The sequence below is a fragment of the Pseudomonas sp. CROZ-RG-20F-R04-15 genome (assembly GCF_022662375.1).
GTDB lineage: Bacteria > Pseudomonadota > Gammaproteobacteria > Pseudomonadales > Pseudomonadaceae > Aquipseudomonas.
On record NZ_JAKNQL010000027.1, the window covers coordinates 1 to 57671 of the forward strand.

The 57671-nt window shown below is 59.8% G+C and carries 41 protein-coding genes and 1 other RNA gene (1 of these 42 running past the window's edge); 24 read left to right on the forward strand and 18 right to left on the reverse strand.

What is annotated here, in order from left to right:
• Positions 1-139 precede the first annotated feature (139 nt).
• Positions 140-1624, forward strand: a complete 1485-nt coding sequence (gene prpD, locus L8H52_RS26255) for a 2-methylcitrate dehydratase (RefSeq protein ID WP_242209485.1) — start codon at positions 140-142, stop codon at positions 1622-1624.
• Here prpD and L8H52_RS26260 read toward each other — a convergent pair.
• The gene (locus L8H52_RS26260) at positions 1617-2546 is read right to left on the reverse strand and encodes an EamA family transporter (RefSeq protein ID WP_242209486.1); all 930 of its coding nucleotides are present in this window, start codon (positions 2544-2546) and stop codon (positions 1617-1619) included. The two genes, prpD and L8H52_RS26260, sit on opposite strands and share 8 nt — an antisense overlap.
• Positions 2547-2636: 90 nt before the next feature.
• Between L8H52_RS26260 and L8H52_RS26265 the strand changes: the two genes are divergently transcribed.
• A complete protein-coding gene (locus L8H52_RS26265) occupies positions 2637-4046 on the forward strand; it encodes a PLP-dependent aminotransferase family protein (protein WP_242209487.1) in 1410 nt (469 codons plus the stop codon).
• Positions 4047-4167: 121 nt separating this feature from the next.
• Here the strand turns inward: L8H52_RS26265 and L8H52_RS26270 are convergent, their stop codons facing one another.
• Complete coding sequence (locus L8H52_RS26270; protein WP_242209488.1) at positions 4168-4986, reverse strand: pyruvate, water dikinase regulatory protein; 819 nt, start codon at positions 4984-4986, stop codon at positions 4168-4170.
• Between the two features lie 174 nt (positions 4987-5160).
• Here L8H52_RS26270 and ppsA point away from each other — a divergent pair, with 174 nt between their 5' ends.
• From ppsA to L8H52_RS26310, 8 genes are all read left to right on the forward strand, one after another.
• Positions 5161-7536: a phosphoenolpyruvate synthase gene (gene ppsA / locus L8H52_RS26275; protein WP_242209489.1), complete on the forward strand. Its 2376-nt coding sequence runs from the start codon at positions 5161-5163 to the stop codon at positions 7534-7536.
• Between the two features lie 99 nt (positions 7537-7635).
• Entirely contained in the window at positions 7636-8625 is a 990-nt protein-coding gene (locus tag L8H52_RS26280) for an alpha/beta fold hydrolase (protein ID WP_242209490.1), read from the forward strand.
• A gap of 227 nt (positions 8626-8852) precedes the next feature.
• Positions 8853-9344, forward strand: coding sequence for a ribonuclease E activity regulator RraA (gene rraA, locus L8H52_RS26285; protein WP_242209491.1), 492 nt, complete (start codon positions 8853-8855; stop codon positions 9342-9344).
• A 22-nt stretch (positions 9345-9366) separates the two neighbouring features.
• Positions 9367-10362, forward strand: coding sequence for a zinc transporter ZntB (locus L8H52_RS26290; RefSeq protein ID WP_242209492.1), 996 nt, complete (start codon positions 9367-9369; stop codon positions 10360-10362).
• Between the two features lie 63 nt (positions 10363-10425).
• The gene (locus L8H52_RS26295; RefSeq protein WP_008076827.1) at positions 10426-10674 is read left to right on the forward strand and encodes a hypothetical protein; all 249 of its coding nucleotides are present in this window, start codon (positions 10426-10428) and stop codon (positions 10672-10674) included.
• A gap of 2 nt (positions 10675-10676) precedes the next feature.
• The gene (locus L8H52_RS26300; RefSeq protein ID WP_064116923.1) at positions 10677-11501 is read left to right on the forward strand and encodes a mechanosensitive ion channel domain-containing protein; all 825 of its coding nucleotides are present in this window, start codon (positions 10677-10679) and stop codon (positions 11499-11501) included.
• 90 nt (positions 11502-11591) lie between these two features.
• Complete coding sequence (gene sigX, locus L8H52_RS26305) at positions 11592-12182, forward strand: RNA polymerase sigma factor SigX (RefSeq protein ID WP_011333251.1); 591 nt, start codon at positions 11592-11594, stop codon at positions 12180-12182.
• A gap of 107 nt (positions 12183-12289) precedes the next feature.
• Positions 12290-13324 (forward strand): OmpA family protein, encoded by a 1035-nt coding sequence (locus L8H52_RS26310; RefSeq protein ID WP_242209493.1) that lies wholly within the window; start codon positions 12290-12292, stop codon positions 13322-13324.
• Positions 13325-13411: 87 nt separating this feature from the next.
• Here the strand turns inward: L8H52_RS26310 and cobA are convergent, their stop codons facing one another.
• The 8 genes from cobA to L8H52_RS26350 form a co-directional block, all read right to left on the reverse strand.
• Positions 13412-14155, reverse strand: a complete 744-nt coding sequence (cobA, locus tag L8H52_RS26315; protein ID WP_242209494.1) for a uroporphyrinogen-III C-methyltransferase — start codon at positions 14153-14155, stop codon at positions 13412-13414.
• Positions 14156-14167: 12 nt separating this feature from the next.
• Complete coding sequence (locus tag L8H52_RS26320; protein ID WP_242209495.1) at positions 14168-16882, reverse strand: nitrate reductase; 2715 nt, start codon at positions 16880-16882, stop codon at positions 14168-14170.
• The gene (gene nirD, locus L8H52_RS26325) at positions 16882-17199 is read right to left on the reverse strand and encodes a nitrite reductase small subunit NirD (protein ID WP_016985592.1); all 318 of its coding nucleotides are present in this window, start codon (positions 17197-17199) and stop codon (positions 16882-16884) included. Before nirD ends, L8H52_RS26320 begins: the two co-directional genes overlap by 1 nt.
• On the reverse strand, positions 17196-19664 hold the full coding sequence (gene nirB, locus L8H52_RS26330) for a nitrite reductase large subunit NirB (protein ID WP_242209496.1): 2469 nt from the start codon (positions 19662-19664) through the stop codon (positions 17196-17198). The genes nirD and nirB overlap by 4 nt, the downstream gene beginning before the upstream one ends.
• A 414-nt stretch (positions 19665-20078) precedes the next feature.
• Positions 20079-21737 (reverse strand): bifunctional protein-serine/threonine kinase/phosphatase, encoded by a 1659-nt coding sequence (locus L8H52_RS26335; RefSeq protein WP_242209498.1) that lies wholly within the window; start codon positions 21735-21737, stop codon positions 20079-20081.
• A 7-nt stretch (positions 21738-21744) separates the two neighbouring features.
• Complete coding sequence (locus tag L8H52_RS26340; RefSeq protein ID WP_242209500.1) at positions 21745-22956, reverse strand: nitrate/nitrite transporter; 1212 nt, start codon at positions 22954-22956, stop codon at positions 21745-21747.
• Between the two features lie 535 nt (positions 22957-23491).
• A complete protein-coding gene (locus L8H52_RS26345) occupies positions 23492-24067 on the reverse strand; it encodes an ANTAR domain-containing protein (protein WP_007916390.1) in 576 nt (191 codons plus the stop codon).
• Between the two features lie 15 nt (positions 24068-24082).
• Complete coding sequence (locus L8H52_RS26350) at positions 24083-25294, reverse strand: CmpA/NrtA family ABC transporter substrate-binding protein (protein WP_242209501.1); 1212 nt, start codon at positions 25292-25294, stop codon at positions 24083-24085.
• Positions 25295-25517: 223 nt separating this feature from the next.
• Between L8H52_RS26350 and L8H52_RS26355 the strand changes: the two genes are divergently transcribed.
• Positions 25518-26537, forward strand: coding sequence for a quinone-dependent dihydroorotate dehydrogenase (locus L8H52_RS26355; protein ID WP_242209505.1), 1020 nt, complete (start codon positions 25518-25520; stop codon positions 26535-26537).
• Positions 26538-26778: 241 nt separating this feature from the next.
• On the opposite strand, the gene L8H52_RS26360 is transcribed toward L8H52_RS26355, so the two are convergent.
• Positions 26779-26994 carry a ribosome modulation factor gene (locus L8H52_RS26360; protein WP_003223300.1) on the reverse strand — a complete coding sequence of 72 codons (216 nt, stop codon included), beginning with the start codon at positions 26992-26994 and terminating at the stop codon, positions 26779-26781.
• 532 nt (positions 26995-27526) lie between these two features.
• Between L8H52_RS26360 and rlmKL the strand changes: the two genes are divergently transcribed.
• Together rlmKL and L8H52_RS26370 are read left to right on the forward strand one after the other, a co-directional pair.
• Positions 27527-29797, forward strand: a complete 2271-nt coding sequence (gene rlmKL / locus L8H52_RS26365; RefSeq protein ID WP_242209506.1) for a bifunctional 23S rRNA (guanine(2069)-N(7))-methyltransferase RlmK/23S rRNA (guanine(2445)-N(2))-methyltransferase RlmL — start codon at positions 27527-27529, stop codon at positions 29795-29797.
• Positions 29798-29944: 147 nt separating this feature from the next.
• The gene (locus tag L8H52_RS26370; RefSeq protein WP_242209511.1) at positions 29945-32326 is read left to right on the forward strand and encodes a diguanylate cyclase; all 2382 of its coding nucleotides are present in this window, start codon (positions 29945-29947) and stop codon (positions 32324-32326) included.
• Positions 32327-32461: 135 nt separating this feature from the next.
• On the opposite strand, the gene dacB is transcribed toward L8H52_RS26370, so the two are convergent.
• On the reverse strand, positions 32462-33922 hold the full coding sequence (gene dacB / locus L8H52_RS26375; RefSeq protein WP_242209512.1) for a D-alanyl-D-alanine carboxypeptidase/D-alanyl-D-alanine-endopeptidase: 1461 nt from the start codon (positions 33920-33922) through the stop codon (positions 32462-32464).
• Positions 33923-34154: 232 nt separating this feature from the next.
• On the opposite strand from dacB, the gene L8H52_RS26380 reads away from it, so the two are divergent.
• Positions 34155-34499, forward strand: coding sequence for a YggL family protein (locus L8H52_RS26380; protein WP_095047735.1), 345 nt, complete (start codon positions 34155-34157; stop codon positions 34497-34499).
• 239 nt (positions 34500-34738) lie between these two features.
• Here L8H52_RS26380 and L8H52_RS26385 read toward each other — a convergent pair whose 3' ends face one another.
• Positions 34739-35929 (reverse strand): benzoate/H(+) symporter BenE family transporter, encoded by a 1191-nt coding sequence (locus L8H52_RS26385; RefSeq protein ID WP_242209513.1) that lies wholly within the window; start codon positions 35927-35929, stop codon positions 34739-34741.
• 358 nt (positions 35930-36287) lie between these two features.
• Between L8H52_RS26385 and L8H52_RS26390 the strand changes: the two genes are divergently transcribed.
• On the forward strand, positions 36288-37052 hold the full coding sequence (locus tag L8H52_RS26390; RefSeq protein WP_038365431.1) for a GntR family transcriptional regulator: 765 nt from the start codon (positions 36288-36290) through the stop codon (positions 37050-37052).
• Between the two features lie 157 nt (positions 37053-37209).
• Here the strand turns inward: L8H52_RS26390 and guaD are convergent, their stop codons facing one another.
• From guaD to xdhA, 4 genes are all read right to left on the reverse strand, one after another.
• Positions 37210-38514 carry a guanine deaminase gene (gene guaD / locus L8H52_RS26395; protein ID WP_242209515.1) on the reverse strand — a complete coding sequence of 435 codons (1305 nt, stop codon included), beginning with the start codon at positions 38512-38514 and terminating at the stop codon, positions 37210-37212.
• A 13-nt stretch (positions 38515-38527) separates the two neighbouring features.
• On the reverse strand, positions 38528-39385 hold the full coding sequence (gene xdhC, locus L8H52_RS26400) for a xanthine dehydrogenase accessory protein XdhC (protein WP_242209516.1): 858 nt from the start codon (positions 39383-39385) through the stop codon (positions 38528-38530).
• A gap of 115 nt (positions 39386-39500) precedes the next feature.
• On the reverse strand, positions 39501-41900 hold the full coding sequence (xdhB, locus tag L8H52_RS26405) for a xanthine dehydrogenase molybdopterin binding subunit (protein ID WP_242209518.1): 2400 nt from the start codon (positions 41898-41900) through the stop codon (positions 39501-39503).
• A complete protein-coding gene (xdhA, locus tag L8H52_RS26410; RefSeq protein WP_242209519.1) occupies positions 41893-43347 on the reverse strand; it encodes a xanthine dehydrogenase small subunit in 1455 nt (484 codons plus the stop codon). The genes xdhB and xdhA overlap by 8 nt, the downstream gene beginning before the upstream one ends.
• Before the next feature lie 290 nt (positions 43348-43637).
• Here xdhA and L8H52_RS26415 point away from each other — a divergent pair, with 290 nt between their 5' ends.
• From L8H52_RS26415 to ffs, 6 genes are all read left to right on the forward strand, one after another.
• On the forward strand, positions 43638-44297 hold the full coding sequence (locus L8H52_RS26415) for a GntR family transcriptional regulator (protein ID WP_160038949.1): 660 nt from the start codon (positions 43638-43640) through the stop codon (positions 44295-44297).
• Between the two features lie 2 nt (positions 44298-44299).
• Positions 44300-47788 carry a chromosome segregation protein SMC gene (gene smc / locus L8H52_RS26420; RefSeq protein ID WP_242209520.1) on the forward strand — a complete coding sequence of 1163 codons (3489 nt, stop codon included), beginning with the start codon at positions 44300-44302 and terminating at the stop codon, positions 47786-47788.
• Between the two features lie 259 nt (positions 47789-48047).
• The gene (zipA, locus tag L8H52_RS26425; RefSeq protein ID WP_242209521.1) at positions 48048-48911 is read left to right on the forward strand and encodes a cell division protein ZipA; all 864 of its coding nucleotides are present in this window, start codon (positions 48048-48050) and stop codon (positions 48909-48911) included.
• Between the two features lie 87 nt (positions 48912-48998).
• A complete protein-coding gene (gene ligA, locus L8H52_RS26430; RefSeq protein ID WP_242209522.1) occupies positions 48999-51356 on the forward strand; it encodes an NAD-dependent DNA ligase LigA in 2358 nt (785 codons plus the stop codon).
• A gap of 151 nt (positions 51357-51507) precedes the next feature.
• Positions 51508-52671: a putative zinc-binding peptidase gene (locus tag L8H52_RS26435; RefSeq protein WP_242209523.1), complete on the forward strand. Its 1164-nt coding sequence runs from the start codon at positions 51508-51510 to the stop codon at positions 52669-52671.
• 134 nt (positions 52672-52805) lie between these two features.
• An RNA gene (gene ffs, locus L8H52_RS26440) (signal recognition particle sRNA small type) lies at positions 52806-52902 on the forward strand.
• Positions 52903-53097: 195 nt separating this feature from the next.
• Here the strand turns inward: ffs and L8H52_RS26445 are convergent.
• On the reverse strand, positions 53098-53847 hold the full coding sequence (locus L8H52_RS26445; RefSeq protein ID WP_242209524.1) for a transporter substrate-binding domain-containing protein: 750 nt from the start codon (positions 53845-53847) through the stop codon (positions 53098-53100).
• 145 nt (positions 53848-53992) lie between these two features.
• On the opposite strand from L8H52_RS26445, the gene dnaX reads away from it, so the two are divergent.
• The 3 genes from dnaX to L8H52_RS26460 form a co-directional block, all read left to right on the forward strand.
• Complete coding sequence (gene dnaX, locus L8H52_RS26450) at positions 53993-56095, forward strand: DNA polymerase III subunit gamma/tau (RefSeq protein ID WP_242209525.1); 2103 nt, start codon at positions 53993-53995, stop codon at positions 56093-56095.
• Positions 56096-56162: 67 nt separating this feature from the next.
• Positions 56163-56501 (forward strand): YbaB/EbfC family nucleoid-associated protein, encoded by a 339-nt coding sequence (locus tag L8H52_RS26455; protein ID WP_016984747.1) that lies wholly within the window; start codon positions 56163-56165, stop codon positions 56499-56501.
• Positions 56502-56777: 276 nt separating this feature from the next.
• On the forward strand, positions 56778-57671 hold the 5' portion of the coding sequence (locus tag L8H52_RS26460; RefSeq protein ID WP_242209526.1) for an NADP-dependent oxidoreductase. The gene runs 141 nt beyond the window's last position; the window shows 894 of its 1035 coding nt (coding positions 1-894); it begins with the start codon at positions 56778-56780; its stop codon lies off the right edge, out of view.

A 57671-nucleotide genomic window follows, 5' to 3' on the forward strand; every position in this document is an offset into this window, starting at 1 on the left:
AGAGAGGGCTAGGGTGAGGGGCCACCCACTGAAGAAACCCAGAACAAGCAGGCACCCCAGACCTGCAATCAACCAGACCAACCCAGCCAAGCCCTGAGGAAGACCGCACCACTCATCATTCCCGCACAGGAGAACCGCAATGAGCGCCAACGTCGACCTGAACAACCGCCCCGACTACGACCGTGTCCTGCAGGACATCGCCGATTACGTCCTCACCTTCAAAGCCCCCTCTGCCGAAGCCCTCGACACCGCCCGCAACTGCCTGATGGACACGCTGGGCTGCGGCTTGCTGGCGCTGCGTTTCCCCGAATGCACCAAGCATCTCGGGCCAATCGTCGAGGGCACCGTCGTGCCGTTTGGCGCGCGTGTTCCCGGCACCTCCTATCGCCTCGACCCGGTGAAAGCCGCGTGGGACATCGGCTGTATCGTCCGCTGGCTCGACTACAACGACACCTGGCTCGCCGCCGAGTGGGGCCATCCATCCGACAATCTCGGCGCGATTCTCGCGGTGGCCGATCATCTTTCGCAGAAGCGTCTGGTCAACGCTGAAGCGCCGCTGACCATTCGTGATGTGCTCGAAGCAATGATCATGGCCCACGAGATTCAAGGCGTGATTGCCCTGGAAAACTCCTTCAACCGCGTAGGACTCGATCACGTCATTCTGGTGAAAGTCGCTTCAACCGCCGTCACCGCCAAACTGATGGGCGCCAATCGTGAGCAATTGCTGTCGGCGTTGTCCCACGCGTTCGCTGATGGTCAGGCCCTGCGCACCTATCGTCATGCGCCGAACGCCGGTTCGCGAAAATCCTGGGCGGCGGGGGATGCGACGAGTCGTGGTGTACGTCTGGCTGACATTGCCATGCGCGGCGAGATGGGCATTCCCGGGGTGCTGACTGCGAAACAGTGGGGCTTTTATGACGTGCTGTTCAGCCATACCAACAGCGATCTGGCGCTGAAACCGGAAGATAAACGCGCCTTCAGTTTCTCGCGGGCATTCGGCAGTTATGTGATGGAAAACGTCCTGTTCAAGATCAGCTTCCCCGCCGAGTTTCATGCGCAAACCGCGTGCGAAGCGGCGGTGACGCTGCATCCGCAGGTGCGCAATCGCCTGCACGAAATCGACAAAATCGTCATCACCACTCACGAGTCGGCGATCCGCATCATTTCCAAGGTCGGGCCGCTGGCCAATGCCGCCGACCGCGACCACTGCATCCAGTACATGACCGCCGTGCCACTGGCGTTCGGCAATCTGGTCGCCGAGCAATACGAAGACGATTTCCACCGGGCGCATCCGATCATCGATGTGCTGCGCGAAAAAATGGTCATCGTCGAAGAGCCACGTTTCACGCGCGAATACCTCGAGGCCGACAAACGCTCGATTGCCAACGCCGTGCAGGTGTTTTTCAAGGACGGCAGCAGCACTGAAAACGTCGTGGTGGAATACCCGATCGGCCATCGCCGACGTCGCGCCGAGGGCATTCCATTACTGGAAGACAAGTTCAAGGCCAATCTGGCAACACGTTTCACCGGCCAGCGCAGCGGCGAAATCTTCGCGTTGTGCAAGGATCCGGCGCAGCTCGAAGCCACCCCGGTCAATCGTTTTGTGGATATGTTGGTTATCTGAACCACTTTTCCACAGGCAATTTGGTGATTGCAAAACCGCTCAACAAAATCGCCGAATAGATCATCAGCTCCCGGGACAGGGTTTGCCCCTCGTACCAGGCGCCGATGATCACGGCGAACACCGGGAAAATGATAAACACGAACGACAGAATGATCGGGCTCAGGCGTTTAAGCAGCAAAAAGTAAACGATGAATCCGCCCACCGATGCCACCAGCCCGAGATACAGCAGGGCGCCCCACGAGCGCGCGCTAACGGCACTGAACACCGGTGTCTCAACGCTCAGTCCGACAATAAATAACATCAACCCGGCGATGCCGATCGGCAACGTGTTGTAGGTGATCACACTAATCGCGCTGCCGTGCTTTTTCGTCACCACGTAACACAGCGCATGCATTACCGCCGCGCAGAGAATCGCCAGCACTCCCAGCCATTCGGCCTGATCCAGATGCAGACCCTGACTGCGAATAATCATGAACAGACTGCCAAAGCCGATGGCGATGCCGAGCATTTGTGACGGGTAGATTTTCTCGCGTAGAAACAGCGCGGAAAACAACAGGATAAACACCGGCATGCAACTGAACAGCAGCGCCGTCAGGCCCGATGACACGTGCATCTCGCCATAGTTGAGCAGGTAGTAGGGCAGGCTGAAATACGACAGCGTGACGAACACAAAGAACCAGCGACTTTGCCGGGGGAACAACAGCGGTTCCTTGCGCAACAGCGCGAAGCTGAGGAACAGCGGAAAGGCAATCAGAAAACGCAGCCCGGCGGCCGTCAGTGGCGGCACGCTTTCCACGGCAATCTTGATCCCCAGCCACGTCGTGCCCCAGCTCAGACAGACGATCAGAAACAGCGTGCTGGTGATCAAGCCGGCGAGCCAGGGTTTGCTGATGTTTATCGGTGTACTGACGGCGGTCGACATGCGGCGTGCTCCGAACGGTGGAATTGACCTTGTAGCGGAAACGGTCTATTCATGATTGAACCTGTTTAAAGCACGCTATTCGGGGTGACAATGACTGTCAAAGTAAGTATTGCCATGGTGTCAATCCTCCGCGACGGCCTCGTCAATGGCGTGGGCGTGAAATACAAACGTCTGGCGGATGCCGTAGCGCAAGCCATCGATGAAGGCGTTATCGATGCAGGATGCAAGTTGCCGCCGCACCGTTTGCTGGCGGACAGCCTGGGGGTGACCATTGGCACCATCAGCCGTGCCTACGGTGAACTGGAGCGTGTCGGATTGGTCGTCGCACGTGTAGGAGATGGCACCTACGTGTGTCAGCGCGGCATGGAACGGCCGCAGGACAAAGGCTTTCGCAATGTCAGTGATGAGCCTTCAGCCTGTTTCGACATGAGCCGCAATCAACCGATGCCAGGCCAGGAAGCCGCATTCATGAGCCAGAGCCTGCAGGAGCTGGCCAGCGATCCGCGCGTTTTGCAGCAATTGACCGGGTACACCGCTGAAGCCGGGCTGGCGCGGCATCGCGTGGCGGGGGCGGTCTGGTTGCAGCATGCGGCGTTCGTGCCGCACGCCGATCAGGTGTTGTGCGTCAACGGTGGTCAGCATGGTCTGTTGTGCGCGTTGATGGGCTTGCTCAAGGCCGGCGACACGGTGGTCACTGAGCATTTGTCCTACCCGGGGTTGATCGGCGTCGCACGTCAGTTGGGGATAAAACTGATCGGTGCCGCGATGGATGACGAAGGATTGTTGCCGTCGGCACTGGAGGAGAGCTGCCGTCAGCATCGGGTTTCGGCGGTGTATTGCACACCGACGATCCAGAATCCTACGGCTGCGGTCATGTCGATCTCGCGGCGCGAGGCGATTACCGATCTCTGCCGTCAGCACAATTTGCTGATTATCGAAGACGAAGCCCATGCGGTTCTGGATCGCCAGCGCCCGTTGCCGCTGAGCTATTTCGCGCCGGAGCGTTCGGTATTGATCGGCAGTCTGAGCAAGGCCGTTTCAGCGGGTTTGCGCATCGGTTACCTGCACGCGCCGCAAGCGTTGATCGGGCGTTTGAGTTCGGCCATTCGCGCAACGTGCTGGATGGCCAATCCGCTCTCGATGGAAGTGGCCAGCCTGTGGATCGAAAGCGGCATGGCCGAGCGTTTGCTGGACGAACAGATCAGCGAGATCGCTCGACGCAAGGCCTTGGTGGCGCCTGTTCTGCAGGGCTTGAACTACAAGACTCACCCTTACAGCCCGCACTTTTGGGTGGAAGTGCCGGAGCTGTGGCGGGCGTCGCAGATTGCGGCGGAATTGAAGGAAAACAATTATCTGGTCGCCACCGCTGAGGCATTTGCCGTGGGACATGCAGCAGTGCCGCAGTTTATTCGGGTGAGTGTGTGCAATGCGGTGGGGGATGATCGGTTGTTGCTGGCAGGGTTTGGGGCTTTAAGTCGCGCATTAACAGAGACCGTGTAATCGTTCTTCGCGAGCAAGCTCGCTCCCACAAGGGGTTGGGGTGAATGCAAAATGTACAAACACCCGAGAACCCTGTGGGAGCGAGCCTGCTCGCGAAGGCGTCGGATCAGGCAATGCAGAACTATTTGAACCGCCGCTCCACACCTTTCTCCACCAGAATCTTCGCCGAAATCTCTTCCACCGAAAAATGCGTGGAGTTGATGTGCGGGATGTTCTCGCGGCGGAACAGATTCTCCACTTCGCGCACTTCGAATTCACACTGGGCATAACTCGAATAACGGCTGTTGGGCTTGCGTTCGTTGCGGATCGCGGTGAGACGATCCGGGTCGATGGTCAGGCCAAACAACTTGTGCTGATGGGCGCGCAGGGCGTTCGGCAGGGTCAGGCGCTCCATGTCGTCTTCGGTCAGCGGATAGTTCGCCGCGCGGATGCCGAATTGCATGGCCATGTACAGACACGTCGGCGTTTTGCCGCATCGCGACACGCCCACTAGTATCAAATCGGCTTTGTCGTAATAGTGCGTACGCGCGCCGTCGTCGTTGTCGAGGGCAAAGTTGACCGCCTCGATACGCTCCATGTAATTGGAGTTGTGGCCGATCGAATGGGACTTGCCGACGGTGTAGGAAGAATGCTCGGTCAGTTCCTGCTCGAGCGGGGCGAGGAAGGTCGAGAAAATGTCGATCATGAAACCATTGGACGTTGCGAGAATCTCACGGATGTCCTGATTGACGATGGTGTCGAAGATGATCGGGCGAAAGCCGTCGGTTTCAGCGGCTTTGTTGATTTGTTGTACCATGGCCCGCGCTTTTTCAACGCTGTCGATGTACGGTCGCGTGAATTTGCTGAAGGTAATGTTTTCGAACTGCGCCAGAAGGCTTTGACCCAGGGTTTCGGCAGTGATGCCGGTGCCATCGGAGATGAAGAAAGCAGATCGTTTCATTTGCACCTTGGGCCTTAAGCTAATGAGCATTTCTGGATATGATAGGCGCGATTTGTCGGCCGCGACTGGCCCGCATTCTCACTTATTTTCCAGGTCCAGGCCATACAACCGGCCAAGGCTCCCCCGGGCCGCCGGTTTCTGAGCTTTTCCAACACAGTTAGTGGAGAGATCACCTTGGTAGAGTACGTAGTTTCCCTCGATAAGCTCGGCAAACACGATGTTGAGCATGTGGGGGGCAAGAACGCATCCCTGGGCGAGATGATCAGTAACCTGGCAGGCGCCGGTGTTTCGGTCCCCGGTGGTTTCGCCACGACGGCTCAGGCTTATCGTGATTTCCTCGAACTGAGCGGCCTCAACGACCAGATCCACCAGGCCCTCGACGCGCTTGACGTTGACGACGTCAACGCCCTGGCCAAAACCGGCGCGCAGATCCGTCAATGGATCATGGAAGCCGAATTCCCGGAAAAACTGAATGCCGAAATCCGCACCGCGTTCGCCGCGCTGTCGGCCGGCAATCCTGATGTGGCCGTGGCCGTGCGTTCCTCCGCCACCGCCGAAGACTTGCCGGACGCTTCGTTCGCCGGTCAACAGGAAACCTTCCTGAACATCCGTGGCGTGGAAAACGTAATCCGCGCCGCCAAAGAGGTGTTCGCTTCGCTGTTCAACGACCGTGCGATCTCCTACCGCGTGCACCAGGGCTTCGACCATAAACTGGTCGCCCTGTCGGCTGGCGTGCAGCGCATGGTGCGTTCGGAAACCGGCACCGCCGGCGTGATGTTCACCCTCGATACCGAATCCGGTTTCCGTGACGTGGTGTTCATCACCGGTGCCTACGGCCTGGGCGAAACCGTCGTACAAGGCGCGGTCAACCCCGACGAATTCTATGTGCACAAGGGCACGCTGGAGGCCGGTCGTCCGGCGATCCTGCGTCGCAACCTGGGCAGCAAGGCCATCAAGATGATCTACGGCGACGAGGCCAAGGCCGGTCGTTCGGTCAAGACCGTCGATGTCGACAAGGCTGAGCGCGCGCGTTTCTGTTTGAGCGACGCTGAAGTCAGCGAGCTGGCCAAGCAAGCGATGATCATCGAAAAGCACTACGGCTGCCCGATGGACATCGAGTGGGCCAAGGACGGTGACGACGGCCAGCTGTACATCGTGCAGGCGCGTCCGGAAACCGTGAAAAGCCGCACCCAGGCCAACGTCATGGAACGTTACCTGTTGAAAGAAACCGGCACCGTGCTGGTGGAAGGTCGTGCGATTGGCCAGCGCATCGGCGCCGGTAAAGTACGGATCATCAAAGACGTTTCCGAGATGGACAAGGTCCAGCCGGGCGACGTGCTGGTTTCCGACATGACCGACCCGGATTGGGAACCGGTGATGAAGCGCGCCAGCGCCATCGTCACCAACCGTGGCGGGCGTACCTGCCACGCGGCGATCATCGCTCGCGAGCTGGGCATTCCGGCCGTTGTCGGTTGCGGCAACGCCACCCAGCTGCTGAAGGATGGCCAAGGCGTGACCGTGTCCTGCGCCGAAGGCGACACCGGTTACATCTTCGAAGGCGAACTGGGCTTCGACATCAAGAAGAACTCCGTCGACGCCATGCCGGAGCTGCCGTTCAAAATCATGATGAACGTCGGCAACCCGGACCGCGCCTTTGACTTCGCGCAGTTGCCGAACGCCGGTGTCGGCCTGGCCCGTCTGGAGTTCATCATCAACCGCATGATCGGTGTGCACCCGAAAGCGCTGTTGAACTACGACGGTCTGCCGCAGGAAATCAAGGACAGCGTCGACAAGCGCATCGCCGGTTACGACGATCCGGTCGGTTTCTATGTGGAAAAACTGGTTGAAGGCATCAGCACCCTCGCTGCCGCGTTCGCGCCGAAGAAAGTCATCGTGCGTCTGTCGGACTTCAAGTCCAACGAATACGCCAACCTGATCGGCGGCAAACTCTACGAGCCGGAAGAAGAAAACCCGATGCTGGGCTTCCGTGGCGCTTCGCGTTACATCAGCGAATCGTTCCGTGACTGCTTCGAACTCGAATGCCGCGCGCTGAAACGTGTGCGCAACGAGATGGGCCTGACCAACGTCGAAATCATGGTGCCGTTCGTCCGTACCCTCGGCGAAGCCAGCCAGGTCGTCGATCTGCTCGCCGAAAACGGCTTGAAGCGCGGCGAAAACGGTCTGCGCGTGATCATGATGTGCGAACTGCCTTCCAACGCGATTCTTGCTGAAGAGTTCCTCGAATTCTTCGACGGTTTCTCGATCGGTTCCAACGACCTGACTCAGCTGACGCTGGGCCTGGACCGCGATTCCGGTATCATCGCGCACCTGTTCGACGAGCGTAATCCGGCGGTCAAGAAGCTTCTGGCCAACGCGATTGCTGCGTGCAACAAGGCCGGCAAGTACATCGGTATCTGCGGTCAGGGTCCTTCGGATCACCCGGATCTGGCCAAGTGGCTGATGGAACAGGGCATCGAAAGCGTGTCGCTGAACCCGGACACCGTGCTGGAAACCTGGTTCTTCCTCGCGGAAGGCCAAGCGCCGGCCTGATCAGTATGTGAACGGCCCGCTCCCTTTGCTGGTGGCGGGCTCTGAGAATCAAGTAGGGCGGGCTCCTGTAGATGCCGCCCTTTTTTGTGCAAGAGCATTATGCAAAGCAGCAGCAACCTGTTTCCTGTCGCCCTGATCAGCGCCGAGCGGCGCGGCGATCTGAGCGAAGACGTTTACCGACTCAAACCCGGCAATAGTCCCGACTGGTCCGTGGAGATCGCCGTCACCCGTTTGGGCATGGCCGATGACTCCGCGCCACGCGGCGTGCCGGTGATTTTGTTGCACGGCAGTTTTTCCAATCGACGCTTCTGGTTTTCACCGAAAGGCTTGGGCCTGGGCGCGTATCTGACGCGTCTGGGTTTCGACGTGTGGATTCCGGAGATGCGCGGCCACGGCCTGTCGCAGCGCAATGAGGAGTACCGGCGCAATCGCGTGGCCGACTATGCCCGTTACGATCTGCCGGCGATCGCCGCATTCGTGCGTGAGCAGAGCGGGCAGGTTCCGCACTGGATCGGCCATTCGCTGGGCGGCATCACCTTGGCGGCGGCGCTCGGTGGCGAGTACCTGGGCGAGCCGGCGGTGGCTTCGGCGGCATTTTTCGGCACCCAGGTCAGCCGCACATACTGGCCGCTGAAAATCCCGCCGGTGGAGTGGAGCAGCCGCTTCATTCTCAAGCGTTTCGCGCAACTGTCCGGTTCGCGGCTCAAACGTGGCCCGGAAGATGAACCGATCGGTCTGGCGCTGGAAAGCATGCGCTGGTACGGCTTGTTTGGCCGTTTTGGTGACAAGGACAAGGATTGGTGGGCAGGTCTTGCCGACGTCAAGGTGCCGGTGCTGGCAGTGACGGCGGCGGGGGATCATCAGGATCCGGCGTGGGCCTGTCGCAAACTGTTCGAGCAGATCGGCAGCGAGCACAAGCAGTTCATCAATCTGGGGCGCGAGCAGGGTTTCACCGATAATTTCGGTCATGTCGAAATGCTGGTGAGCAAAGCGGCGCAGACTGAGGTGTGGCCGCTGGTAGCGCGCTGGTTGAACGATCAGCAGGCGCCGATACTGGGCGAGAAGCCTGATCTGGCTGCCGCAGTCTGAAACGGGGGGCTGGGTGAAGGGCATTTCGTTCAGGTCGGCTTGCGGCTAAGATATGACGAATTGTGCGGTTCTGGTCATATTCGATGGCAGTTTAGCGATTACGTTTCAGCGTTTGTTCAGGTTCATTCAGCGAACATTCAATGAGCTAAGGTAAACAGCGACCAGCGGAACTCGTCTCTTCAGAACGCGGCATCCTTGATCGTCTTGCTTTTTACAGGAGTTTTTCGATGAACCATTACCTTACGCCTGACCTGTGCGACGCCTATCCGGAGCTGGTGCAGGTGCTGGAACCGATGTTCAGCAATTTCGGTGGCCGTGATTCATTCGGCGGCGAAATCGTGACCATCAAATGCTTCGAAGACAACTCGCTGGTCAAGGAACAAGCCGAACTCAACGGCAACGGCAAGGTGCTGGTGGTCGATGGCGGCGGTTCGCTGCGTCGCGCGCTGCTGGGCGACATGATTGCCGAGAAGGCCGCTAAAAACGGCTGGGAAGGGCTGGTGATCTACGGTTGCATCCGTGACGTCGACGTCATTGCCCAGACTGATCTGGGCGTTCAAGCCTTGGCCAGCCACCCGATGAAAACCGAAAAACGCGGCATCGGCGACCTCAATGTGCCGGTGACGTTCGCCGGTGTGACGTTCCATCCGGGCCAGTACATTTATGCGGACAACAACGGCGTGATCATCTCGCCGAGTCCGCTGCAGATGCCTGAATAAGAGTTTCGACAAAGGGATGCGGATGTTCGAGGAAGAAAACGCGCAATGGGGGCTGGTGCATGCCCTGGTGCTGGACGGAAAAGGTGGTGCGCGTTCGATAGCCCGGACTGAGCTCGACGATTTGCAGCTGCAGGCCCATGAAAGCCTGTGGCTGCATTGGGATCGCAGCCATCCGCAGACCCAGACCTGGCTACGCAAATCCAGCGGCCTCAATGAATTCACCTGCGATTTGCTGCTGGAAGAGAACACGCGTCCGCGCTTGCTGCCGTTGCCGGATTCCGAGCTGCTGCTGTTCTTGCGCGGGGTCAATCTCAACCCGGGCGCCGAGCCGGAAGACATGGTCTCGGTGCGGATTTTCGCCTCCGCCCAGCGAGTAATCTCGCTGCGTTTGCGCCCATTGCGCGCCACCGATGAGTTGCTGGCGCTGTTGAGCGAGGGCAAAGGCCCGAAAACTTCTTCTGAACTCATCCTTTATCTGGCGCAGTTCCTCACCAACAAGGTGCAGGATCTGGTCACTTGCCTCTCGGAAATCGCCGATGAGGAAGAAGAAAAGATGGATGCCGACGAACGGTATACCCCCGAGCATGGCGCCATTTTGCACATCCGTCGCCGGGCGGCCGGACTGAAGCGTTTTCTTGCACCGCAGCGGGATATTTTCGGACAACTGACGCGGATAAAACTGCCTTGGTTTGTCGATGACGATGCCGATTACTGGAATGAATTGAACAACAGTCTGACCCGCTATCTCGAAGAGCTCGAATTGACCCGAGAGCGCGTGGGGCTTGTGCTGGAGGCTGAAGACCGGCGCCTCAGCGAGCGTATGAATCGCACGATGTACCGCTTCGGCATCATCACCTGCATCTTTTTGCCGATGAGTTTCATCACCGGTCTGCTGGGCATCAACGTTGGCGGAATTCCATTCTCCAGCAGCCCTTATGGCTTCCTGATCGCCTGCTTGACGGTGCTCGCTCTGGCCTTCGGTCAGTGGTGGTTATTCCGTCGTTTGCGCTGGGTCTGAAAATGGCACATGTGACCCGACCAAATCTGCCCGCGTCTTTCACAGACATCACGAGAGGTGCGTATGCACGATCCGTTTGAACAGTCTTTGCGCGACATGCTCAACGCCTCGCCGTCCAGCCGCGACGACGATGCCTGCCTGGGCCGCGTACTCAAAACCGCCAACCGCCAGGTTGGCGCCGGTGATCTGTTCAGCCTGCTGGGCCGCTGGCTGCCCGCGCTGATGATCGCCCTGAATAACGGATCGGCCCATGTCTCGCCGGTTTCCCGTCTTCGTAAACCTACCGCTCGCACTGCTGATAAGGCTGATTGAATATGGAACTCGACCTCTGGACTCAGAGCCTCGTCACTGCAATGACTGCGTTGTGGACCAAAGTAGCCAACTTCATTCCGAACCTGTTCGGCGCACTGGTCGTGCTGCTGTTGGGTTTCGTCGTGGCCAAGCTGCTCGATACCTTGCTGTCCAAGCTGCTTGCCAAACTGGGCCTTGATCGCCTGATGGGTGGCACCGGCCTGACCAAATTGATGTCGCGAGCCGGGCTGCAAGTGCCGATCTCGACCCTGATCGGCAAAATCGTTTACTGGTTCGTTCTGCTGATTTTTCTGGTTTCTGCAGCAGAATCCCTTGGCCTTGAGCGAGTTTCAGCTACGCTGGATATGTTGGCGCTCTATTTGCCGAAAGTATTCGGCGCAGCCCTGGTGTTGCTGGTAGGTGTTTTGCTGGCGCAACTGGCCAACGGGCTGGTGCGCGGGGCGGCAGAAGGTGTGGGCCTGGACTACGCTTCGGGGCTTGGGCGAATTGCTCAGGGGCTGGTGATCATCATCAGCCTCTCGGTCGCGATCAGTCAGCTTGAGGTCAAGACCGACCTGCTGAACCATGTGATCGTCATCGTTTTGATTACCGTTGGTCTGGCGGTTGCGCTGGCCATGGGTTTGGGAAGCCGGGAAATTGCCGGTCAGATTCTTGCGGGAATCTATGTGCGTGAGTTGTATCAGGTTGGGCAACAAGTGCGTGTTGGCGAGGTCGAAGGGCAGATCGAGGAGATCGGCACGGTTAAAACCACATTGCTGACCGATGAGGGTGAGCTAGTCTCTCTTTCCAATCGGATCCTGCTGGAACAGCATGTGAGTAGCCGCTAATCCGGCAAACCCTGCTAATGTATGCCGCCGCAAAATGCCAGCTGATGCTGGTCGCGGTGGACATTGACCTGACTGTCGGCACGACTTGTTTTGAATAAAGCCCAAACGCTATCCACGCGCTACGACCCCCGCGAGCTCTCTGATGAGGAGTTGGTCGCGCGCTCGCATACCGAGCTTTTTCACGTAACGCGCGCTTATGAAGAACTGATGCGGCGTTACCAGCGAACATTATTTAACGTTTGTGCGAGATATCTTGGGAACGATCGCGACGCAGACGATGTCTGTCAGGAAGTCATGTTGAAGGTGCTGTATGGCCTGAAGAACTTCGAGGGGAAATCGAAGTTCAAAACGTGGCTCTACAGCATCACGTACAACGAATGTATTACGCAGTATCGGAAGGAACGGCGAAAGCGTCGCTTGATGGACGCATTGAGTCTTGACCCCCTCGAGGAAGCGTCCGAAGAAAAGGCGCCGAAACCCGAGGAGAAGGGCGGGCTTGATCGCTGGCTGGTGTATGTGAACCCGATTGACCGTGAAATTCTGGTGCTACGATTTGTCGCAGAGCTTGAATTTCAGGAGATCGCAGACATCATGCACATGGGTTTGAGTGCGACAAAAATGCGTTACAAACGTGCTCTAGATAAATTGCGTGAGAAATTTGCAGGCATTGCTGAAACTTAGTTCAGCGCAAATATCTCTTACGTGTAGGCAAGTTCTGATAGACTTGCCGCCGAGTTGTCCCCCGGTTTGCGGGACTGCTTCACAATCACCAGATGGGGATTTAACGGATGAAACTGAAAAACACCTTGGGCTTGGCCATTGGTTCTCTGATTGCCGCCACTTCGTTCGGCGCTCTGGCACAAGGCCAAGGCGCAGTTGAAATCGAAGGCTTCGCAAAGAAAGAACAATTCGACAGCGCTCGTAACTTCAAGAACAACGGCAACCTGTTCGGCGGTTCGATCGGTTACTTCCTGACCGACGACGTTGAACTGCGTCTGGGCTACGACGAAGTGCACAACGTGCGTTCCGACGACGGTCGTAACATCAAGGGCGCTAACACCGCTCTGGACGCTCTGTACCACTTCAACAACCCAGGCGACATGCTGCGTCCGTACGTATCGGCCGGTTTCTCCGATCAGAGCATCGGTCAGAACGGTTCCGGTGGTCGTGACCGCTCCACCTTCGCCAACGTTGGCGCTGGTGCCAAGCTGTACTTCACCGAGAACTTCTACGCCCGTGCCGGCGTTGAAGCTCAGTACAACATCGACCAGGGCGACACCGAGTGGGCTCCTAGCGTTGGTATCGGTGTGAACTTCGGTGGCGGCTCCAAGCCTGCTGCTGCTCCAGTTCCAGCACCAGCTGAAGTCTGCTCCGACAGCGACAACGACGGCGTTTGCGACAACGTTGACAAGTGCCCGGACACCCCAGCCAACGTAACTGTTGACGCTGACGGCTGCCCAGCAGTTGCTGAAGTTGTTCGTGTTGAGCTGGACGTCAAGTTCGACTTCGACAAGTCGGTTGTGAAGCCAAACAGCTACGGCGACATCAAGAACCTGGCTGACTTCATGAAGCAGTACCCATCCACCACCACTACTGTTGAAGGTCACACTGACTCCGTCGGTCCTGACGCTTACAACCAGAAACTGTCCGAGCGTCGTGCAAACGCCGTTAAGCAAGTTCTGACCAACCAGTACGGTGTTGAATCGTCCCGCGTTCAGTCTGTTGGCTACGGCGAATCCCGCCCAGTTGCTGACAACAAAACTGAAGCTGGCCGCGCTGTAAACCGTCGCGTAGAAGCGCAGGTTGAAGCTCAATCTAAGTAATTAGATGCCGCTCTGAGAAAAGCCCGGCTTAGGCCGGGCTTTTCTTTGTCTGCGATTTGAGATTGAAGCTTTGAAACCAGGCTACTCCTACATGGCGGCTATACGCGTCTCGCTGGCTTCCTGCGCATAACCAGCCACGGCGCCGATCACCAGTATCGCAGGGCTCTTCAATTGGAATCTGTAGGCTGCTTCGTTCATTGCCGTGAGATCGCTCCGGCATTCGCGCTGCTCTGGCAATGACGCATTTTCAATCATCGCCACCGGCGTATCCGCCGCCATCCCGCCCGCCAATAACTGATCGCGAATCTCGCCCAGCTTGGCCACGCCCATATAAACCACCAGCGTCGTACCGCCCTGCGCCAGCGCCTGCCAGTTCAATTGGCTGTCGTCTTGCGTGTGTGCCGTCACCAGCGTCACCCCGCGCGCCACCCCGCGTAACGTCAGCGGAATATCACACTGCGTCGCTCCGGCCAGCCCGGCGGTAATGCCATTGACCAACTCTACCTCGACCCCACGCTCACGCAGCCACTGCGCCTCTTCACCGCCACGGCCGAAAATGCACGGATCACCACCCTTGAGCCGCACCACACACTTGCCTTGGCGGGCGTAACGCAGCATCAGTCGATGGATAAATGCCTGCGGTGTTGAGCGGCAGCCGCCGCGTTTGCCTACCGCGATAATGCGCGCGGCGGGGCAGTGCTCCAGCACCGCGTCGTTGACCAGATCATCGATCAGCACCACATCGGCTTCGCGTAAGGCGCGTACCGCTTTGAGGGTCAGCAGTTCGGGATCACCAGGACCTGCACCCACCAGCCAGACTTTTGCATTCATGGTGTTTCCTCATCAGATGACGGCGACTGGCTGCACATCGGCAGCCAGCAAGCGTTTTATTTCCGGGACGCACGAACCGCATTGCGTTCCGCAGCCCAGCGTGTTTTTCAAACCCTGCAAATCCAAACCCTGGCGGATGCCGGCGCAAACCGCGTTGAGGCTGACGTTCTTGCAGTTGCACAGGGTTTTATCCGCAGTAATCTGCGCCCCGGCGCTGCCCGGTGGCGCACTCATTGGTGCCAGCAACCAGCGCCGCAGTTGTTCATCCGCGCGACCTTCCAGCCACAACCCCTGCACCCAATGCTGGGCAAGGGTTTCACCGGCCAGGCGGATCGCGGTGATCCGGCCGTTTTCAATGCGTACGCGCTTGCCGATCGCCCGACGGGGATCGTCATAAGCGAGTACCGGGCCTTCGATGAGTGACAGGCATTGGTCGATCTGAGCCAATAATTGTGGATTCGGCGCCTCACTGCTGGCTGCGCGTATCAGCAATGCCGATCGTTCACGTCCGACAAGGCTGAGACTCACGTAGGAAAATGCCTCACAGAGTGGTCGTAGGGCCTCGAAATGCCGCTGAACATCGCCTTCGATCAGTGCGAAAAGCTGCCACGGCAAATTCACCGGTTCCAGGCGCACGCCGCTGTGTTTCAGCTCCGGTTGTTTCGACAGTGGATCAAAGGCCGGCAGGGTCAGGCTGTTTACGCCGCCCTTGAGAAAACGGTCGCCCCAGTGCATCGGCAGAAACGCTTGTCCCGGGCGCACGCTGTCATCACTGCCGACTGCGACGATCACCGCACCGCGACGACTTTTAAGGTTGACCAGATCACCCGGCTGCAAGCGATGCCGACGCAGTTCGTCCGGGTGCAGGCTCAACAGCGCTTCGCTGACATGCCCGAACAATTGCGCCGCCGTACCGGTGCGGCTCATACCGTGCCATTGATCGCGCAGGCGACCGGTGATCAGCGTCAATGGGAAGCGCGCATCGCGCTGTTCCTTGGCGGCGCGATACGGGTCGGCAATGAACTGAGCCCGACCGTTGGCTGTAGGAAAAATACCGTCCTCATAGAGTCGTGATGTTCCTTTGCGGGCACCGGCAGGGAAGGGCCATTGCTGCGGTCCGATCTCGTCGATCAATGCATGACTGATCCCGGACAAATCCAGATCACGGCCGCGTGTCAGCCCTTTGAACTCATCGAACAACTGCGCGGGCTGAGTAAAGGTAAACAGGCTCGGTTCAGCGGGGCGCAGGCGTTTCTCCAGGCGCTGTGCGAAATCCACCGTGATCGCCCAGTCCGGCCGCGCTTCGCCCGGTGGGAGGATGGCTTTGCGTACGTGGGAAATGCGTCGTTCGGAGTTGGTCACCGAGCCTTCCTTCTCGCCCCAACTGGCGGCGGGTAACAACAGGTCGGCGAATGCTGCGGTTTCGGTAGTGCGGAAGGCTTCTTGCAGAACCACAAACGGGCAAGCCTCCAGCGCTGCTCGCACCGAGTGTTGATCCGGCATCGACTGCGCCGGGTTGGTGCAGGCAATCCACAACGCTTTGATCTTGCCGCTGCGCACCTGCTCGAAAAGTTCGACGGCGCTGAGCCCGGTCGTTTCCGGCATCCGCGCCACGCCCCAATAAGTCGCCACTTCGGCGCGGTGTTCCGGGTTGGTCGCATCGCGATGCCCCGGCAGCAAATTGGACAAACTGCCGGTTTCGCGCCCGCCCATGGCATTCGGCTGACCGGTAAGGGAGAAAGGTCCTGCGCCGGGCCGGCCGATTTGTCCGGTGGCCAGGTGCAGATTGATCAGCGCGCTGTTCTTCGCGCTGCCAGCCGTGGACTGGTTCAGCCCCATGCACCACAGCGACAGAAAACTCGGCGAAGTACCCACCCATTCAGCGCACTGCTGCAGTTGCTCGACACTGATGCCACATAACTGCGAAACCATTTGCGGGGTGTAATCGCGCACCAGACTCTTCAGTTCGGCGAGGCCATCGGTGTGCGCCTTGATGAAGTCGCGATCGATCCAGTCTTCCCACAACAACAGGTGCAAAATCCCATGGAACAACGCGACATCGGTACCGGGCAGAATCGCCAGATGCAGATCGGCAAGGTCACAAGTGTCGGTGCGCCGTGGATCAATGACGATGACTTTCATCTGTGGCCGGCGGGATTTTGCCTCCTCAAGTCGGCGAAAAAGCACCGGATGGGCGTAGGCCATGTTACTGCCGACGATCATCACGCAATCGCTGAGCTCCAGATCCCCATAACTGCACGGCGGGGCGTCGGCGCCGAGGCTGCGCTTGTAGCCGACCACCGCTGAAGACATGCACAGGCGTGAATTGCTGTCGATGTTGTTGGTGCCGACCAGCGCCCGCGCCAGTTTGTTGAAAGCGTAATAGTCCTCGGTCAGCAACTGCCCGGAGATATAAAACGCCACACTGTCGGGGCCATGTTCGGCGATGTTCGCGGCGAACACGTTGGCGGCGTGTTCCATTGCCGTGTCCCAGTCCGTGCGGCCGCGCGCCAGGCCTTTGCCCAGACGCAGTTCCGGATACAGTGCGCGAGCCGCGAGGTCGCCGGTCAGGTGCAGGGTCGAGCCTTTGCTGCACAGTTTGCCGAAGTTGGCCGGATGTGCCGGATCGCCGCTGACGCCGAGAATGCGCTCGCCGTCATGCTCGATCAGCACGCCGCAGCCGACCCCGCAATAACAGCAGGTCGAGGCGGTCGTCTGGCGGTTCATCAGATGGCGTCCCGCAGGGCCAGTTGCACGCGACCGTTCTCGACCCGCGCCGGGTGATGGTGCGCGCAACCGATGTCCGGCGCCTGCGCTTCGCCAGATTCGAGGTCGATTTGCCAATTGTGCAGCGGACAGGCCACGCGTTTGCCGTAGATCAAACCTTGTGACAACGGCCCACCCTTGTGCGGGCAGCGGTCGTCGAGGGCGAAAACTTCGTCGTCGCTTGTACGAAAAATCGCGATGTCACCTTTCGGTCCGGCAATGATCCGCGAGCCGAGGGCATTGATCTCGTCGAGGGCACAGATATCCAGCCAGTTCATGCCGGCACCTCCAGGTTTTTCACAGGGATCACATCGAATTCTTTCTTCAGTTGCGGCTGCGCCAGGCGTTCTTTCCACGGGTCCTGTTCGAACGACAGGGAGAATTGCAGGCGCTCGTTCAGGGCTTTGCGGCGCTCCGGGTCTTCCAGCACGGCTTTCTTGATGTGCTCCATACCGACCCGTTGCAGGTAGTGCACGGTACGTTCGAGGTAGAAGGCTTCTTCGCGATACAACTGCAGGAATGCGCCGTTGTATTCGCGCACTTCTTCGGCGGTTTTCAGTTTGACGAAGAATTCGGCTACTTCGGTTTTGATTCCGCCGTTGCCGCCGATGTACATCTCCCAACCGGAGTCGACGCCGATGATTCCTACGTCTTTGATCCCCGCTTCCGAGCAGTTGCGTGGGCATCCGGAGACGGCGAGTTTCACTTTGTGCGGCGACCACATGTTGAACAGGTCGTGCTCAAGCTCGATGCCCAGTTGCGTCGAGTTCTGCGTGCCGAAGCGGCAGAACTCACTACCAACGCAGGTTTTCACGGTGCGGATGGATTTGCCGTAAGCGTGGCCGGACGGCATGTCGAGATCCTTCCACACGCCGGGCAAGTCCTGCTTCTTGATGCCGAGCAAGTCGATGCGCTGCCCGCCGGTGACTTTGACCATCGGTACGTTGTACTTGTCGGCGACGTCGGCAATTCGCCGCAGCTCGGAAGGATTGGTCACGCCGCCCCACATCCGTGGTACCACCGAATAGGTGCCGTCCTTCTGGATGTTGGCGTGGGCGCGTTCGTTGATCAGGCGCGATTGCGGATCGTCCTTGGCTTCGCCGGGCCAGGTCGAAATCAGGTAATAGTTGAGGGCCGGGCGGCAGGTCGCGCAGCCGTTCGGCGTGCGCCAGTTGAGGTAGCACATAGTGCCGGCGATGGTCAGCAGATGCTGTTCGCGAATCGCTTGGCGAATCTGCCCGTGGTTGAGGTCGCTGCATCCGCAGATGGCCTTTTCGCTTTTCGGTTTGACGTCGGCCGCCCCACCCACGGTGTTGATCAGGATCTGCTCGACCAGCCCGGCGCAGGAGCCGCAGGAGCTGGCGGCTTTGGTGTGTTTCTTCACCTCATCGACGCTGAACAGACCGTGTTCCTGAATGGCTTTGACGATGGTGCCTTTGCACACGCCGTTGCAGCCGCAGACTTCGGCGGTGTCGGCCATGACCATGGCTTTGTCCTGGCCTTGATGTCCTACGTCGCCGAGGGCCTGCTCCATAGATGAAGAGCCGCCGAACATCAGGTGATCGCGGATCTGCCGAATGTCGTGATTCTCACGAATCTGGCGGAAATACCAACCGCCATCTGCCGTATCGCCGTACAGACAGGCGCCGACCAGCACGTCATCCTTGATTACCAGTTTTTTGTACACGCCGCCGATCGGGTCGGAGAGGGTGATGGTCTCGGTGCCTTCGCCGCCCATGAAGTCGCCAGCGGAAAACAGGTCGATGCCGGTGACTTTCAATTTGGTTGACGTCACCGACCCCTGATAACGGGCGAAGCCCAGTTGTGCGAGATGGTTGGCGCAAACCTTGGCCTGCTCGAACAATGGCGCGACCAGCCCGTAGGCAATGCCGCGATGACTGGCGCATTCACCGATGGCATAAATACGTGGGTCGTAGGTTTGCAGAGTGTCGTTGACCAGAATCCCGCGATTGCACGGAATGCCGGCCTTTTCCGCCAGTTCGGTGTTAGGGCGAATGCCAGCAGCCATCACCACCAGATCGGCGGGGATGATCTCGCCGTTCTTGAATTGCACCGAGCCGACCCGGCCATTGCCGGCGTCGTGCAAGGCCTGGGTCTGTTCGCACAAACGGAAATGCAGGCCACGGGATTCGAGGGCGCCTTGCAGCAACTGGCCACTGGTTTTGTCGAGTTGGCGTTCAAGCAGCCATTCGCCGATGTGCACCACGGTGACGTGCATGCCGCGCAGCATCAGGCCGTTGGCCGCTTCGAGGCCGAGCAAGCCGCCGCCGATGACCACCGCGTGTTTGTGGGTTTTGGCGGTGTCGATCATGGCTTGGGTGTCGGCGATGTCGCGGTAACCGATCACCCCGTGCAAGGTGTTGCCGGGGATCGGCAGAATGAAAGGGGTCGAGCCGGTGGCGATCAGCAGACGATCGTATTCGGCTTCGGTGCCGTCCTCGGCGATCACGCGGCGTTTGACCCGGTCAATCTCCACCACTTTGCGGTTGAGCAGCAATTTGATGTTGTTTTCCAAATACCAGTCGAGGTCGTTGAGCACGATCTCTTCGAAAGTCTGTTCGCCGGCCAACACCGGCGAGAGCAGAATGCGGTTGTAGTTGGTGTGCGGTTCAGCGCCGAAGACGGTGATGTCGTACAGCTCATTGCTCAGTTTGAGCAGTTCTTCGAGGGTGCGGACCCCGGCCATGCCATTGCCGATCATCACCAGTTTGAGTTTTTTCATCAGGTTCTCCGGGGAGCTTTGGCTAGCCTCTTGTGGGCAGTCAGGCCTTGCTCGAGAAATTTTGCGCAAACAAAAAAAGGCGTCCCGCTAGTTGCCTAGCGAGGACGCCTTTGTCCTGGTCCCGTTCTCTCGGGAAGCGCAGCCTTCGTCGTTGAAGGTTGGGCTTTATGGGTGTGTTGAGAGGGTTAATGCAGTGGTTGTGCCAAGTGGGGAAGGTGGCGGGTTTATTGGGGTTTGGCAGGTTCTGAGGATGATTTTTTGCACTGAATCGAGGCGGGTTGCTCGTTCGTGGGGCGCTCAGGTAGATGGGTTTGTGGTGATTGGGCTGACGTTATCGCGAGCAGGCTCACTCCTACATGGGAATGCATTTCAAATTGTAGGAGTGAGCCTGCTCGCGATGGCCGCGACGCGGTGTCAGTGATGAAACAACAAAATCAGCAGCACCAGATTCCCAAACAAAGCCACCAAAGCCATCGTCCGCCAGACCTTCAACGGCTCTCGCTCCAATAATGGCCGAGGCCGCACGCTCAAACTCCGCCGCTCGCCCTGTTCCAGCACCAACAACCATTCCTCAGCCGTTTCAAAGCGCTGCTGCGGATCCGCCGCCACGCCACGCTCCAGACTCTGCGCCAACCATTCCGGCAGATCCGGTCGATAACGACTGGCGCTTACCGGCGTACCAAAGCGCGGCCGCTGAAAGGCTTCGATCTCGCCGTAGGGGAAATGTCCGGTCAGCAGGAAATACAAGGTCACACCGACCGCATACAAATCCTGCTGCACATCCGGCGGATCCCCGCGAAACGCTTCCGGGGCGATGTAACTTGGGGTTCCGGGCAGCGTCGATGGCGCGTCTTCGGACAATCCCGGGCAATACGCCAGGCCAAAATCCAGCAGCCGCAGTTCGCCATCGTCGCCCATGTGCAGGTTTTCCGGTTTGATGTCCCGGTGCAGGATCTGCCGCCGATGCAGCAGCCCTACCGCGCGCAACAGGCGCTCGGCGATGTCTCGCCATTGAGCCAAGGGGAAATGCCCGAGTTGCGCCAGCGTCGTACCGGAATATTCGCGCATCACGTAGTACAAATGCTGACGCTGTTGGCAGGCATGGACTTCAGGAAAGTGGCGACCGGCTACGCGTTTCAGAAACCATTCCTCGGACAACAGTGCTTGCCCGGCGTAGGAATCATCGGCGGAACGCGTGGGTAGGGTTTTCAGAAGCCACGTCTGACCTTGTCCATCAAACACCCGATACAGCAGCGATTGCTGGCTCTGAGCGACAACATCCAGCACCTGCCAGCCTTCGAACGACTGACCGGGTTTCAACGGTGGCGGCAAGGGCCATTGCTGCAAATGAATCAATGCATCGCCGATATTCGCTTCACCCACCGCATCGACGCGCACCAGCAATGCACTGGCATTGTCCTGACTCCCGGCCAGATGCGCCGCGTTGACCAGCGTTTGCGCAGCACTGTGCAAATCCGGCTGGTCACGCAGAATCGCCGCAATCGCGGTATCACCCAACGTCGACCAGACGCCGTCGCTGAGCAGCACAAAGCTTTCGCCTTCACGCAGTTCGCCATCGAGAAAGTCCAGCACCAGATGCTGATCCAGCCCGAGCGCACGCTTGAGCACATGCTGCATGCCCGGCTGCTCCCAGACGTGGTCTTCGCTGATCCGCTGCAAACGCTCGGCGTGCCAGCGATACACCCGGCAATCGCCGACGTGGGCGAGGGTGAAGCGCCGACCGCGCATGACCACAGCACTGACCGTGGTGAGCAACGGCTGGCCACCGCCATTGGCCTGCAACCAGCGATTTTGCGCGAGCAGCAGACGATCCAGCGCCTGCGCCACGCTCCAGGTTTGCGGCGTGGCGTAGTAGTCGAGCGCCAAGGCCTGCAAGGTCGAGCGGGCGGCGAGTCCGCCATCGGCGCACTGGCTGACACCGTCGGCGATGGCGAACAGAAAACCCTTGCTCGCCGCCAGTGCCGGCGCCGGTGTTACCGAACGCAAGGCGTCCTGATTCTCCGCGCGCGGACCGGTGGCGCTGGCTTCGGCAAAGCTCAGTTGCAGGGCCATCGACGCCTCAGACCCGCGCCGCCGTCACCGCTGCCGAACCCCAAGTGGTTCTCCAGCGCCGCTTGACGCCGTGCAGGCCAAACCACGCCAACACGCCAAGGCTGGCGAACAACCACAGGGCCAGTTGATAGCTGCCGGTGCTCTGTTTGATTGCGCCCATGCCGGCCGCCAACGCGAAACCACCGATGCCGCCGGCCATGCCGATCAAACCGGTCATGACGCCGATCTCCAGACGAAAACGCTGCGGCACCAGTTGGAACACCGCACCGTTGCCTGCGCCTAAACCGAGCATGGTGCAGACGAAAAGTGCCAGCGCGGCGTAGGAACTCGGCAGATTGAAACCCACAGCAGCAATGCAAATGGCCGCCACGGTGTACATCGCCAGTAACGTGCGAATGCCACCGAAGCGGTCAGCCAGCGCGCCACCCAACGGCCGCATCAAACTGCCGCCGAACACACAGGCAGCGGTGTAGTAACCGGCAGTCACCGGGCTCAAACCGTATTGATCGTTGAAGTAGCCGGGCAGGGCGCTGGCCAGACCGATGAAGCCGCCGAAGGTCACGCTGTAGAAAAACATGAACCACCAGCTGTCACGGTCGCCCAGCGCCTTGAAGTAGTCGGCCATGGCTTTGGCTTTCGGCCGTTGTGGCGCGTTTTTCGCCAGCCAGGCGAACAGCAGCAGCGTCAGGATCAATGGAATCAGGGCGAAACCGAAAACATTGCTCCAGCCGAACGCGGCGGCGAGCACCGGTGCGAGCAGCGCGGCGAACACGGTGCCGGAGTTGCCCGCGCCAGCGATGCCCATGGCTTTGCCCTGATGCTGCGGCGGATACCATTGTGACGCCAGCGGCAGGGCTACGGCAAACGAGGCGCCGGCCATGCCGAGGAACAGGCCGAGCAGCAGGGCTTGTTCATAACTGTGGATGCCGAGTTTCCACGCACCGAACAAGGCGCAGATCACAATGACCTGACCGATCAGCCCAGCGGTTTTCGGTGACAGCCGATCGGCGAGCATGCCCATGATGAAGCGCAACACGGCGCCAGCAAGGATCGGCGTGGCGACGACGAGCCCGCGTTGTTGCGTGGTCAGGTGCAGGTCGGCAGCAATCTGCACCGCCAGCGGGCCGAGCAAGTACCAGACCATGAAGCTCAGGTCGAAATACAGGAAGGCCGCGAACAGGGTCGGGGTGTGGCCGGATTTCCAGAAGCTTGAATTCATCGCGCACCTCAGCTGAAAAGAATCTCGAAAGGAGTCGTGCAACAGCAGATGGCGCGCCACCACGGCCGCACCACCGGCCCCGGTCTGTGGGGCCAAAACGCAAAAACGCCGCTCCCTGATGCGCCGGTTGGGCGAACGGGTGAGCGACGTCTTTGTCGTGGGTGGGGCAACCGCCGTTGGTTACCTGTGGGTTTACTTAGCGAGATTTGTGCCAACAGCCGGAAAATCAAAAGCCCCTCACCCTAGCCCTCTCCCAGAGGGAGAGGGGACCGATCGAGGTGTTTGGTGTATGTACGCCGACGTGAAATACCGAGTCGAACACACATTCTGAAAAGCCCCTCAGCCTAGCCCTCTCCCGGAGGGAGAGGGGACTGATTGGGGGATGCTCGCGAAGTACGCCGACCTGTGATTTTTTGCTGTGAATCCATAATCGACTCGGTCTTTCAGGTCGATGTTTGACGCCGGACACCTCGGTCAGTCCCCTCTCCCTCCGGGAGAGGGCTAGGGTGAGGGGCTTCTCAAGCAACCAAAGCTTTCAGCCCAACAACTCACTCATCGCAATAATCTGCTCCGCCACCTGAATCAGCTTCTGCTGCCGGCTCATCGCCTGCCGCCGCATCAAGGTGTAAGCCTCTTCCTCATTGCAATCCTTCATCTTCATCAACAACCCCTTGGCCAGCTCAATACGCTTGCGCTCAGCCAATTGCTGATCACGCGCCTGAAGCTGCGCGCGCAAGGCCTGATCACTCTCGAAACGTGCCATCGCCACATCGAGAATCGGCTGCAAACGCTGGGCGTGAATGCCTTCGACGATGTAGGCACTGACCCCGGATTTGATCGCCTGGCGCATCACGCCCGGGTCATGTTCATCGGTAAACATCACGATTGGCCGTGGCTGGTCGCGGCTGACCAGCACCACTTGCTCCATGACATCGCGGCTCGGTGACTCGGTATCGATCAGGATCACGTCCGGGCGCACCGTTTCGACGCGCGCCGGCAGGTCGATGGTCAGGCCGGACTCGTCGATGACTTCGAAACCGGCTTCAGTCAGCGCGGCTTTCAGGCGGCCGACTTTTTTCGCCGTGTCGTTGATCAGCAGAATGCGCAACATGTTCGCGGTCTCCTGTCAGCGGCGGGCGAGAAGAGGGGCGTTGTCGCTCAACGCATGCAGTTTGAAGCTGCGCGCATAAGCGGCCGGGTCACTGCCGTCCCAGATTTTGCCGTCGAGCAACTGGCTGCAGCGCATATCGGTGCCCCACGCTGCAACACCGACCGCCGTGGCTGCTTCGCGATACAGATCAAGCTGCTGAACCTGGCGGGCTACGGCGAGGTAATCCGGGTCTTCGCGCAGCAAACCCCAGCGGCGGAACTGGGTCATGAACCACATGCCATCGGACAAGTACGGCAAATTCACTTGGCCATTGCCGTGAAAGCGCAGCGCGTGCGGATCCTGCCAGCGATTGCCCAGCCCATCCGAATAGTCGCCGAGAAAACGCGGTTCGATGCACGCAAGCGGCGCGTCCAGATACTCCGGCGCACTGAGCAATTGCGCGGTGCTGCGACGATTTTCCGGGCTTTCTTCGATGAAACGGCTGGCCTCAAGAATTGCCATCACCAACGCCCGCGCAGTGTTCGGGTATTGCTCGACAAACTCACGCGTGCAGCCGAGGACTTTTTCCGGGTGATCGGGCCAGATCGTCTGGCTGGTGGCCAAGGTAAACCCAAGATCCTGCTGCACCGCGCTGGCCGCCCACGGCTCGCCGACGCAAAAACCATCGATACGCCCGGCTTGCAGGTGCGCGACCATTTGCGGCGGCGGCACGACGACGCTGTCGACATCCTGCAACGGATGAATGCCCTGACTCGCCAGCCAGTAATACAGCCACATCGCGTGGGTGCCGGTGGGAAATGTCTGGGCGAAGGTGAGTTTTGCGCGGCTTTGGTGCACATGCCGATCCAGCGCTTCAGGACTGCTCACGCCGAGGTTCTGCAGACCGTGGGAGAGGTTGAGGCTCTGGCCGTTCTGATTCAGGCCCATCAGCACGGCCATATCGGTCGGAGCAACGCCGCCGATGCCCAGATGCACGGCGTAAATCAGTCCGTAAAGACTGTGCGCGGCATCGAGTTCGCCGCTGACCAGGTTGTCGCGCAGATTGGCCCAAGAGGCCTGGCGCTTGAGGTTCAGCGTTAGTCCGTAAGGCTGGGCAAAGCCCTGTGTGGCAGCAACGACAACCGAGGCGCAGTCGCTCAGGGCCATGAAGCCTAGGTTGATCGCAGTCTTTTCCGGGGCATCGCTGCCATTGACCCAGGCCAATGGCCCTACCGAAGGTTCATTCATGCATTGCCACCTCGAAAAAAAAGCGCCGCCGCGGACTTTGCGCAGGCAAAACCCGGGACGACGCCATTGTCCCTGCCCGCTGGCCGTCATTGGCTGGCGCGCTGATAGCCAAGAGGGTGCAAGGCATATGCCACCGGCAGTGATTTGCGCGTGCGCCTCGCGCGGTGGGTCGATGCCCGGCTATAATCGCCGCCTCTTTTCGCCGCCCGAGTCATCGCCGCCCATGTACACCCTGGCCCGTCAGCTGTTGTTCAAACTTTCCCCGGAAACCTCCCACGATCTGTCGCTGGATCTGATCGGCGCGGGTGGGCGTTTGGGCCTCAACGGCTTGCTGTGCAAGGCGCCGGCGAAGAAGCCGGTGACGGTCATGGGCCTCGAATTCCCGAACCCGGTGGGTCTGGCGGCCGGTCTGGACAAGAACGGCGCGGCCATCGACGGCTTCGCGCAACTGGGTTTCGGTTTTGTCGAAGTCGGCACCGTGACCCCGCGCCCACAGCCAGGCAATCCGAAGCCACGGATCTTCCGCCTGCCGGAAGCCGAAGCAATCATCAACCGCATGGGTTTCAACAACCTCGGTGTCGATAACCTTTTGGCGCGCGTTGCCGCCGCTAAGTACAAAGGCGTGCTGGGCATCAACATCGGCAAGAACTTCGATACGCCGGTCGAGCGCGCGGTCGACGATTACCTGATTTGCCTCGACAAGGTTTACGCCCACGCCAGCTATGTGACGGTCAACGTCAGCTCGCCAAACACCCCGGGCCTGCGCAGCCTGCAATTTGGTGATTCGCTCAAGCAGTTGCTCGCGGATCTGGCTACCCGCCGCGCCGAACTGGCCTTGCGTCACGGTAAACATGTGCCGCTGGCGATCAAGATTGCACCGGACATGACCGACGAAGAGACTGCGCAGGTCGCGCAGGCACTGATCGAAACCGGCATGGACGCGGTAATCGCGACCAACACCACGCTGAGCCGTGTTGGCGTTGAAGGCATGGAGCATGGCGACGAGGCGGGCGGTCTGTCGGGCGCGCCGGTGCGGGAGAAGAGCACCAATACCGTGAAGGTGCTGGCCGGTGAGTTGGCCGGGCGTTTGCCGATTATTGCTGCTGGCGGGATTACTGAAGGCAAGCATGCTGCCGAGAAGATCACTGCCGGTGCGAGCCTGGTGCAGATCTACTCCGGCTTCATCTATAAAGGCCCGGCGCTGATCCGTGAGTCGGTAGACGCGATCGCCGCCCTACGCTGATCCAATTGTGGGAGCGAGCCTGCTCGCGAAGGCGCCAGTTCAGTCAATATTTCTGTGACTGACACACCGCTTTCGCGAGCAGGCTCGCTCCCACAGGTTTTTTGTTTGGGCACAAATAATGTGACAGGCATAAAAAAGGGCTCCTCGAAGGAGCCCCTGGGCCGCAGCCCGCCGTCCGGGAAGGACGTGCATGGTAAGTCGTTACAAATTCAGATTGTCGTGTCGGAGTTAATGCCCTGTGTCAGCCGACGGCGTGAAGTTCGTTGAGTCTGTGGATTCCCGCAGTGCCGGTCATACCGTCCCAGTTGTCGCCGCGTCCTTCTCGCCAGCCGTTGATCCAGGCTTGACGTACCGACGGTAGAGTAAATGGGCAAAGCTCACGGGATTTGCCACCAACGCCATATTGATATCCGCGCAAAAATGCTCTTTCCAACGGATCACGCTTAAGTCTTCTCATAGGGTGTTTCCCTCACTTGTTGACTGTTTTGTGTCGCGTTGACCTCAACTGAGGTCTGGCAGAAGAAACCTGCCATGGTGCGGCTCGCTGCCGGCGTGGCGAGCCAAGGTGTTGACGCCGTTGCGACGTCAACCTGTGTTCAGTTCTAACCAATGAGTCACACCGAGGGAATGATCGTTTTGTCATAAGGACGTAACGAAATTAGTGCTACAGCCATAAGTAACGACGGGTTTCATGCACGGTTTTTCGGCAAACCCCGGTATGATCGGCCCCGCGCTGCATGATGGGGTTAATTCTTTAGTGAGAATGACCCACGTTTGCGCTGGGGTATAAAGCGACGAAGGGTCGCTTTAAGACTTTTTGTTTCATCAACTTTTTTATCTGTCCCGGCATCTAAGCTCTTTTAACCCGAGCAGCGGGGATGGAACGGCACACCTTCGTGCCACGCGGGCGTTCTTTTAGAAAAGCGCCTGATTGAAAACCGGATCGGCAATGCGTTGCCGATTCACTAGCCAAAGGCTCTGGAAATACCATGTCCGACAGTTTCGAACTCTTCCTCACTTGCCCTAAAGGCCTTGAAGGCCTGCTCATCGAGGAAGCCGTCGGGCTTGGCCTTGAAGAAGCGCGCGAGCACACCTCCGCCGTGCGTGGCATGGCGACCATGGAAACCGCTTATCGCCTGTGCCTCTGGTCGCGTCTGGCCAACCGCGTGTTGCTGGTGCTCAAGCGTTTCCCGATGAAAGACGCTGAAGACCTCTACCACGGTGTGCTCGACATCGAGTGGCAGGATCACATGCTCAGCGACGGCACTCTGGCCGTTGAATTCAGCGGTCACGGCTCAGGCATCGACAACACCCATTTCGGCGCGCTGAAAGTCAAAGACGCCATCGTCGACAAACTGCGCACGCCACAGGGCGACCGTCCGTCGATCGACAAACTCAACCCGGACCTGCGCATTCACCTGCGTCTGGATCGCGGCGAAGCGATTCTCTCCCTTGATCTCTCCGGCCACAGCCTGCACCAGCGCGGTTATCGCTTGCAGCAGGGCGCGGCGCCGCTGAAGGAAAACCTCGCAGCGGCGATCCTGATCCGTTCCGGCTGGCCACGCATTGCCGCTGAAGGCGGCGCGCTGGCTGACCCGATGTGCGGTGTCGGTACGTTCCTCGTCGAGGCGGGCATGATCGCCGCCGACATGGCGCCGAACCTGCGCCGTGAGCAGTGGGGCTTCACCGCGTGGCTCGGTCACGTGCCGGCGCTGTGGAAAAAACTCCACGAAGAAGCCGTTGAACGCGCCGCTGCCGGCCTGGCCAAGCCACCGCTGTGGATTCGCGGTTACGAAGCTGATCCGCGTCTGATTCAGCCGGGCCGCAACAACGTTGAACGTGCCGGCCTGAGCGAGTGGATCAAGATCTACCAGGGCGAAGTCGCGACCTTCGAGCCGCGCCCGGACCAGAACCAGAAAGGTCTGGTCATCTGCAACCCGCCGTACGGCGAGCGTCTCGGCGATGAAGCCAGCCTGCTGTATCTCTACCAGAACCTCGGCGAACGTCTGCGTCAGGCCTGCCTGAACTGGGAAGCGGCGGTGTTCACCGGCGCGCCGGATCTGGGCAAGCGCATGGGCATTCGCAGCCACAAACAGTATTCGTTCTGGAACGGCGCGTTGCCGTGCAAGCTGCTGTTGATCAAAGTGCTGCCGGATCAGTTCGTCACCGGCGAGCGTCGCACTCCGGAACAGCGTCAGGCCGAGCGCGAGCAAGCGGCTTACGATCAGACCCCGGACGAGCCGCAAGAGCGCAAGTTCAACAAGAACGGCAACCCGATCAAACCGACGCCAGCCCCGGCACCGGTGATCGAGCAACCCCGCTTGAGCGAAGGCGGGCAGATGTTTGCCAACCGTCTGCAAAAGAACCTCAAGGCCATGGGCAAGTGGGTCAAGCGCGAAGGCATTGATTGCTACCGTGTCTACGATGCCGACATGCCTGAGTACGCGATGGCGATCGATCTGTATCACGACTGGGTGCACGTGCAGGAATACGCCGCACCGAAGTCGATCGACCCGGAAAAAGCCTCGGCGCGCATGTTCGATGCACTGGCAGCGATTCCGCAGGCACTCAACGTCGACAAGAGCCGCGTGGTGGTCAAACGCCGCGAGCGCCAGAGCGGTACCAAGCAGTACGAGCGTCAGGCTGCGCAAGGCAAGTTCAATGAAGTCAGCGAGGGCGGCGTGAAGTTGCTGGTCAACCTCACCGACTACCTCGACACCGGTCTGTTCCTCGACCACCGCCCAATGCGCATGCGTATCCAGAAAGAGGCGGCCGGCAAGCGCTTCCTCAATCTGTTCTGCTACACCGCGACCGCCAGTGTGCACGCGGCCAAGGGCGGAGCGCGCAGCACCACCAGCGTCGACCTGTCGAAGACCTACCTCGATTGGGCACGCCGCAACCTGTCGCTTAACGGCTACTCGGACAAGAACCGTCTGGAGCAGGGCGATGTGATGGCGTGGCTGGAAAGCAGCCGTGACGAGTACGACCTGATCTTCATCGATCCGCCGACGTTCTCCAACTCCAAGCGCATGGAAGGCATCTTCGACGTGCAGCGTGACCAGGTGCAGTTGATTGACCTGGCCATGGCGCGTCTGGCGCCGGGTGGTGTGCTGTATTTCTCCAACAACTTCCGCAAGTTCCAGTTGGAAGAAAACCTCGCCGAGCGTTATGCGGTCGAGGAAATCAGCGCGCAAACCATCGACCCGGATTTCGCCCGCAACACCAGGATCCACCGCGCCTGGAAAATCACGGCTCGTTGACGCTTGGCGAAATTGGATCCACAGAGCCTTGATTTTTAAAGGCTCCGTGGATCTGCCCGCGCTAGCTAAATTAGTGGCTAATAGCTATAACTCACACACGGTCAATGGGGTTTTCCCGTAAATGCTGGCGTAGTGTGAGTTGTCTTTATGTCGTTGCACCCCGTGCGCCCAAAGATTCTGGGTTTTATCAGCGAAGACGTCTCGGCCTGGCTGGTCGCGCTGCTGGTATTGCTTGCCGGCGGGATTCTCACGGGGTTGCTTGCCTGGGCTACCCTCAATCAGTTTCAGCAACAGACGCTTCAGCGGTTTCAACTGCTGGCCAACGAACGTTACAGCCGCATCGAAGAGCGATTTCAGGACCAAGAGCAACGCCTCGACGGTCTGCGCCGCTTTTTCGCCAACTCTGAATCGGTGTCCCGCGCCGAATTCGACGGTTACACCCAACCTTTATTACTGCGCACCCAAGCCTATTCGTTTGCCCTCAAGGTCAGTGGCGCCGAGCGCGCGGCGTTTGAGCAGCGGGTGCGTGACGAAGGCCTGAGCAACTTTACCCTGCGTGAGCTGAATGCCCAAGGCGAGCTGCAACTGGCTGGCGTGCGCGATGCATACGTGCCGGTGCTCTACAGCCAGACGCAAAGTCGGCTTGGCTCACCGCTGGGTTATGACTTGCTGGCGCAGCCGTTGCGCCGCGACACCCTGCAACGGGCCGACAAGCTCGGCGGGCTGGCGGTGTCGCAACCGATGCACCTGGTCAATATCGAGCCATCCTACGCACGCGGTGTGCTGCTGGTGGCGCCGGTGAGCCGCAATGGTGAACGACAGTCGTTTGGCTACGTGATGGCGGTGATCAGCATGCGCCAGCTGCTCGCCGACGGTTTGCCGGATGCCTTTCATGACTATCTGTCGGTGCGCATTCTCGATATGTCGACCAATGATCAGCACGAGGCCTTGTTCGAGTCGACCAACGAGCCAGCGCCGAGCGATCTGTCCGCCACGCGTCTGGTACGCATGGCCGATCACGACTATCAGGTCGATATCTTGCCGAGTGAGGCGTTCGTTCAGGCCAACCATTCGTCGGTCGGCAGCGTGATCATTCTGGGCAGCTTGCTCAGTCTGCTGCTCAGCGCCTTGCTCTATGTGTTGGTCAGTCAACGTCAGCGCGCCTTGCGCATGGTTGAGCAGCGCACGCAGGAACTGCACGCCAGTGAGCAGGAATTGCGCGGCACTCACGGTCAGTTGCGCGGCGTGCTGAATGCGGCGACGCAAGTGGCAATCATCGCCACGGACTTGCGCGGGGTGATCAATACTTTCAACCCCGGCGCCGAACAAATGCTCGGCTACAGCAGCGCCGATGTCGTCGGCCACATGACCCTGGAAAACCTCCATCTGCCTCGTGAACTGACAACCCGCGCTGCGGAGTTGAGTGCGCGCTACGGCAAGACCATCCCGACGTGCCACGCGATGCTGGTCGAGGGCGGCGAAGTCGGCGGCCACGAGGCTCGCGAGTGGACGCTGATGCGCAGCGATGGCAGCCATCTGCCGGTGAACATGCTCGCCACGCCGGTACTCGATGAACAAGGGCTGTGGGTCGGACATCTGGCAATCTGCATCGACATCACCGAGCGCAAGCGTGTGCACGAGGTGCTCGCGGCGCGCGATGTCTTGCTGAAAAAGCTCAGCGCCCACGTGCCCGGCGGTATCTATCAATTCAAGATGGAATTCGACGGGCGCTTCAGTGTGATCTACGCCAGCGACGGTATCCGTGAGATCTACGAGCTGGAGCCGGACGTGCTGTTGTTCAACGCCGAGGCGATTTTCACCCGTATTCATCCGCAGGACATTACCCGCGTGCGTTCTTCCATTCGCGCCTCGGCGGACAGCCTCAGTCCGTGGCGCGAGGAATACCGCGTGCAGTTGCCCGAGCGCGGCCTGCGCTGGGTGCGCGGCGAGGCGACACCGGAAGAACTGCCGGGCGGCGGTGTGCTGTGGCATGGCTATATCTCGGACATTTCCGATTTGAAACGCGTGGAGGAAGAACTGCGTGCGCTGTCGGTGACCGACTCGTTGACCGGCATCCATAACCGTCGCTATTTCCAGGAACGCCTGACCACCGAAATGGCCCGGGTCGAGCGCGGTGGTGGCGAGTTGTCGGTGATCATGCTCGACATCGACCACTTCAAACGCATCAACGATCAGTATGGTCATGCTGTCGGTGACCGGGTGCTGCAAGCGGTGTGCGAGCGCATCGGCCATCGTTTGCGGCGTACCGATGTGTTCTGTCGCTTGGGTGGCGAGGAGTTCATGGTGCTGTGCCCGGACATCGACGGCGAGCATGCGTACATGCTGGCGGTTGAGCTGTGGCAGGGTTTGCGTGGCGCGCCGGTGGATGTGGTCGGCGTGGTCACGGCGAGTTTCGGGATCGCCAGTTGGCGGCCGGGGGAGGGCGCGGATGCACTGTTGTTGCGGGCGGATTCGGGTGTGTATATGGCAAAGCAGCGCGGGCGCGATCGTGTCGAGCAGATGAGCTAAGCCGCGACGCGGTTCCCCTGTGGGAGCGAGCCTGCTCGCGAAGGCGTCAGGTCAGTCAATAAATGCACCGACTGATAATCCGCCTTCGCGAGCAGGCTCGCTCCCACAGGGTTATGGGGTGTTGCTTGAACTGCGTTACAGGACCGAAGCGGTCTGCGCCAGTTTCGGCTGCTTGTACAGATCCAGCAGCACCTGATCCAGCACCGACGACGCCCCGAACGGCGCCTTGTCGTTGAGGATCGCCACCACCGCCCAGGTATTGCCGTTAACGTCGCGGCTGAAACCGGCAATTGCGCGCACGGTGTTCAGCGTGCCGGTCTTGACGTGGGCTTCGCCGCGCATCGCAGTGGTCTTCAGGCGTTTACGCATGGTGCCGTCAGTGCCGGCGATCGGCAGCGAGCTGATGTATTCCGCGGCATACGGGCTGTGCCAGGCAGCTTGCAGCATGCCGGCCATCTCACGGGCGCTGACACGTTCGGCACGGGACAGGCCGGAGCCGTTCTCCATTACCAGATGCGGTGCGGTGATGCCTTTTCTGGCCAGCCACTGGCGTACGACGCGTTGCGCAGCCTTGGCGTCGTCACCGTCGGCATCATTACGGAATTTCTGCCCCAAGCTCAGGAACAGCTGCTGGGCCATGGTGTTGTTACTGTACTTGTTGATGTCGCGGATGATCTCCGCCAAGTCAGGCGAATAGGCGCGCGCCAGCAGTTTGGCATTGCCTGGCGTCGAGGCCAGACGATCCTTGCCCTGAATGCTGCCGCCCAGTTCTTTCCAGATCGCGCGTACGGCGCCGGCGGTGTAGGTCGCGTGGTCGAGCAGCGACAGGTACGTCTGCGAGCTGCAGCCTTCGCCCAACTGGCCGGCAACGGTCACGTTGACGCTGCCATCGGCTTGCGTCACCGGGTTGTAGCGCACGCCACCGGTGCATTGCTTGGAGGGCAGGGCTTTGACGGTGTTTTCGATGTGGATGCTGGCAATCGGCGGCTCGACCGAGATCAGTACACGGCCACCGTCATTGCGCGCCACGAAGCGCAGGGCCTTGAGGTTGACCAGCAGCGAATCCGGTTTGACCAGGAACGGTTTGTTCTCGTCATTGCCGTCATCGTTGAATTCCGGCAGCACCGGTTGCACGAAGAAATTGCGATCAAGCACCAGATCACCGGTGATCTGCGTCACGCCGTTGGCGCGCAGGTCGCGCATCAGCAGCCAGAGTTTTTCCATGTTCAGCTTCGGATCACCGCCACCCTTCAGGTAAAGGTTGCCGTTGAGGATGCCGCCGCTCAGGTCGCCATCGGTGTAGAACTCGGTTTTCCACTGATGATTGGGGCCGAGCATTTCCAGCGCCGCGTAGGTGGTGACCAGTTTCATGGTCGAGGCCGGATTGACCGAAACATCCGCGTTGAACACGGTCGGCGTGCCCGGGCCGTCCAGCGGCACCATCACCAGCGACAAGGCGCTGGGCTGCAATTTGCTCGCTTTGAGGGCTTTTTCGACGTTCGGGGTGAGTGAAGTATTGATGGTGGCAGCGGAAACAGGCAGGGCCAGAGGCAGAAGAAGGCCGGCGAGAAACAGTGGACGCAACGATTTGATCATATGAAATAAAACCCTACAGCCGAGGGGAAAAAGACGAGGACATGGATGAAAAGGTCCTCAGTGGTCACGAAAGTGTCGGCATTATGCCCCAACCTGTAACAGGTTGTGCCTTGTCCGGGCAGGCCAATACGTTTTTTTTTACAGGCGGTCAGTCACTGTGTCCAGAGAGTCGGGCAATCGATTGCTTAAACTGGTAAAGTGCCCGCCGTATTTACTTAAGAGGATTGTTCCAATGGCGACTAACCGTTCCCAGCGTCTGCGCAAAAAACTGTGCGTTGATGAATTTCAAGAGCTGGGTTTCGAACTGAACCTGGACTTCAAAGAAGACTTGTCCGAAGAAGCCATTGACGCTTTCCTCGAAGCCTTCATCAAAGAAGCCATGGAAGCCAATGGTCTGGGTTATGTTGGCGGCGACGACTTCGGTCTGGTATGCCTGCAGAAGCGTGGCTCGGTCAACGAAGAGCAGCGTGCTGCCGTTGAAGCCTGGCTGAAAACCCGCTCCGAGCTGACCAAGTATGAAGTCAGCCCGTTGCTGGACGTGTGGTATCCGGAAAAGCCGATCAACCCGGTTGCGTGATACTTAAAAAAACGGCGACCTGAGGGTCGCCGTTTTTTTTCGTCTGGGGTTTGGTTGTTCGGTTTGGGATTTGTGGTGGAGCTGCCCCTCACCCCAGCCCTCTCCCCCTGGAGAGGGAGCCGGTTTATGGGCTTTTCAAAATTCGAGTTCGACTCGGTATCCCATGGCGTATGTCTTCCAGACACCTCGGTCAGTCCCCTCTCCCTCCGGGAGAGGGCTAGGGTGAGGGGCTTTTGACCTTAAGCTTTACGCCAATTCAAAATCAATAAAGTCAAAACCCCCGCCACAATCCCCCAAAACGCCGACCCAATGGAAAACAACGTCAGCCCCGACGCCGTGACCATAAAGGTAATCAACGCCGCCTCCCGTTCCTTCACCTCGGTCATGGCAATGCTCAAGCCATTGATGATCGAACCGAACAGCGCCAGCGCGGCAATCGACAGCACCAATTCCTTTGGCAACGCGGCAAACAACGCCGCCAGCGTGGCGCCAAACACCCCGGCAATCCCGTAGAAAATCCCGCACCAGACCGCAGCGGTGTAGCGCTTGTTGCGATCCTCATGGGCGTGCGGCCCGGTGCAGATCGCCGCGCTGATGGCCGCGAGGTTGATGCCGTGGGAGCCGAACGGCGCGAGCAACAGCGAAGCGATGCCGGTGGTGGTGATCAGTGGCGAGGCCGGGACGTTGTAGCCGTCGGCGCGCAACACGGCGATGCCGGGCATGTTCTGCGAGGTCATCGCGACCACGAACAGCGGAATGCCGATGCTGATGGTCGCGGCCAGCGAGAAGTGCGGCGTGGTCCATACCGGCGTCGCCACCTCCAGATGAAAACCGCTGAAGTCCAGCAAGCCCATAAAGCCCGACAGTGCGGTGCCGATCAGCAGCGCGGCGAGCACGGCATAACGCGGTGTCAGCCGCTTGACCACTAAATAAGTGAAGAACATTCCCAGCACCAGCCCGGTGCGGTGCTGCGCGGCGACGAAGATTTCGCTGCCGATCTTGAACAGAATCCCCGCCAGCAATGCCGCCGCCAGTGACGCCGGGATCTTTTTTACCAGCCGTTCGAAGCTGCCGGTCAGCCCGCAAATCGTCACCAGCACCGCACAGGTGATATAGGCTCCAATGGCCTCGCCATAGCTGACGCCACCCAGACTGGTGATCAGCAACGCCGCGCCGGGTGTTGACCAGGCGATAGTGATCGGCGTGCGATAACGCAACGACAGGCCGATCGAACACACCGCCATGCCGATCGAAATCGCCCAGATCCACGAAGAAATCTGCCCGCTGGTCAGGCCTGCCGCTTGCCCGGCCTGGAACATCAGCACCAGCGAGCTGGTGTAGCCGGTCATCATCGCGATGAATCCGGCGACGATGGCCGAAGGCGAAGTGTCGGTCAGAGGGCGGAGTCGGGTGTGGGTGGCGTCGTTCATGACGGCGGTGTTCCTTATACCAATGAAGATCCCCGCCACGACAAAGAACCCATGTGGGAGCGAGCCTGCTCGCGAAAGCGGTGTGTCAATCAACATTCATACTGAATGTGAAATGGCTTTCGCGAGCAGGCTCGCTCCCACAGGGGATCACAGTCATTCGGCGGATTCTGCGATCAAGCCTAAACTCAATCCTAACGGATCGTTGCAATACAGCCGAAGTCACAAACAGCCGTACAGTCGTGTTGCCACCTTTCATTGTGTACAATCGCGCTGTTTTTTACGCGATACTTGCCAGCGACCTACTGTGCCGTATTACAGTCACGGTCTATTCGCCGCAGTTCTCCCGACTCGAGTGCCCATGAACGAACAGTTGCAACCCCTCAAGAAACAACCGCGAGCAGGCAAAGCCGGCCGCAGCGGAACCCAGGACGATATTGTCTACGCGCATATCTTCGAGGCCATCCTCGAACAGCGTCTGGCGCCCGGCACCAAGTTGAGCGAAGAAGCGCTGGGGGAAATCTTTGGGGTCAGCCGCACCATCATTCGCCGTGCGCTGTCGCGTCTGGCCCATGAAGGCGTCGTGCTGTTGCGGCCGAACCGTGGCGCCGTGGTCGCCAGCCCGAGCGTTGAAGAAGCCCGTCAGGTGTTTCTCGCACGCCGTCTGGTCGAACGCGCGATCACCGAACTGGCGGTGCAACACGCCACTGCCGAGCAGATCGCCGAATTGCGCCAGATGGTCAACGACGAACGCGACAGCTTCTCCCGTGGCGATCGCGGCGCCGGTATTCGTCTGTCGGGCGAATTCCACCTGAAACTGGCGGAAGCGGCGATGAACGCACCGTTGATCAGCTTCCAGCGCAGTCTGGTGTCGCAGACGTCGCTGATCATTGCCCAATATGAAAGCGGCAACCGTTCGCATTGTTCGTACGACGAACACACGCAGTTGATCGACGCGATCGAGAAACGCGACGGTGAATTGGCAGTGAATCTGATGATGCATCACATGGATCACATCGACAGCAAGCTCAACCTCGACGAGGAAGGCGCGTCGGATGATCTGCATGCGGTGTTCTCGCATTTGTTGCAGACCAAGAAGCCGGGGCGTCCGAGCGCCAAGCTCTAAGCTGATACCGAGTCGACCCCTTCGCGAGCAGGCTCGCTCCCACAGGGGAATGCATTTCAAATGTGGGAGCGAGCCTGCTCGCGAAGGCGATCTGACAGGCAAAAAAAATCCCCCGGGGTAAACACCATCGGGGGATTTTTTATGCCTTGGAAAACGTTTAGCGCTGATGCACCAAAGCACCCGCCGCATACGTCTGCTGCACCGTGCGGTCATCGCCCAGCGTCATCAACACAAACAACGTCTCGGCAATGTTGTTGGCCTGCTTCAAGCGATAGCTCAGCAGCGGCGTAGCGTTGTAATCCAGCACCAGGAAGTCGGCGTCGGAACCCGGTTGCAGGTTGCCGATCTTGTCTTCCAGGCGCAGCGCCCGCGCACCACCCAGTGTCGCCAGGTACAGCGACTTGAACGGACTCAGTCGCGCACCTTGCAGTTGCATCACCTTGTAAGCTTCGTTCAGGGTTTGCAGCAGCGAGAAACTGGTGCCGCCACCGACGTCAGTGCCCAGACCGACATTGAGTTTGTGCTTCTCGGCCATCGGCAAATTGAACAAGCCGCTACCGAGGAAGAAGTTCGAGGTCGGGCAGAACGAGATCGCCGAACCGGTTTCCGCCAGACGCGCGCATTCGTCGTCGCACAAGTGCACGCCGTGAGCGAATACCGAGCGCTCGCCGAGCAATTTGTAGTGGTCGTAAACGTCGAGGTAGCCCTTGCGCTCCGGGAACAGCTCTTTGACCCACTCGATTTCCTTGAGGTTCTCGCTGATGTGGGTCTGCATGTACAGATCCGGGTATTCAGTCAGCAGTTGGCCGGCGAGGGTCAGTTGCTCCGGGGTGCTGGTCGGCGCGAAGCGCGGGGTGACTGCGTAGTGCAGACGACCCTTGCCGTGCCAGCGCTCGATCAGCGCTTTGCTTTCGACGTAGCTGGATTCAGCGGTATCGGTCAGATAATCCGGGGCGTTGCGATCCATCATCACTTTGCCGGCGATCATCCGCAGGTCGAGCTGCTCGGCCTTTTCGAAGAACGAGTTCACCGACTGCGGGTGCACGCTGCCGAATACCAGTGCGGTGGTGGTGCCGTTGCGCAGCAGTTCCTTGATGAAGATATCGGCGACGTCATCGGCGTGGCCCTTGTCACCGAACTGGCTTTCGCACGGGAAGGTGTAGGTGTTGAGCCAGTCGAGCAGTTGCTCGCCGTAGGCGCCGACCATGCCGGTTTGCGGCAGGTGGATGTGCGTGTCGATGAAGCCCGGGGTGATCAGCGCGTCTTTGTAGTGCTCGATTTCGATGTCCGCCGGCAGGGTCGGCAGCAAATCGCTGGCGTGGCCAAGGGCGCTGATCTTGCCGCCATCGACCACCAGCAGGCCATCCTCGAAATATTCGTAGGAGGCTTCGATCCCGACTTCGGCGGGGTCGGCGATGCTGTGCAGGATGGCGGCGCGGTAGGCTTTGCGAGTCAGAGGCATGAGGGTTCTCTAATCAGTTTGAGGCTTTGAGTTTGGTCGCCTGACTGCGCCGCGAAACCGGCAGCAGCTTGGCAATCGGTTCGGCGCTGGCAGTCTGCTGGCCGAAGTTGGCGTTGTAGGTGGCGATGATTTCGCCGGCGATGGAGATGGCGATTTCCACAGGCAGTTTGCCTTTGACTTCGCCGATGCCCATCGGGCAGCGCATGCGTTGCACGACGCCACTGTCGAAGCCGCGATCACGCAGGCGATGTTCGAACTTGGCGCGTTTGGTCTTCGAGCCAATCAGGCCGAAGTAGGCGAAGTCGTTGCGCTTGAGGATCGCGGCAGTGAGTTCCAGATCGAGCTGATGGTTGTGGGTCATGACGATGCAATAGCTGCCGGCGGGCAGCTCATCGATTTCATCCACAGGCTCTTCGGCGACGATTTTACGCACGCCGTGGGGGATCTGTTCGGGGAATTCGGCCTCGCGCGAATCGATCCAGCGCACCCGGCAGGGCAGGCTGGCGAGCAGCGGCACCAAAGCGCGGCCGACGTGGCCGGCACCGAACACGGCGATTTGCGCCTGCACCTGGCCCATCGGTTCGAACAGCAGCACGGTGGCGCCGCCGCAGCACTGGCCCAGGCTGGCGCCGAGGCTGAAACGCTCCAGATGGGTGTCCTGCTTACCGCTGGCGAGCATCTCGCGGGCGATCTGCATGGCTTTGTATTCCAGGTGCCCGCCACCGATGGTGTCGAAGCTCTGGCTAGCGCTGATGACCATTTTCGAGCCGGCGTTACGTGGCGTCGAGCCGAGTTCTTCGATGATCGTCACCAGCACACAGGGTTCGCCCTGGTTCTGCAGGTCGGCGAGGGCGTCGATCCAGTTGTACATAGTTCACCCCTACAACATCGTTGTCTGTTCGGGCCTCTTCGCGAGCAGGCTCGCTCCCACATTTGGATGCATTCCCTGTGGGAGCGAGCCTGCTCGCGAAAGCCGCGCCTCGGTCCTAGAGCGGAGCCAACTCGGTTTCAGCTTCGACCGCTTTTACAGTCTTCAACTGACGCATCTGCTCGCAACCCCACAACACCCGCTCCGGCGTCGCCGGCGCATCGATCTGCGGCTGATGTTTGTAATCACCGAGGCTCGCCACCGCATCCTTGATCGCGCACCACGAAGCAATCCCGAGCATGAACGGCGGTTCACCGACAGCCTTGGAATGGAACACCGTGTCTTCCGGGTTCTTGCGGTTTTCCACCAGCTTCACCCGCAGGTCCAGCGGCATGTCCGCCACGGCCGGGATCTTGTAGCTGGCCGGGCCGTTGGTCATCAGCTTGCCTTTGTTGTTCCAGACCAGCTCTTCCATGGTCAGCCAGCCCATGCCCTGGATGAAACCACCCTCGACCTGACCGATGTCGATAGACGGGTTCAGCGAGGCGCCGACGTCATGAAGAATGTCGGTACGCAGCATTTTGTACTCGCCGGTCAGGGTGTCGACGATCACTTCGCAGCACGCCGCGCCGAAGGCAAAGTAGTAGAACGGACGGCCACGCGCCTGGCTGCGGTCGTAGTAGATTTTCGGGGTCTTGTAGAAGCCGGTGCTCGACAGTGACACCTGATTGAAATACGCCTGCTGGATCAGCGCTTCAAAGGTCAGGATGTGGTCACGAACACGCACATGGCCGTTGTGGAACTCGACGTCTTCTTCAGTGACTTTGTAGTGCCGCGCAGCGAATTCGATCAGGCGTTTCTTGATGATTTCCGCCGCGTTCTGCGCCGCTTTACCGTTCAGGTCAGCACCGCTGGACGCTGCGGTCGGCGAGGTGTTTGGCACCTTGTCGGTGTTGGTTGCGGTGATCTGCACGCGGTCCATTTCAACCTGGAACACTTCCGCCACAACCTGCGCGACTTTGGTGTTCAGACCCTGGCCCATTTCGGTGCCGCCGTGGTTCAGGTGGATGCTGCCGTCGGTGTAGATGTGGATCAGCGCACCGGCCTGGTTCAAGAAACTCGCGGTGAAGGAAATACCAAATTTAACCGGGGTCAGCGCCAGACCTTTTTTCAGGATCGGGCTGTTGGCGTTGTAGCGACGGATCGCTTCGCGGCGTTCGTGATACTGGCTGCTTTCTTCCAGTTCGGCAGTCATCTCTTCGAGCATGTTGTGCTCGACGGTCTGGTAGTAGTGGGTGACGTTGCGCTCGGTCTTGCCGTAGTAGTTGGCCTTGCGCACAGCCAGCGGATCGAGTTGCAGGTGACGGGCAATCGCGTCCATCACTTCTTCGATCGCGACCATGCCTTGCGGGCCACCGAAACCACGGTAAGCGGTGTTCGACGCGGTGTTGGTCTTGCAGCGGTGACCGTGGATGGTCGCATCGCCGAGGTAGTACGAGTTGTCGGAGTGGAACATCGCGCGGTCAACGATCGAGGCGGACAAGTCAGGCGAGCAGCCGCAGTTGCCGGCCAGATCCATATTGATCCCGTGTAGGCGCCCGGTGCTGTCGAAGCCGACGTCGTATTCCACGTAGAACGGGTGGCGCTTGCCGGTCATCAGCATGTCTTCGACGCGCGGCAGGCGCATTTTGGTCGGCTGGCCGGTGAGGTGCGCGACCACCGCGCACAGGCACGCCGGGCTCGCGGCTTGAGTTTCCTTGCCACCGAAACCACCGCCCATGCGACGCATGTCGACGACGATTTTGTTCATCGACACGTCGAGTACTTCGGCGACCAGTTTTTGCACTTCGGTCGGGTTCTGCGTCGAGCAGTAGACGATCATGCCGCCGTCTTCGGTGGGCATCACCGAGGAGATTTGCGTCTCCAGATAGAAATGTTCCTGGCCGCCGATGTGCAGCGTGCCTTGAATGCGGTGTTCAGCCGTCGCGAGTGCGGAAACCGAATCGCCGCGCTGGTGAGTGTGGCTGTCGAGCACGAAATGGCGTTTGCGCAGGGCTTCGACCACGTCGAGCACGGGTTCGAGGTCTTCGTATTCGATGATCGCCGCCATTGCCGCTTTGCGCGCGGTTTCCAGATCTTTCGCGGCGACGGCGAGCACCGGTTGACCGACGAACTGCACGTCATCGATGGCCAGCAGCGGGTCGCCCGGCATCAACGGGCCGATGTCCTTCAGCCCCGGCACGTCTTCGTGGGTGATGGCGATGCGCACGCCTTCGAAGGCGTAGCACGGTGAAGTGTCGATGCTGATGATTTTCGCGTGGGCGCGGTCCGACATGCGTGCATACAGGTGCAACTGATTCGGAAATTCCAGGCGGTCATCGATGTACTGCGCTTCACCGGACACATGCTTGGCGGCGCTGTCGTGCTTGACGCTGCGGCCGACACCGGAGGTCAGGTCCTGGGCGAACAATTCAGCCAGTTCAGCTTGAGTTTTCTCTACGCCGTGATGGTTAGACATAAGCGGTCACCCGAGTCTCGATGTGCGGTGTTTGCAGTTCGATGAAGTATTTGCGCAGCAGGTTCTGCGCGCTGAGCAGGCGATATTCCTTGCTGGCGCGGAAGTCCGAGAGCGGGGTGAAATCTTCCGCCAGGGCAACGCAGGCGCGTTCGACCACGGTGTTGTTGAACGGCGCACCGATCAGTGCGGCTTCGCAATGGGCGGCGCGTTTCGGGATCGCGGCCATGCCACCGAAAGCCATGCGCGCATCGGTGATCACGCCGTTTTCGACGCGCAGGTTGAAGGCGGCGCAGACGGCGGAGATGTCGTCGTCCAGACGCTTGGAGACTTTGTAGGCACGGAACAGCTGTTCTGCCGTGGCGCGCGGCACGATGATCTTCTCGATGAATTCACTTTCCTGACGGGCGGTGACTTTGTAATCGATGAAGTAATCGTCGAGGTTCAGGGTGCGGCGGGTTTCGCCTTTGCACAGCACGACTTGCGCGCCGAGGGCGATCAGCAGCGGTGGCGAGTCACCGATCGGCGAGGCGTTGCCGATATTGCCGCCGAGGGTGCCCTGATTGCGGATTTGCAACGAGGCGAAGCGGTGCAGCAGTTCGCCGAAGTCCGGGTACTCGGCGTTCAGCGCTTCATAGCAGTCGGAGAGGGCGGTGGCGGCGCCGATTTCGATGCGGTCTTCGAAGGTGTCGATGCGCTTCATTTCCGCGACGTTGCCGACGTAGATCATCACCGGCAGGGTGCGGTGGAATTGCGTGACTTCCAGCGCCAGATCGGTGCCGCCAGCGAGCAGACGCGCTTGTGGATACGCATCGTAGAGATCGGCCAGATCAGCAACAGTCAGCGGCACCAGGCAGCGTTTGTCGCCGCTGTTGAGTTCGCCGATATCGGTCGGCGCGATGGCTTTGAGGCGGGCGATGGTGTCCGCTTCGCGGGCATCGAACTGATCCGGCTGCTTGCCGCAGCAGGATTGTTCGGCCGCCGCGAGAATAGGGCGGTAGCCGGTGCAGCGGCAGAGGTTGCCGGCCAGCGCTTCGTGGGCCTTGGCGTGATCCGGTGCATCGCTGTTCTTTTGCAGGGCGAACAGCGACATGACGAAACCGGGGGTGCAGAAACCGCATTGCGAGCCGTGGCACTCGACCATGGCTTTTTGCACGCTGTGCAGTTCGCCTTTGTGCTTGAGGTCTTCGACGCTGATCAGTTGTTTGCCGTGCAGCGACGAAACAAAGGTCAGGCACGAGTTGAGGCTGCGATAGCGAATGTGTTCGCGGCCAGCGTCATCCGTTTGCAACTCGCCGACCACCACGGTGCAGGCGCCGCAGTCACCGCTGGCGCAACCTTCTTTGGTGCCGGATTTACCGACGTGTTCACGCAGGTAATTGAGCACAGTCAGATTCGGGTCCAGGGCGTGCTCGCTACGGAGTTCCTGGTTAAGTAAAAACTGGATCACGGAAGGCCTCGCAGACTCATTATTGTTGTTAACCGACTTGAGCCGAATTTAGCAGGTCTGACTTTTCGGTCAATGGTTTTCTGACTTAAAGGTCAGGAAAATCCATTTCGTCGATCAACAACGTGTCTATTCAGTATTGACCCTCATCGGTCAGCCTGGTTTTTTGTTTGGTTTTCTAAAGAAAACTGCGGGAATCGTGCCAAAAACCGCTGAGTGGGCACTCCGCCATGAGCGTGCATTTGCGCTACACTGCGCCGCTTGTGCAGATCGATAGAGTTTGAAGGACAACCATGACGTTCAAGGCGCCGGACAGCCTCGCCGAGCAAATCGCTCACCACCTCGCCGAACGCATCATTCGTGGCGAAATGAAGCCGGGAGAGCGCATCCAGGAACAGAAGGTCACGCTGGCCCTCAATGTCAGCCGCGGCTCGGTCCGCGAAGCCTTGCTGATCCTCGAACGCCGTCACCTGATCGCGATCCTGCCGCGCCGTGGCGCGCACGTCACCGAGTTGACACCGCACAAGGTGCAGAGCCTGTGCACGCTGATGAGCGAGCTGTACATCCTGCTCGGCAACTCGGTGGCCAACGGCTGGCAAGTGCAGTCGGACATGGCGCCGTTCGTGCAGATCCAGCAGCGCTTGACCGCCAGCTACGAGCGTCAGGACATCCGCAGCTTTGTCGACGACAGCTTTGCGGTGATGCGCGCCGCTTATCCGTTCGCCAACAATCCTTACCTGCAAGAAACCGTCGAGAACCTGCAACCGGCGATGAGCCGTGCGTACTTCCTCGCCCTCGAACAGCGCAAGGCCTCAATGAGCGAGTTCCTCGAACTGTTCGAACGCTTGCTGGCCGCCGTGCTCGCCCGTGATTTGCCGCAGATCCGCATCGTGCTGACGGCTTACGCCCAGCGCAGCTGCGATCTGGTGGTTTCTGCCCTGACGGTTGCCTAAGCGTGCGGCTCAAGTGCATCAAACTGGCGGGATTCAAATCCTTCGTCGACCCGACCACGGTGAACTTCCCCAGTAACATGGCGGCGGTCGTCGGGCCGAACGGTTGCGGCAAGTCGAACATCATCGACGCCGTACGCTGGGTGATGGGCGAAAGTTCGGCGAAGAACCTCCGTGGCGAGTCGATGACAGACGTCATCTTCAACGGCTCGACCAGCCGCAAACCGGTGAGTCAGGCCAGCATCGAGCTGGTCTTCGACAACTCCGACGGCACGCTGCTGGGCGAGTACGCGGCCTACGCCGAGATCTCGATTCGCCGCAAAGTCACCCGCGACAGCCAGACCACGTATTACCTCAACGGCACCAAATGCCGTCGCCGCGACATCACCGATATCTTCCTCGGCACCGGTCTCGGCCCGCGCAGCTATTCGATCATCGAGCAGGGGATGATCTCCAAGCTGATCGAATCCAAGCCGGAAGACCTGCGTAACTTCATCGAAGAAGCCGCTGGCATCTCGAAATATAAAGAGCGCCGGCGCGAGACCGAAAATCGTATCCGCCGCACCCACGAAAACCTCGCGCGTCTGACTGACCTGCGCGATGAGCTTGAACGCCAACTCGAACGCCTGCACCGCCAGGCCGAAGCGGCGAAGAAATATCAGGAATTCAAAGCCGAAGAACGTCAGCTCAAGGCGCAACTGTCGGCCCTGCGCTGGCAGGATCTGAATGATCAGGTCGGCCAGCGCGAGTCGATCATCGGTACTCAGGAAGTCAGTTTCGAAGCACTGGTCGCCGAGCAGCGAAATGCTGACGCGGCCATCGAACGCCTGCGCGACGGTCACCATGACCTGTCCGAACGCTTCAATCTGGTGCAGGGGCGCTTCTATTCGGTCGGCGGCGACATCGCCCGGGTCGAGCAAAGTATCCAGCATGGCCAGCAACGTCTGCGGCAGTTGCAGGACGACTTGAAAGAAGCCGAGCGCGCCCGCCTCGAAACCGAATCGCACCTGGGCCACGACCGTACGTTGCTGCTGACCCTCGGCGAAGAGCTGGACATGCTCGTGCCCGAGCAGGAGGTCACCAGCGCCGCTGCCGAAGAAGCCGCCGCTGCGTTGGAAGATTCCGAATCCGTCATGCACGGCTGGCAAGAACAGTGGGACGCCTTCAACCTGACCGCCGCCGAACCGCGCCGTCAGGCCGAAGTGCAGCAGTCGCGCATCCAGCAGCTGGAAACCAGCATGGAGCGCCTCGCTGACCGGCAGAAACGCCTCGGCGAAGAGCGCGCGTTGCTCTCGGCTGATCCGGAAGACGCGGCGATCATGGAGCTCAACGAGCAGCTCGCCGAGTCCGAAGCGACCCTCGAAGATTTGCAGACCAGCGAAGAAGCCCAAGTCGAAAAACTCGAACAACTGCGTCAGGAGTTGCAGCAAGCGCTGACCGCGCAGCAACAGGCGCAGGGTGATTTGCAGCGCCTCAACGGTCGTCTCGCGTCTCTTGAAGCCTTGCAGCAAGCCGCGCTGGATCCAGGCACCGGCACCGCCGAATGGCTGAAAGAGCACAACCTCGCCGAGCGCCCACGTCTGGCCGAAGGCCTGAAGGTCGAGGCCGGTTGGGAACTGGCGGTGGAAACCGTGCTCGGCGCCGATCTGCAAGCGGTGCTGGTCGACGATTTCAGCGGTTTCGATTTATCCGGTTTCACCCAAGGCGATTTGCGCCTGCTCAGCCCGGCCAGCGATGGCGTGCGCGTCGCCGGCAGCTTGCTGGATAAAGTCGACGCGCAGATCGATCTGTCGCCGTGGCTCGGTCAGGTCAAACCGGTCGACAGCCTTGAGCAGGCCTTGGCCTTGCGCGGGCAGTTGAGCGCCGGCGAGAGCCTGATCAGTCGCGACGGTTACTGGGTCGGTCGACACTTTTTACGCGTGCGTCGGGCCAGCGAAGCGGAAAGCGGCATGCTCGCTCGTGGCCAGGAAATCGAAGACCTGCACCTGGAACGCGAAGAGAAAGAAGCCACGGTCGAGGCCATGGAAACCCGTCTGCAAACCTTGCGCGCGCAACAGCGTCAGCAGGAAAACGGTCGGGAACATCTGCGTCGTTTGCTGCAAGACGAAGCGCGCCAGCAGGGCGAATTGAAAGCACAGCTATCCGCCGGTAAAGCCAAGGCCGAACAGCTGACCTTGCGTCGCAAGCGCCTCGATGAAGAGCTGGTCGAACTCGGCGAACAACGTGAGCTTGAGCACGAACAAGTCGGCGAAGCGCGCATGCAACTGCAGGACGCGCTGGACGCCATGGCGCTGGACACCGAGCAGCGCGAGTTGCTGCTGGCCCAGCGCGACAGTCTGCGCGAACGCCTTGATCGCGTGCGTCAGGAAGCGCGGCAGCACAAGGATCACGCCCATCAATTGGCCGTGCGCCTCGGCTCGTTGCGCGCGCAGCACGATTCCACGCGTCAGGCGCTGGAGCGTCTGGAAATGCAGGCCGAGCGCCTCACTGAAAAGCGCGAACAGTTGAGTCTGAATCTGGAGGAGGGCGAGGCACCGCTGGAAGAACTGCGCCTGAAACTCGAAGAGCTGCTCGACAAGCGCATGACCGTCGACGAAGAACTCAAGACTGCGCAGATCGCCCTCGAAGACGCCGACCGCGAATTGCGCGACGCAGAAAAGCGCCGCACTCAGGCCGAGCAGCAATCGCAGCTGATTCGCGGCCAGCTCGAACAGCAGCGTATGGAATGGCAAGCCCTGACCGTGCGCCGCAAGGCCTTGCAGGATCAGCTGCTCGAAGATGGCTACGATCTTAATGGCGTGCTCGCGACATTGACGGCGCAAGCCAGTGAACGCGAAGCCGAAGAAGAACTCGAACGCATCAACGCGCGGATTCAGCGCCTGGGCGCGATCAACCTCGCGGCCATCGACGAATACACGCAACAATCCGAGCGTAAACGTTATCTGGATGCCCAGGACGCCGATCTGGTCGAGGCACTGGAAACGCTTGAAAACGTAATCCGCAAGATCGACAAGGAAACCCGTAACCGTTTCAAAGATACCTTTGATCAGATCAACGGTGGTTTACAGGCACTTTTTCCAAAAGTTTTCGGCGGCGGGCGCGCGTATTTGGAACTGACGGGCGAAGATCTACTCGATACAGGGGTAACGATCATGGCGCAGCCGCCAGGGAAGAAGAACAGCACCATCCATTTGCTCTCCGGCGGGGAAAAAGCCCTGACCGCACTGGCACTGGTTTTTGCCATCTTCAAATTGAACCCGGCGCCGTTCTGCATGCTCGATGAGGTTGACGCGCCACTGGATGACGCTAACGTTGGACGCTACGCACGCTTGGTCAAAGAGATGTCGCAGACCGTGCAGTTCATCTATATCACCCACAACAAGATCGCCATGGAAATGGCCGAGCAGTTGATGGGCGTAACGATGCATGAGCCGGGTTGTTCGCGACTGGTAGCCGTGGATGTCGAGGAGGCGATGGCGATGGTGGACGCCTGAGCCAGCGTGGTGTCGGAAAGGTAATTGAGGGCTGTAGGACTTTTTTACCGCGTTCGACTTGCTGGCCAATCGACATATTCGTGCAAGCCAATGAGACAGACGGTGTAAAGTTGTCTTTGGTCGTGCTAGTTTAATGTCAATTTTTCGTATACGTGGGCAAAACGCCTGTCAGAACATAGAGTTGGCGCCACGTTTTAAAGCGGTTTGCACAATGTAAACCCCTTATTTTTCAGCATTTTTTATAGAGGCACGGGATTACATGGAAATCGGTCTGCGCGAGTGGCTGATCGTCATCGGCATCATTGTGATAGCCGGTATTCTTTTCGATGGCTGGCGCCGTATGCGCGGCGGCAAGGGAAAACTGAAATTCCGTCTTGACCGAAGTCTGTCCAACCTGCCGGACGAGGACACCAGCGCTGAGCTGTTGGGCCCGGCCCGTGTACTGGATACGCATCAGGAACCGCAACTGGATGAACACGATCTGCCGTCGGTGAGCATGCCGGCCCGCGAAGCACGCGAGCCTCGCGAATCCGGCTCGAAACGTGGCAAGCGTGGCGGCAATGGCCCGGCTCAGGGCGACCTGAACCTCGACCTGGATCTGGACGGTGGCCCGAGCTTCAGCAGCCGTGACGGCGATTTCGCCGAAGACACCAAGCCTTCGCCGGCGGTGGTCGACAAAGACCAGCCGCAAGCTGAAGAAGTCCTGGTGATCAGCGTGATCTGCCGCGACGCTGCCGGCTTCAAAGGCCCGGCACTGTTGCAGAACATTCTGGAAAGCGGTCTGCGTTTTGGCGAGATGGATATTTTCCACCGTCACGAAAGCATGGCCGGCAACGGTGAAGTGCTGTTCTCCATGGCCAATGCGGTCAAGCCGGGCATCTTCGATCTGGACGACATCGACCATTTCAGCACCCCGGCGGTGAGCTTCTTCCTCGGCCTGCCAGGCCCGCGTCATCCGAAGCAGGCCTTCGACGTGATGGTCGCCGCAGCACGCAAGCTGTCGCAGGAATTGAATGGCGAACTGAAAGATGACCAGCGCAGCGTTCTGACCGCGCAGACCATCGAGCACTACCGTCAGCGCATCGTTGAATTCGAACGTCGCGCCCTGACCCAGAAGCGCTGATTGAAAAGATTGCCTCGTCATAGAAAGGCAATCGGCAATATCGATTGAGCAGCCTCGGCTGCTCTTTTGCTTTATGAGAGAACACCCATGATCGCCGCCAAAAACCGCATTCTCGAGCTACGCGCTGAACTTGATCAGCACAACTACCGTTATCACGTTCTCGACGAGCCGAGCATTCCGGACGCCGAGTACGACCGGTTGTTCCATGAGCTCAAGGCGCTGGAAGCGGCCAACCCGGAGCTGATCACCAGCGACTCGCCGACCCAGCGCGTCGGCAGCGTGGCGTTGACCGCGTTCACTCAGGTCCGTCACGAAGTGCCGATGCTCAGCCTCGGCAACGCCTTCGAAGAAAGCGACATGCGCGAGTTCGATCGCCGCGTCACCGAAGGTCTGGATCTACCGGTCGGCGATCTGTTCGGCGGCAGTGCGGCGGTGGAATACAGCTGCGAGCCGAAACTCGATGGCCTGGCGGTCAGCCTGCTCTATCAGGACGGCGTGCTGGTGCGTGGCGCCACACGCGGCGATGGCACCACCGGTGAAGACATCAGCGTTAACGTGCGCACCGTGCGCAATATTCCGCTGAAGCTGCACGGCGAAGGTTGGCCGGCGACGCTGGAGGTGCGCGGTGAAGTGTTCATGTCCAAGGCCGGTTTCGAACGCCTCAACGCCTCGCAACTGGAAGTCGGTGGCAAGACCTTCGCCAACCCGCGCAACGCTGCTGCCGGCAGCTTGCGCCAGCTCGATTCGAAGATCACCGCCAACCGTCCGCTGGAATTCTGCTGCTACGGCATCGGTCAGGTTTCCCACGATATTTCCGACACCCACATCGGCAACCTCAAGCAGTTGCAGAAGTGGGGCATGCCGATCAGCCATGAATTGAAATTGGCCAAAGGCATCGATGAGTGTCTGGATTACTACCGCGATATCGGCGCGCGCCGTAACGCGCTGACGTATGAAATCGACGGAGTGGTGTTCAAGGTCAACAGCATTGCCGATCAGCGTGAACTGGGCTTCCGTGCTCGTGAGCCGCGTTGGGCGATTGCGCACAAATTCCCGGCGATGGAAGAACTCACCGAGTTGCTCGACGTGGAATTCCAGGTTGGCCGCACTGGCGCCGTGACGCCTGTGGCGCGTCTGAAACCGGTCAAGGTGGCCGGCGTCACCGTGGCCAACGCCACGCTGCACAACATGGACGAAGTCGCGCGTCTGGGCCTGATGATCGGCGATACCGTGATCATCCGTCGTGCCGGTGATGTGATTCCGCAAGTGGTGCAAGTGGTCATGGATCGCCGTCCGGAAAACGCGCGCGCGGTGCAGATTCCCGAGAGCTGCCCGGTGTGCGGTTCGCACGTCGAGCGCACGCAACTGATCAAGCGCAGCAAAGGCAAGGAAACCGTCAGCGAAGGCGCGGTGTATCGCTGCGTCGGCCGTCTGGCCTGTGGCGCGCAACTGAAGCAAGCGATTATTCACTTCGTCTCGCGTCGGGCGATGGACATCGAGGGCCTGGGCGACAAGAGCGTCGAGCAACTGGTTGACGAAGGTCTGGTCAGTTCGCCGGCCGATCTGTATGCGCTGAAGTTTGACGACGTCGTCGATCTGGAAGGCTTTGCCGAGGTGTCCAGCAACAAGTTGCTGGCGGCGATCGAAGACAGCAAGAAGCCTGGGCTGGCGCGCTTCATTTATGCGCTGGGTATTCCCGATGTCGGCGAAGAGACCGCCAAGGTGCTGGCGCGTTCGCTCGGTTCGCTGGAGCGCGTGCAGCAGGCGCTACCGCAAGTGCTGACCTACCTGCCGGACGTGGGGCTGGAAGTGGCGCACGAGATTCACAGCTTCTTTGAAGATGCGCATAACCAGCAGGTGATTACCGAGTTGCTCGGCCATGGTTTGCAGATTCAGGATCAGGGCGAGTTGGGCGCCGAGTTTGCCGCCAGCACCACGCTGGGTGGCTTCCTCGACAAGCTGCACATTCCTTCGGTCGGCCCCGGTGGCGCGCAGAAACTGGCGGATAAATTTGGCTCGCTTGAAGCGGTGATGAATGCTGACTGGCTGGACATGCGTCAGGCCTTGCCGGAGAAACAGGCGAATTCGGTGCGCGAGTTTTTTGCTGCTCCTGAGCATCGTCAATTAGCTGAAGAGTCCGAAAAACAATTGCGTGATTTCGGCATGCACTGGCAGAGCGAGAAGAAAGTCGTCGAAGGTTTGCCGCTGTCCGGCGAGACTTGGGTGCTGACCGGCAAGGTTGAGTTGATGAGCCGTGATGTCGCCAAGGAGCATCTGGAAAGCCTCGGCGCCAAGGTCGCTGGTTCGGTGTCGGCGAAGACTCATTGTGTGGTCGCAGGCCCCGGCGCCGGTTCCAAGCTGACCAAAGCCAATGAGCTGGGTGTAAAAGTGATGGACGAAGAAACCTTTATCGCCTTCCTCAAAACCCATGGCCTGAACGTTTGATCGTTCCCACGCTCCCGCGTGGGAATGCCGTTCCGGACGCTCCGCGTCCGCTGTGACGCAGAGCGTCACTGGATGCATTCCCACGCAGAGCGTTGGAACGATCAACCCGCAGGAATGATCTAGTCTTGGCAAGCCCCAGGGAGAGATCGCCATGCACCGTTTTTTCGAGCAGCTGAGTTCCCGCATCATCGCGCCGTTCATGGCCGAATCCTCACGCAACAGCAAAGTCTGGCCGTGCCGCTGCGGCCAGTCGCTGTTCTTTCGCAACAGTCAGTGCCTGGCTTGCAACGCGTTGCTCGGTTATCAACCAGAAGAAAGTCGCCTGACTTCGCTACAGCCGGGGCCGTACGAGGGCACCTGGACGCTGGATGCCGATCCCGACGCCGGACTGTTCCGCCGTTGCGCCAACCTCGACACCGCTGCCGCGTGCAACTGGCTGCTGCCGGCCAACGATCACGACAGCCTGTGCGTCGCTTGCAGCCTCAATCGCACCATCCCCGACCTGTCCGTCCCGAACAACCCTGAACGCTGGCGCAAAGTCGAAATCGCCAAGCGGCGTCTCGTCGCTCAACTGATTACTCTCGGCTTGCCGGTGATTCCGAAAACCGTGGATGAAGACACCGGTCTGGCGTTCGATTTCATCGGTGTCGACCTCGAAGGCAATGCGCCAATGACCGGCCACGCCAACGGCCTGATCACTCTCGACATCAAAGAAGCCGACGACGCCCACCGCGAGCAGGTGAGAGCGGCGATGCATGAACCCTATCGCACGTTGCTCGGGCATTTTCGTCATGAGGTCGGCCACTATTATTGGGATCGCCTGATCGCCAACGGCCCATGGCTCGGTTCATTCCGCAGCCTGTTCGGCGACGAACGCGCCAGTTACGCCGAGGCGCTTGATCGTCACTATCAACAAGGCGCACCGCAGGACTGGCCACAGCAATACGTCAGTGCCTACGCAACCATGCACCCGTGGGAGGACTGGGCGGAAACCTGGGCGCATTACCTGCACATGATGGACGCCGTGGACACGGCGCTGGGGTTTGGCATGAGCGCACGGGAAATGGATTTCGACTACCAGCCGTTTCCGACCAGCACGCTGTACGACCCGGAGCATCCCGGTGGCGAGGCGTTTCTGTCGTTCGTCAACGCGTGGATCGAACTGGCGGGCATGCTCAACGAATTGTCACGGAGCATGGGCCAGCCGGATTTCTACCCGTTCGTACTGCCGGCGCCGGCGATTGCCAAGCTGCACTTCATTCATCTGGTGATCCAGCAGGCGGGCGGCAGGGCGGACGAGGTACTGGCCCTGTAGGCGCTGCTGCAGGCTGCGATCTTTATGTCTTTGACCTTGTTCATGTTTTTAATCTGAAACCAACGGTTGTAACTTCGTCTCAGATAGGTACAATGGCGCGGCTCGCCGACAGGCAAGCGTCGTTATGGTGACCCCATCGGTCCCCCCGCAACGATTACCCGTGAACCTGGTCAGAGCCGGAAGGCAGCAGCCACAGCGGGAACATTGTGTGCCGGGGTGTGGCTGGTGGGGTTACCACCTTAACGAACAATCGAACGCTTCAACCAGAACTGCATGGGTTTCGCCCACTGCGGTTTTTTTGTGTCTGCGATTTGGCCAGCGCCCTGAGTCAACTGTGGGAGCGAGCCTGCTCGCGAAGGCGTCAGACCTGCCAGAGATGAGACGACTGAGACACCGCTTTCGCGAGCAGGCTCGCTCCCACAGGGGTTATGGGGTGGCTTCAGAGCTGCCGGTATATAACCGGATAATCTCATCAATCTCCCCCGACATTTTCATCCGCAGCAACGTGCGCAATATCCGCTGCACCGGCACTTTCGGATCATTCCTCACATAGCAGCCGACTTTCTGCTCCTGCAACACCGCGACACCTTGCAACTGCTTTTCAGGCATCAGACGCTGATTGAACCAGTCCAGCGTCCACTGATTGCTCACCGCATAGCGATAACGCCCGGCCAACAGCTTCTCCAATACCTGCTCCTGATTTCGCGCATCTTCGCGTTGCAGCCGATCAGCGTCGAACAGCGGTTGCAGGGTAGGGTAGGTATAGCCCAGCACGGTGCCGATGGATTGGCGGGGCAGAAGCGCGGGGTTGGCGCTGGCCGGTTGACCCTTGCGGCTGATCAACAGATCACGCTGAAACAACAGCGGCAGACTCCAGATGTAATCCCCCGACTGATTCGGCAGCCACGACTGTGCGGCATAGCAGCGCACGTCGATCTCTCCATGTTCCATCGCGGTCTGCACGCGGGCGCGGGGCAGCACGTGAAACTCGGCCGGTACGCCGACCTGTGTGGCCAGGCTGAGCATCAGGTCGTAGAGAATGCCTTGGGTAGGGCGGCCGCGTTCGAATTGCACCATCGGCATCGCCCAGCTGTCGGGCATGGCGAAGCGCAACGGGGTTTCCGCTGCCGTCACATTCAGGCTGATTCCCAGCAACGCCCCCAAGGCCCAACGCATAAACGCTCCGGTAATTCCCGATCCCGAGCCGATAAAAGCCTCTGCTGATGCAGCTTAGCCATATTAGACGAGGACACCGGATGCAATTTTGCCCTTGCTCCGCTAGCATTAGCCGCTTCTGCTTCCTTCGCTGCGACGGTTTTCGATGAGTTATCAGGTTCTTGCACGTAAATGGCGTCCGCGCTCGTTCCGCGAAATGGTCGGCCAGACCCATGTGCTCAAAGCTCTGATCAATGCCTTGGACAGCCAGCGGCTGCACCACGCGTACCTGTTCACCGGTACGCGCGGGGTGGGTAAAACCACGATTGCGCGGATCATTGCCAAATGCCTGAACTGTGAGACAGGTATCACTTCCAGCCCGTGCGGCGAATGCTCGGTATGTCGGGAAATCGACGAAGGTCGTTTCGTCGACCTGATCGAGATCGACGCCGCGAGCCGCACCAAGGTCGAAGACACCCGCGAATTGCTCGACAACGTGCAGTACGCCCCGAGCCGTGGGCGCTTCAAGGTCTACCTGATCGACGAAGTGCACATGCTTTCCAGCCATTCCTTCAATGCGCTGCTGAAAACCCTCGAAGAGCCGCCTCCTTACGTCAAGTTCATCCTCGCGACCACTGACCCGCAGAAACTTCCGGCAACGATTTTGTCGCGCTGTCTGCAGTTCTCGCTGAAGAACATGACGCCCGAGCGTGTGGTCGAGCATTTGACCCACGTTCTCACTGCCGAAAACGTGCCGTTCGAAGACGATGCACTGTGGCTGCTCGGTCGCGCCGCTGACGGCTCGATGCGTGACGCCATGAGCCTGACCGATCAGGCGATTGCCTTCGGTGAAGGCAAGGTTCTGGCCACTGACGTGCGGGCGATGCTCGGCACGCTGGATCACGGTCAGGTCTACGACGTCCTGCATTCGCTGATCGAAGGCGACGCCAAGGCGTTGCTCGAGGGCGTGCGTCATCTGGCCGAGCAAGGCCCGGACTGGAACGGCGTGCTCTCGGAAATTCTCAACGTGCTGCACCGCGTGGCCATCGCTCAGGCGTTGCCGGAAGGCGTCGACAACGGGCACGGCGACCGCGATCGCGTGTTGGCACTGGCGCAGGCCTTGCCGGCCGAAGACGTGCAGTTCTACTACCAGATGGGCCTGATCGGCCGCCGCGATTTGCCGCTGGCGCCGGACCCGCGTGGTGGCTTCGAGATGGTCCTGCTGCGGATGCTGGCCTTCCGGCCCGCCGATACCGCGGACGCCCCGAGGCAACCGCTAAAGCCAGTGGGGATCAGCCAGGCCACAGTTGATTCCGCAAACTCCGTGGCTGCCGCGCCCAAGCCTGCGCCGGTAGTCGCTGCGGCTGTTGCGCCGGCTCCCGTTCCAGCGCCGGCGCCCGTCGCTACACCCGCGCCGGCTCCCGCGCCTGCGCCGGTTGCGCCCGTTGCCGCGCCAGAACCTGAACCTGCGCCTGTCGTCGCCGAAGCCGTCGTCGATCTGCCGTGGAATGACCCGGTGGAGCCCGAGGCGGAGCCTGAGCCCGAACCCGCGCAGCAACCTGCCGTCGAGCCGGTGCTGGAAACCACCGCCGAGCAACCCGAGTTGCCGCCGATGCCGTTGCCGACCCCGGACAGCGTCGTCCCGGAGGCGCCTGAGTGGGCTGCCGCGCCGATCCCCGAGCCGTCGGTCGCCGAGGTCGATGCTGCCACACCGGGCGCGGACATGGACGACGAGCCACCGCTGGACGAGGACTACATCGAGCCGGACATGGATTCGGCGTACAGCTACCTCGACGAACTGGCCATCGAACACGCCGCCGAACCTGCCCCGGAACCCGAGCCAGAACCGGCTGCGGCACCGGCAACAGGTCTGGCGTTGCAATGGCTGGAACTGTTCCCGAAACTGCCGATTTCCGGCATGACCGGCAGCATCGCCGCCAACTGCACGCTGATCGCGGTGGATGGCGACCATTGGCTGATGCACCTCGATCCTGCGCACAGCGCATTGTTCAACGCCACGCAGCAACGTCGTCTGAATGATGCGTTGAATCAGTTCCACGGTCGCACGCTGAGCCTGACCATTGAACTGATCAAGCCCGAGCAGGAAACCCCGGCCCAGGCCGCGTCCCGCCGTCGTGCCAATCGTCAGCGCGAGGCGGAGGAGTCGATCCACGGCGATCCGTTCATCCAGCAGATGGTTCAGCAGTTCGGCGCGGTGGTGCGACACGATACTATTGAACCTGTCGAGGCTCTGGTCACTCAGGGCTAATAACTGAAGGCGCTCGGCTTCATTGGCCGGGCGCTGTTTTGATCCAAGTACTTTTGAGGTGATTCCCATGATGAAAGGTGGCATGGCCGGCCTGATGAAGCAGGCACAGCAGATGCAGGAAAAAATGGCCAAGATGCAGGAAGAACTGGCCAACGCCGAAGTCACCGGTAAGGCCGGCGGCGATATGGTCACCGTGGTGATGACCGGTCGTCACGACGTCAAAAGCGTCAGCATCGACCCGAGCCTGGTTGAGGGCATGAGCGAAGATGACAAAGAAATGCTGGAAGCGGTCATCGCCTCCGCCGTCAACGACGCTGTCCGTAAGATCGAAAAAAACAGCCAGGACAAAATGGGCAACATGACCGCCGGCATGAACCTGCCAGCCGGTATGAAACTGCCATTCTGATTCGCCAATCGGCGACAGATGAGCTACACAAAATGCCAGGCATTGCGCCTGGCATTTTTGTTTCTGGCCGATCGTTCCCACGCTCTGCGTGGGAATGCAGCCCGGGACGCTCCGCGTTCCAAGTCCAGAGCCGAACGCGGAGCGTCCGTTGCGGCATTCCCACGCGGAGCATGGGAACGATCAATCCCGGCCAACTGAATAAACATCGAACGCGCAAAAGCCACAACGGTCTGCTCCCTATACCCGCTGAATTCATCATTCACAGGAGACGCTGACATGTCCGACCCTCTCACGCTCAACCAACGTTTCGTTCTCGCCTCGCGCCCGGTCGGCGCGCCGACCCCGGAAAACTTCCGCCTCGAACGCGAAGCGCTGCCGGATCTTGCGGATGGCGAGGTGTTGTTGAAAACTCTCTACCTGTCCCTCGATCCCTACATGCGCGGACGCATGAGCGACGCTCCTTCCTACGCCGCCCCGGTACAAATCGGCGAAGTGATGACCGGTGGTGCTGTCAGCCGTATCGAGGATTCGCGTCATCCGAAATTCCATAAAGGCGATCTGGTGGTCGGGGCCACTGGTTGGCAGAGCCACAGCATCAGCGACGGGCGCAACATCATCCCGATCCCGTCCGGGCTGCCAAGTCCGTCGATGGCGCTGGGCGTGCTGGGCATGCCGGGCATGACTGCGTACATGGGCCTGATGGACATTGGTCAGCCGAAAGAAGGCGAAACACTCGTTGTTGCCGCTGCATCCGGTGCCGTGGGTTCTGTGGTCGGCCAAGTGGCGAAGATCAAAGGCCTGCGTACGGTCGGTGTGGCCGGTGGTGCCGAAAAGTGCAAATACGTGGTCGAGGAACTGGGCTTTGACGCCTGCATCGATCACAAGGCTGCCGATTTCGCCGAGCAACTGGCCAAGGCTTGCCCCGACGGCATCGACATCTATTACGAAAACGTCGGTGGCCATGTGTTCGACGCGGTAGTACCGCTGCTTAACGCCAAGGCGCGCATTCCGCTGTGCGGGCTGATCGCCGGTTACAACGCTGCTGAAGCGCCGAAAGGCCCGGATCGTCTGCCGCTGTTGCAGCGCACACTGCTGACCAAGCGCGTGCGGATTCAGGGCTTTATCGTGTTCGACGACTACGGCGATCGCCAGCCGGAATTCATCAGCCAC

What these genes read in the sequence shown, in the direction of transcription:
- prpD (WP_242209485.1), top strand. Translation starts at nt 140, where the DNA reads ATGAGCGCCAACGTCGACCTGAACAACCGCCCCGACTACGACCGTGTC.
- L8H52_RS26260 (WP_242209486.1), bottom strand. Translation starts at nt 2,546, where the DNA reads ATGTCGACCGCCGTCAGTACACCGATAAACATCAGCAAACCCTGGCTC.
- L8H52_RS26265 (WP_242209487.1), top strand. Translation starts at nt 2,637, where the DNA reads ATGACTGTCAAAGTAAGTATTGCCATGGTGTCAATCCTCCGCGACGGC.
- L8H52_RS26270 (WP_242209488.1), bottom strand. Translation starts at nt 4,986, where the DNA reads ATGAAACGATCTGCTTTCTTCATCTCCGATGGCACCGGCATCACTGCC.
- L8H52_RS26280 (WP_242209490.1), top strand. Translation starts at nt 7,636, where the DNA reads ATGCAAAGCAGCAGCAACCTGTTTCCTGTCGCCCTGATCAGCGCCGAG.
- rraA (WP_242209491.1), top strand. Translation starts at nt 8,853, where the DNA reads ATGAACCATTACCTTACGCCTGACCTGTGCGACGCCTATCCGGAGCTG.
- L8H52_RS26290 (WP_242209492.1), top strand. Translation starts at nt 9,367, where the DNA reads ATGTTCGAGGAAGAAAACGCGCAATGGGGGCTGGTGCATGCCCTGGTG.
- L8H52_RS26295 (WP_008076827.1), top strand. Translation starts at nt 10,426, where the DNA reads ATGCACGATCCGTTTGAACAGTCTTTGCGCGACATGCTCAACGCCTCG.
- L8H52_RS26300 (WP_064116923.1), top strand. Translation starts at nt 10,677, where the DNA reads ATGGAACTCGACCTCTGGACTCAGAGCCTCGTCACTGCAATGACTGCG.
- L8H52_RS26310 (WP_242209493.1), top strand. Translation starts at nt 12,290, where the DNA reads ATGAAACTGAAAAACACCTTGGGCTTGGCCATTGGTTCTCTGATTGCC.
- cobA (WP_242209494.1), bottom strand. Translation starts at nt 14,155, where the DNA reads ATGAATGCAAAAGTCTGGCTGGTGGGTGCAGGTCCTGGTGATCCCGAA.
- L8H52_RS26320 (WP_242209495.1), bottom strand. Translation starts at nt 16,882, where the DNA reads ATGAACCGCCAGACGACCGCCTCGACCTGCTGTTATTGCGGGGTCGGC.
- nirD (WP_016985592.1), bottom strand. Translation starts at nt 17,199, where the DNA reads ATGAACTGGCTGGATATCTGTGCCCTCGACGAGATCAATGCCCTCGGC.
- nirB (WP_242209496.1), bottom strand. Translation starts at nt 19,664, where the DNA reads ATGAAAAAACTCAAACTGGTGATGATCGGCAATGGCATGGCCGGGGTC.
- L8H52_RS26335 (WP_242209498.1), bottom strand. Translation starts at nt 21,737, where the DNA reads ATGGCCCTGCAACTGAGCTTTGCCGAAGCCAGCGCCACCGGTCCGCGC.
- L8H52_RS26340 (WP_242209500.1), bottom strand. Translation starts at nt 22,956, where the DNA reads ATGAATTCAAGCTTCTGGAAATCCGGCCACACCCCGACCCTGTTCGCG.
- L8H52_RS26345 (WP_007916390.1), bottom strand. Translation starts at nt 24,067, where the DNA reads ATGTTGCGCATTCTGCTGATCAACGACACGGCGAAAAAAGTCGGCCGC.
- L8H52_RS26350 (WP_242209501.1), bottom strand. Translation starts at nt 25,294, where the DNA reads ATGAATGAACCTTCGGTAGGGCCATTGGCCTGGGTCAATGGCAGCGAT.
- L8H52_RS26355 (WP_242209505.1), top strand. Translation starts at nt 25,518, where the DNA reads ATGTACACCCTGGCCCGTCAGCTGTTGTTCAAACTTTCCCCGGAAACC.
- L8H52_RS26360 (WP_003223300.1), bottom strand. Translation starts at nt 26,994, where the DNA reads ATGAGAAGACTTAAGCGTGATCCGTTGGAAAGAGCATTTTTGCGCGGA.
- rlmKL (WP_242209506.1), top strand. Translation starts at nt 27,527, where the DNA reads ATGTCCGACAGTTTCGAACTCTTCCTCACTTGCCCTAAAGGCCTTGAA.
- L8H52_RS26370 (WP_242209511.1), top strand. Translation starts at nt 29,945, where the DNA reads ATGTCGTTGCACCCCGTGCGCCCAAAGATTCTGGGTTTTATCAGCGAA.
- dacB (WP_242209512.1), bottom strand. Translation starts at nt 33,922, where the DNA reads ATGATCAAATCGTTGCGTCCACTGTTTCTCGCCGGCCTTCTTCTGCCT.
- L8H52_RS26380 (WP_095047735.1), top strand. Translation starts at nt 34,155, where the DNA reads ATGGCGACTAACCGTTCCCAGCGTCTGCGCAAAAAACTGTGCGTTGAT.
- L8H52_RS26385 (WP_242209513.1), bottom strand. Translation starts at nt 35,929, where the DNA reads ATGAACGACGCCACCCACACCCGACTCCGCCCTCTGACCGACACTTCG.
- L8H52_RS26390 (WP_038365431.1), top strand. Translation starts at nt 36,288, where the DNA reads ATGAACGAACAGTTGCAACCCCTCAAGAAACAACCGCGAGCAGGCAAA.
- guaD (WP_242209515.1), bottom strand. Translation starts at nt 38,514, where the DNA reads ATGCCTCTGACTCGCAAAGCCTACCGCGCCGCCATCCTGCACAGCATC.
- xdhC (WP_242209516.1), bottom strand. Translation starts at nt 39,385, where the DNA reads ATGTACAACTGGATCGACGCCCTCGCCGACCTGCAGAACCAGGGCGAA.
- xdhB (WP_242209518.1), bottom strand. Translation starts at nt 41,900, where the DNA reads ATGTCTAACCATCACGGCGTAGAGAAAACTCAAGCTGAACTGGCTGAA.
- L8H52_RS26415 (WP_160038949.1), top strand. Translation starts at nt 43,638, where the DNA reads ATGACGTTCAAGGCGCCGGACAGCCTCGCCGAGCAAATCGCTCACCAC.
- zipA (WP_242209521.1), top strand. Translation starts at nt 48,048, where the DNA reads ATGGAAATCGGTCTGCGCGAGTGGCTGATCGTCATCGGCATCATTGTG.
- ligA (WP_242209522.1), top strand. Translation starts at nt 48,999, where the DNA reads ATGATCGCCGCCAAAAACCGCATTCTCGAGCTACGCGCTGAACTTGAT.
- L8H52_RS26435 (WP_242209523.1), top strand. Translation starts at nt 51,508, where the DNA reads ATGCACCGTTTTTTCGAGCAGCTGAGTTCCCGCATCATCGCGCCGTTC.
- L8H52_RS26445 (WP_242209524.1), bottom strand. Translation starts at nt 53,847, where the DNA reads ATGCGTTGGGCCTTGGGGGCGTTGCTGGGAATCAGCCTGAATGTGACG.
- dnaX (WP_242209525.1), top strand. Translation starts at nt 53,993, where the DNA reads ATGAGTTATCAGGTTCTTGCACGTAAATGGCGTCCGCGCTCGTTCCGC.
- L8H52_RS26455 (WP_016984747.1), top strand. Translation starts at nt 56,163, where the DNA reads ATGATGAAAGGTGGCATGGCCGGCCTGATGAAGCAGGCACAGCAGATG.